Raw genomic sequence first — 46,328 nt, forward strand, 5'->3', positions numbered from 1 at the left:
GCCTGCTCGAGGAGGATCCGGTCTTCGCCGCGACGATCGCCGAACTGGAGCCGCTGATCGCCGCGGAGGCGGGCTTCTCGGTGACCGGCACGCTGCGCGCTCCGACGGTGGTGACCGAGATCGACCGCGTCCAGGTCGCCCTGTTCGCCACCCAGGTGGCGCTCGCCGCGGTCTGGCGGTCCCTCGGCCTGCGCCCCGCGGCGGTGCTCGGGCATTCGATGGGTGAGGTGTCCGCCGCGGTGGTGTCCGGTGCCCTCTCGCTCCAGGACGGTGTACGGGTCAGCTGCCGCCGCGCCGCCCAGCTGGTCCCGCTGGCCGGCACCGGGGCGATGGCGTCGGTGGACCTTTCCTACGAGCAGGTCGAGGAGGAGTTGCGTCAGGTGACGGGCGTCACGGTGGCCGTGATCTCCTCTCCGCGGGCGACGGTGATCGCGGGAGACCCGGAACCGGTCCGGCACCTCGTCGAGCGCTGGCAGGAACGCGGGCTGATGGCGCGTTTCGTGGCCGCGGACGTGGCGGCGCACGGGCCGCACCTGAATCCGTACGCCCCCCGGCTGATCGACGCGCTGGCCGACGTCCGGCCCGAGCGCCCCACTGTGCCGGTCTACTCGACCGTCACCGAGGACCCGAGGGAGACGGTCGCCTTCGACGGCGCCTACTGGGCGGATAATCTCCGTAAACCGGTCCGTTTCGCCAATGCGGTCCGGGCCGCCGCCGAGGACGGCTACGCCGTCTTCCTCGAGGTCTCGGTCCACCCCATCGTCGGCCATGCGATGCGTGACACGCTCGAGGAGATCGACGGCGACGCGATCATCGCGCACACGATCCGGCGCGACAACGACGACCTGCGCACGATCACGGGCCAGCTGGCCCGCCTCTACTGCGCGGGCGTTCCGATCGACTTCGGCCGCCACGCGGCCGGTTCGCTCGTCGCCGCCCCGGCGACCACGTGGAAGCGGACACGCCATTGGGTCGACCTGCCGCTGCCACATCCGGCGCGACAGGCGGCGCGGGAGGAGATCCGGCCCCCGCTGCTCGGCACGCACACGGCCGTTCCGGAGCCCGGGCGCAGACATGTCTGGCAGGCCGATGTCGGCACCGGCGCACTGCCGTGGCTCGCCGACCACCGGGTGGAAGGCGTTACGGTACTGCCCGGAGCGGCGTACTGCGAGACCGCGCTCGCCGCGGGGACCGAGTTCTTCGGTTGCGCCGAAGAAGACCTCGAGCTCTCGGACATCCGCTTCGTCCGGCTGCTGCCGCTCGACGAGCACACGACGCTGTACACGTCGCTCACCCCGCGCGGCGACGACGCGGCGGTCGTCGAGATGCTGACCAAGGGCGACGGCGACGACGAGTGGATCACCCACGCGACCGGCGAACTGCACCACCTGCCACAGGGCGCTCGTCCCAAGGCGGTCGACGTGACCGCCCTCCACGCCGCGTACGAGGAGCCGGAAGGTCGGTCGGGGCCGGTCGGTCGGGGTCGGAGGGTCGACGTCGAAGGCCGCTACGCCGAACTACGCGCCGACGGTTACCACCACGGCCCGGCCTTCGCCGCACTGGAGAGCCTTCACGGGGCGGCCGACGGTGAGATGCTCGCACGGGTGGGACTGCCGCCGGCGGCGCGGACCCTCGCCGGCCCGGTACGGCTGCATCCCGTCCTGCTCGACGCATGCCTGCAGACGCTCCTCATCGCGGCGATCGACGCGACCGGCAGCGCCGGATCACGGCTGCTGTTCCCCGTCGGGGTCGGGTCGCTGCGCGTCTTCGCCGGCGGTCCAGCCGCCGCGTACTGCCAGGCGAGGCTGGTGGCGGGCTCGGCGGAAGGCGCGACCGGGACGCTGCGCCTGCTGGCGGAGGACGGCTCCGTGGTGGCCGAAGCCGCCGAGGTACGGTTCGCGCCGATGGAACGGCGGACCCCCGCCTCCCGGCATGACCGGCTGTTCCACGAGGTCCGGTGGCGGCCGCTGCCGCTGGAACGGCCGGCCGCCCCCCGCGGCACCTGGCTCGTGCTCAGTGCCGGCGACGACCCGCTGGCGGCGGCGTTGCACGCCGAACTGGCCGCGTCGGGGGCGACCGCGACGCCGCTGAACGCCGACGACCCGGATGGAGCATGGCCTGCGGCTGAGGTAAGACAGACGCTCGCCGCCACGACGGATGTCGTCTTCCTCCCGTCCCCGTCGGCGCCCGCTGAACCGGAGAGCGCGGATCGGTGTCGTGACGAGGTGATGCGTACGGTCGATCTGGTCGGTCTCCTGACCGAAGCGGAGGCCGGTGCGCCCCGGCTGTGGATCGTCACCCAGGGCGCTCAGAGCGTCACCGCGGAAGAGGCACCCGCGCTCGTCCACGGTGGGCTGCGCGGTGTGGCCCGGGTGGCGATGTGCGAGTATCCCGGCCTGCGCACGACCCTCATAGATGTCGAACCGGGTACTGGCGCGGTGCGCGACCTCGTCACCGAGCTCTTCACCGGCGGTTCCGACGACGAGATCGCGTGGCGGGACGGTCGGCGGTGGACGGCGCGGCTGGTGAACACCCCCATCAGCGACGGAACCTGGCAGACGAGGCCCCGGCGAGTCCGGCGGTACGGCCGGGACCGTATCTCTCTGGACATCGCCCGGCCCGGCGACCTGGACACGATCGGCGTGGTGGCACGGTCGCGTCACGAGCCGGCGCGCGGCGAGGTCGAGATTCGGACGAGCGCGATCGGATTGAACTTCGCCGACGTCATGCACATGCTCGACATGTTCCCGGAGCTGCACGGCACCTCCGGGCGGCTCGGCCTGGAATGCGCTGGTGTCATCGCCCGTGTCGGTCCCGGAGTGGACGATCTGCGAGTCGGTGACCGGGTGATGGCGTTCCAGGACGGCACGGCCGACAGCTTCGTCACGTTGCCCGCCGAGTCGGTCGTCCCGGTCCCCGACGGGATGACCGACGTGCAGGCCGCCGGCGTGCCGGCCGCCCACCTGACCGCCTGGTACGCGCTGACGCGGGTCGGCCGGCTCACCGCCGGTGAGCGGATCCTCATCCATGCGGGGACGGGAGGCGTCGGCCTGGCCGCGATCGCCATCGCCCGATCGCTCGGCGCGGAGGTCCTCGCCACCGCCGGCAGCGAGCGAAAGCGCGCGTACCTTCGTGAGCTGGGCATCGAGCAGGTGATGGATTCGCGGTCGCTGGACTTCGTCGCCCAGACCCTCGCCGCCACCGATGGTGAGGGGGTGGACGTGGTGCTGAACTCACTGTCCGGGCCGGCGTTGTTCGCCGGCCTGGACGTCCTGAACATCGGCGGACGGTTCATCGAGATCGGCAAACGCGACATCTACGCCAATGCGAAGCTGGGGCTGCTGGCCCTCCGCCGCAACATCACGGTGACCGCCGTGGATCTGGCCCTTCTCGGACGCGAACGCCGTCCACTGATCCGCGAGCTCCTGAACGAACTCCGCGATGAGTTCACCGCCGGGCGGCTCGCCCCGCCGACCTGCACGGAGTTCCCCTTCACCAAGGCGGCGACGGCACTGCGGCACATGGCCGCCGCCAAGCACATCGGCAAGCTGATCCTGACCGTGCCGCAGGACGGGGAGATCGACGCGGCGCTTCCCCCCGGTGGCAGGCCGGTCGTGCGCCACGGCGCGAGCTACGTCATCACTGGCGGCCTCGGCGGCCTCGGCCTGGAACTGGCGCGTCGGCTCGCCGGGCAGGGCGCCGGGAGGATCGTGCTGGGCGGCAGATCGGCGCCCTCGGAGACCGCAGCCGCCGCGCTCGACGAGATCCGGGCCGGCGGTACGCAGGTCGAGATCGTCCGCGGCGACATCGCCGAACCGGGTGTGGCCGAGCGTCTGGTCGCTGCGGCGACCGCGGACGGACGGACGCTCTCCGGCGTGCTGCACGCCGCCGCCGTCCTCGATGACGGCGCCCTGAGCAATCTGGACGTCCTGCGGCTCGACCGTGTGTGGCGGCCGAAGGTGACCGGTGCCTGGCGGTTGCACGAGGCGACGGCGGGTCTCCCCCTCGACTGGTTCGTGCTCTTCTCCTCGGTGGCGTCGCTGCTGGGCAGCCCGGGACAGGGCAACTACGCTGCGGCCAACGACTGGCTCGACTCCTTCGCCCGGTGGCGACGCGCCCGTGGGCTGCCCGCCCAGGCGATCAACTGGGGAGTGTGGGGTGAGGCCGGCCGGGCCACGGAGCTTGGGCGCCGCGGGTACGCCGCGTTCAGCACCGACGAGGGCTTCCGCGCCCTGACGGAACTGATCGACCATGAGCGGACCAACGCCGGTGTGTTCGTCTACGACCCGGGACACTGGTTCCACGCCGCTCCGCATGCGGCCGACGCCGCCTTCTTCGCGGAAATGCCGGTCCGGCCGGCCGTCGAATCCGGCGTCATCGGCAACGATGGCATCAGCGCGCGGCTTCGGGCGGCGTCGCCCGAGGAGCGAAGCAGGGTAGCCCTGGGTTACCTCGGCACGTGCACGCGCGTGATCCTGGGGCTGAGCAGCGCCTCGATCGACTCGAGCACGGTGCTGTCCGACCTGGGGTTCGACTCGCTCACCGCGTTGCAACTGCGCAATCGCCTGGAAGTGGACCTGCAGGTGAAGATCCCCCCGACCATCGTCTGGACCCACCCCACGGCGGGAGAGCTGGTCGGCCATCTCCTGGAACATCTCGATCTGGAGGTCAAGGCGGCCGACGGCGAGGAAACGCATGGTGCGCGAACGCAGGCTCCGGCCGCCGGCACCGGAGACGTGACCGGACGCTGGTTCCGGGTCTTCGCCCCGCGGCCCGATGCCACGATGCGGCTCTACTGCTTCCCGCACGCGGGAGGTTCGGCATCGACCTACCTGCCGTGGGTCGACCTGCTTCCCGAGCACATCGAGTTGTACGCCGTGCAGCTGCCCGGGCGCGAAGACCGCGCGGAGGAGGAACCGCGCACCGACCTGTTCGCGCTCGCCGACGAGCTGGCGTCGATGATCGCGGCAGATCCGGACCCACGCCCGTTCACCTTCTTCGGGCACAGCGGCGGGAGCCTGCTGGCGTTCGAGACCGCTCGCTCGCTCTGGCGCGGTCACGGCATCGCGCCGGTGACGCTCGGGCTCTCGGCGATGCCGGCGCCCGACGGCCACGGAATGGCCGAACTGTCGGCACGGCTCTTCCGCCATGAGAGTCCCGAGGCTCTCCAGGCTCTCGCCTTCATCCCGCCGGAGATTCGGCAGGAACCGGCCCTGCTCGAACGCGCCAGGCGCGCGTTGACCTACGACTACACCCTGTACCGCGCCTGGCGGCACAAGGCGGCATCGAGACCTCTCGGCTGCCACCTCGTCCTGTTCGCCGGCGACGACGACCCGCTCTGCCGGCCCGAGCACCTGGACGGGTGGGGCGAGCAGGCCATCGGCTCCGTGGCGACGCACGTCTATTCCGGTGATCACTTCTACCTCCGGAACCACCTGCCGGAAATGATCGGACGGCTCACGAAGTCGTTGGAGTACTGACAGGCGTCGTTCGCGCCCTCCAAGGGCCGCCGTACCAGAGAAGCGGCATCGGTACGGCAGAGGGCCCCGGCGCCGCCGGGGCCCTTCGGCCTCCGCGACGGGATCCGGCGAGTTCCCCAGTTCTCGGAGGAGGCATATCCGGGAAGTGCCCATTCGTCCCCGGTCAAGCGAAGTGCCGGTCCGGCGGATCTTCAGAGGGCTGCGTCCGCCGTCCGGTGGGTCGTAAGGTCTACGTCGTGAGCCCCCCACGCCTACCGGAACACCTCGAACTGCTGCTGACCGAAGAACCCGTCCTGGACGTGTACGCGTACGGACCGTGGCGTGTCCCCGACGGGCTGTACGACGAGGTCCGCGAGCGCGCCCGCGAGTTCGACGCCGACGAGCGCGCCCGGGCGCTGACCGGCGGGCTCAGCGACTTCTACGCGACGGGCACCTCCGCGGCGGGCGCGGAGTTGTGGTCGCTGCTCACCTTCCTGCTCGGGGCGGCGGCGATCCGGGCGGGCTCGCGCGGCGACATCGACTACGAGCTGCTCACCCAGTTCCTGGCCAAGCCCGAGCCGCCCGTCCGCGACTCGGTCGCCTGGTTCAGCCAGGGCGGCCGGCTGCGGCCGCCCGGCCTGTGGCTGGTGGAGAACGCCGGGGACGACGTCGAGCTCCGGGAGACGATGTTCGCCCTGGGCCGCGAGTCCCTCGACGTGTTCGCCGGGATCACGCCGCTGGAGGAGCGCCGCAAGGCCCTCCGCGCGATCTTCGACCGGCACGCGGAGGACCCGGAGCTGCGGGCCCGCGACCTGACCACGCCGCACGGCGACCTCGAGCGGGTCTGGGCGTCGGACCTGTCGGACGAGACCCTGTCCGCGCTCCCGGAGCTGGCCGGCCCGACCGGATATCTCACCTGGGCGTGCGCCGGCTGGATCGCCGCGCACGAGCGCCTGCTCGCGGCGGTCCCGGGCGGCGATCCGCTGGTGACCGGGCTGGCCCGGCTGCTGCTGCAGGCCGACGTGCAGGCCGTGCCCGCGGACCTCGCGTTCGCCATCGGCGTCGAGCGGTACGAAAGCGTCCAGGAGCGCTTCCAGCACCTGCGGGAGGGCTTCCGCGCCGATCCGTGGCAGGCGGAGGTGCGGTCCTGGCTGGCCCGCGGCCTCGTCGCGGGTGAGGCCGACGCCTGCCGGGCCTGGCTGGACATGGGCCTGCGGATCACCGGCTCCGTACAGGGCCTGCCCGACAGCGCCGTGAGCCCCAAGGGCCGGCTGCCGGTCCGCGGTTTCCAGATGGATCTGCGCCGCCTCTTCCGCGCCCGTACGGTCGTCAACCCGCTGACCGCGGCGTTCGCCGGTGTGCCGCCCGCCGAGGAGGCGCGGACCGCGACCGCGGCCGAGGAGACCGGCGCCGACCTCGTCGGCCAGCCCGAGCTCGTGACGACGCTCGCCGAGGTTCTGCGCGCCGGCGCGACCCCGCGCCCGGTGCGCCTCCTGCTCAGCGGACCGGACGCGACGGGCAAGGGCACGGCCGTCCGGCTCGTCGAGCAGACCCTGGCCGAACGCGGGGACGTCCGCGAGGCCGTCTGGGTCTCCGACCAGGTGTTCGCCAACCTGCACGTCAGCGACACGATCCTGTACCTGCTGGCACGCGTGCGCGAGTGCCTCGAAGGGCGGGTCCTCGTCATCGAGGGCCTCGACCGCATCCTCGCCCTCGAGCACTGCGGCGGCGCGTTCGCCGAGGAGCTGCGCCGCGTCCTCGAACGCCACCAGAAACTGCACGTCGTCGCGGCGTGCCGGGCGGGCGGCGACGAGCGGATCTTCGACGCCAACCCGGCCCTCCACCAGCACTTCCGGGTCGCCCGCACGCGGGAGTTCGCCGAGGACGACTACGCGGAGCTGTTCCGGCGGGCCGTCGCCCGGCGCGGCCTGACCGCCGCCCGGGAGGCCGCGGTCACCGCCGGGGTGCTGCTGTCCCGCACCCCGCCGCTGTTGAACCTGCGGGGCGCGCGCCTCGTGGAGTACCTCGCCGAGCAGTGCGTGGCGGCGGCCGCCGCCCGCGGCGAGACGGAGGTCGCGGTCGCGGATCTGCCGCAGCGGGTCATCCCCGGCGGCGCCGCCGACGCCGACCCGATGGCCGAGCTGGACGCGTGCGTGGGCCTGAAGTCGGTGAAGAACGAGGTCCGCCTGCTCGTCGCCGAGGCCGAGGCCGCCCGGATGCGCCGCGAGGCGGGCATGCCGGTCGCCGCGCGGCCACGGCACCTGGTCTTCACCGGCAACTCCGGCACGGGCAAGTCCAAGGTCGCGCGGATCCTCGGCCGCATCTACGCCGACCTGGGCGTCCTGTCCTCCGGCCACCTGGTCGAGGTGGACCGCTCCGACCTCGTCGGCGAGTACGTCAGCGAGAGCGGGCCGCGCGTGCGCCGGGCGGTCGAGCGCGCGCACGGCGGCGTGCTGGCCATCAACGACGCGCACAACCTCATGCCGGGCGACTCGCCGCGCAACCGGGAGGCGATCGACGTCCTGCTGGCGGCCGTGCAGTCCCACCCCGAGGACCTGATCGTCGTCCTGTGCGGGCCCGAAGGCGCGATGAACGGCCTGCTCAAGAGCGACTCGGAACTGGCGGCGTTCTTCCCCAAGCAGCTCCGGTTCCCCGACCTCACCGAGGACGAGCTCATCGAGATCTTCCAGGCCAAGGCCGCCGACGCGGGCTTCGCGCTGCGGGAGGGCGTGCTCGACAAGGTCCGCGACCTCGTACGCGCGGGGGCGCGCGACCGGGCCGCGGGGAACGCCCGCCTGATGATCAATCTGCTCGACCGCGCCGTGGCCATGCAGTCCCGCCGGGTCCTCGACGACGGCGTGCTCACCGACGACGAGTCCCTCGACGAGATCTTCGCCGAGGACATCCCCGGCACGCTGGCCGCCGGCGGCCACATCGACCTGCCCGGCGACCCCCTCGCAGAGATCGAGCGGCTGATCGGGCTGGACGCGGTCAAGCAGGAGGTGCGCCTGCTCGTCGCCGAGGCCAAGGCCGAGCAGCTCCGCCGCGACGCCGGCATCCCGATCGCCTCGCCCACGCGGCACATGGTGTTCACCGGCAATCCGGGAACGGCCAAGACCACGATGGCGCGGCTGCTGGCCGCCGTCTACGCCAAGCTGGGGCTTCTGTCGTCCGGGCACCTGGTCGAGGTGTCCCGCGCCGACCTCGTCGGCGAGTACGTCGGGCAGACGGCCCCGAAGGTGCGCGCGGCGGTGGAGCGGGCGCTGGGCGGCGTGCTGTTCATCGACGAGGCGTACGCCCTGACGCCCGCCGACTCCGGACGCGACTACGGGCACGAGGCGATCGCCGAGCTGCTCAAGCTGATGGAGGAGCACCGTGCCGACCTCGTCGTCATCGTGGCGGGCTACGAAGGGCCGATGCTGCGGTTCCTGGAGTTCAACCCCGGTCTCGCGTCGCGGTTCCCGACCGTCCTGCGGTTCCCGGACTACACCGACGACGAACTCGTCGCGATCTTCGAGGTGATGGCGGCGAACGCGGGCTTCGGGGTGGCCGAGGGCGTGCTCGACGCCGTACGCTCCCGGCTGCGCTCGGCCGCCCGCGGCGAGTCGTTCGGCAACGCCCGGCTCATGCGCAACATCCTGGACCGGGCCGTCGCCCTGCAGGCGCAGCGCATCACCGGGCAGGAGGCGCCGGACCGGGAGGAGATCCGGCTGCTGCGCCAGGAGGACCTGCCGGAGACCGACGCGCCCATCGACCGCGACGAACGGCTCGGCCAGTACCTGTGACAGGGCCTGTGACTCAGGGGTCGGCGCGGCACCGCTGACACGCCGGCCCCCGGGTCAGGAGTCCACGCAGCAGGACCGCTTGCTCTCCTCCAGGTAGTGCGGGTCGTGCCACCAGTACCGTCGGTTGGACGGATGCTCGGGGACGGGCGGTAGCATCCGTCCCACCGGAGCGGCCGTCGCGCGCTCCGCGGTCGCGAACGGGGCGAGCAGTTCGTCGACGGTGTGCGCCTCCCCGTTGACCATCACCTGCCGGACGTCGGCGACCCGTGTGATGTCCTCCAGCGGGTCACCGCCCAGGAGGACCAGGTCGGCGTACATCCCGGGCTTGATCTGCCCGAGGGGCTCCCCGAGGACCTCGCCGGGCGTCCGCGTCGCGGTGGTCAGCGCCTCGTACGGGGTGAGGCCGTACTTCACCATGGCCCGGAGGTTCAGGTGGGTGCTGACGGCGGTGTTGGCGATGGGGGAGTCCGTGCCGGTGACGACTCGTCCGCCGCCACGGATCATGGCGGCGACCTGCGCGACCTGACGGGCGAGGTTCTGCCGGGTGACGGTCTGGTCGGTGGTCCTGGCCGTCGTCGCCGTCGCCTGCAGCGAGGCGTACTCCCACGCCGGGTAGAGCGTCGTCACCCGGCGGTCGGTGACGAGCGAGGTGTCCTCCCGGAGGATTGTCACGGCTCCGAACAGCGTCGGCGTCCGGGCCGCGCCCGAGGCGTTGAAGATGTCGATGACGTCGTCGTATCCGGTGCCGAGCGCGGTGACCGTACGGGAGTAGCCCAGCCGGTTCGTGGCGCCGATGTGCTCCATGCCGTCCCCGCCGAACGCGAACGCCGGATAGTGGTAGTGCGAGGTGGCGGGGACGCCGTGCCGGTGCGCCCACTCGATGACCTCCCGCTGCCATGCGGCCGGCAGCCGTACGTACGCCTTCATGAGGTCGTAGTCGAGCGCGCCCGCGCGTTCGAGTTCGCGGGCGAGCTGGCGGGCGTCGAAGGTCGGGCGCATGAAGTTGTAGAAGACGCGCGGCCCGTCGACCGCCTCGCCGGTGGCGAAGTACCGGGGTGCGACGCGGGCGCCGGACTGGAACGACTCCCGGGCCTCGACCATGTGGTACGCCGGGCTGCCCGGCGAGCGGGTCGTCGTGACGCCCAGCGAGAGCCAGAGCCGGCCCTGGCGGTCGCCGTACGCGTAGCCCTGCATCTCCCGGTGGTTGTGCATGTCGACCAGCCCGGGGATGACCACGGAGTCCCCGGCGTCGAGGATCCGGTCGCCGTGACCGTGCCCGCGCGCCTCGACGGCGACGATGCGGTGGCCCTCGACCACGATGTCCACGTCGTGCCGCAGCCGCCGGGCGCTGCCATCCCACATCCGGCCGGCGCGTACGACGGTGCGGCCGCGTGGCCGGGTGTTCGTCCAGGTCAGCGGGGCGGGGACGGTACGGGTGCGGCGGCCGTCCGCGGAGACGAGGCGGAGGCGGCCGTTACTGAGGTACAGCAGCTCGGACGAGTCGCCGCTCCAGCTCACGGCGTCGGTGACCTCGTCCGTCACCTGCCGGGGCGTCCCCGCCGGCGTGCCGTCGGCGTGGACGTCGACCACCCAGAGCACGCTGGCCACGACGAACGCCATCTTCGTCCCGTCGGGCGACCACACCGGCCCGTCGTCCCCGCGCGTCTGGATCGAGCGGTCGGGCAGCGGGTCGACATAGGTGCCGGCCCCTGTACGGCGGTCGACGAGGAGGATCTTGCTCAGGCCCTCGCGGTACCGAGCCGAGTACGGCTTGATCGCCGCCAGGGCGATGACGTTGCCGTCGGGGGACCAGGTGGGGCGGCCGGGCTCGAACGTCGCCGGGTAGACGCGCTGGACGTCCCCGGACGACACCTCGACGGTGTACAGCGCCCCGGTCTGGTCGAGGAACGCCAGGTGCGACCTGTCAGGGGACCAGGTTCCGGAGAGCGCCGCGGCGCCTGGCAGGTTCGTGAGCCGGCGGTCCTGCCCGGTGCGCAGGTCGCGGATCCAGATGTCGAGCTTGCCGCCACGGTCCGTGGAGTACGACAGGTATCGGCCGTCGGGGGACCAGGCCGGGTCGCACTTCCACCAGTGGTCACGGGTGAGCGGTCGCGGCGCCTGCCCGATCCTCATCGTGTAGATGTCGTTGAGCGCCCGGAACGCCACCTGCCCGCCGTCGGGGGACAGGACCGGGCTGCCGATGCCCACGACGGGCTTGGGCACCGTGGAGTCGAAGTCGCGCCTGCGCCGGCGATAGGACGGGGCGACGACGGTGACCGGCGCCGTGAAGCCGACGTCGCGCGACCGGCCGCCCGTGAGCGATCGGCGGCGGATCCGGCCGTCCGCCGTGTAGACGAACTCCTTCGCCGACGACCATGACACGCGGAAGGGGAAGACCTCCTCACCGGTCACCAGCGCGTGCCCCGAGCGCCACAGCTCGCTGCGGCCGTCCACGACGAGGGTGTAGACGATGTCCTGACCGTCGGGCGTCCAGGCCGGGCCGTGGATCACCTGGTCCGCCGGCACCGTCACGGCCGTACGGCGCGCGCCGGTCGCCACCTCGACGACGTCGATGCGGGTGTTCGCGACCACGAAGGCGATGCGGGCGCCGTCCGGCGACCACGCCGGCTCGTACTCCTCGGCCGCCGAGTCGGTCACCGGGCTGATGGCTCCCGTGTCCAGCCGCAGCGTGTGGATGCCGTAGCTGCCGGACAGATCCGACGAGAAGGCGATCCGGGTGCCGTCGGGGGAGAACCGCGGCTCACGGTGGTCGTACGGCCCCTCGGTCAGGCGGCGCGGGTTCGATCCGTCGGCGTCGATCACCCACACGTCGAACACGCCGTCGCGGTACGCCTGGAAGGCGAGCCGCCGCCCGTCGGGCGACCAATCGGGCTGCGCGATGTCGAACAGGTCGTCGGTCAGCCGGTGCGCGGGGCCACCGGAGATCGGCAGGGTCCACAGCACACCGACGAGGTCGATCGCGATGGTCCGTCCGTCGGGGGAGACCCGGGCGGCCAGATCCGTGCCCTCGCGCAGCCGTACGGCGCGGCCCGTCGGACGTCCGGACGGCTCCTCCCCCGGCGCCCGTGACGGAGCGGCGCCCTCCGCGGGAGGCGCCGCGCCGACTCCGATGCCCGCGATCGCCGCGGCACCGGCCGCGCCCGTCAGGAGATCCCGCCGTCCGATGCCCGTCATGGGGCTCCCATCCCGGGCAGCTCCCTGCCCGAACGCCGGCATCGGGCGCGAGAACCTCACGCGCACCGGCCGCTGTGGTCGCTCTTCTGTCGCCGCGTCACTCAGGTTTCGGAAAGGACGCTAATGGCGATGTGGACCACATGCAGCCGGTGTGTCCGGATTCGGTCAGCCTTCGGTCAGGGCCAGGGTCAGGATTCGGACCGGCCGAGGTACTCGAGGTAGAGGGGGCGCAGGGCCTCGGCGACGTCGCCGTCGCCCGCGTGCACGAACTCGTTGAGGATCGCGGACAGGTGGGAGACGTCCGCCTCGGCCTGGTCGGGGTGACCCGCGGCCGCCTCGGCCGCGGGGATCGCCTTCAGCAGCCGCCACAGGAACCCGACGTCGAGATGGCGCACCGCGCGCTCGATGGCCCGGTCGTGCAGCTCCTTGGTCGACAGCGTCTCCAGCTCTTCCGCCATGTCCCTATTCGACCACGCCCCGGCACCGCGTCACCATTTGAGGTTCCAGCCGAGGACGGTCTCCAGGTCCGGCAGGCCGAGCCGGCCCTTGGCGACGATCTTGCCCTTGCCGTCGAGGACGCGGTACTCGCAGCCGCCCAGCTCGGCCGCCGGGAGCCGGGTCTGGAACACCGCGAGGCCGGTCGTACCCGTCCGAGCCGCCGTCACCATCGTCTCGTGGTTCCACAGCTCCACGCGGACACCCGCGCCATCCGGGACGTACACCGCACCCGTCGCGTGCTCCTCCTCCTCGGGGAAGTTCTGGGCCGCGGTCGTGACCCAGCCGATCGGGCGCCGGGCGTCGGCGTCGTCGCGCATCCGCACCGCGTACCGATCCTGGGTGGTGCTGCCGTCCCTGTCGGTGTAGGTGTCCTGGACGACGCGGATCTCGGGTCCGGACGGGACCCTCAGCGTCGCGACGAGGGCGTCGGCGCCGCCGGGCAGCCGATCGCCCCACCAGAACCGGTAGGTGAGCCGCTCGCCGACCAGCCCGAAGTAGCCGGCCGTCCCGTCGAGGAGCCCGCGGGCCTGCTCCGCGTCGACGTGACCGGTCGCCTTGGCGGCGGCCCTGCCGACCGCGGGCCAGTAGGCGGAGGAGTTCTCCGAGTCCGTGGTGTACGGCACCTGCTGCGCACGGCCGTACCGGCCGCCGATGCGGAATTCGACCGCGAGCTGCCACGGGCGCACCCCGGGAACGTCGGTCAGCACGGCACCGCGGTCCGCGTGGACCGTGCGCACGACGCGGTACGCGGTACCGTCCTCGCGTTGGGCGATGGCCGGTGAGACCTTGACGTCCGTCATCGCCGGCGGGCCGAGGACCAAGAGCGGGCCCGTGCCCCCGGCGTACCAGACCATCGGCTCGGGGTCCAGGGGCACGCTGTCGTCCGCGAAGAGGCTGTCGTCCTTCATGGCGCGCGGCTCGGCACCCGAGGGACCATGCCACACGGAGCCCCGCGCAGACCGTCCGCGTACGGTGACGACCACGGCGACGCGGCGCCGTCCGTCGTCCTGCGCGTAGAGGATGTGCACCATGTCGCCCCAGCGCTGACGGCGCAGAGCCTCCTCGCTGAGCGTCCCCAGGAACGCCTTGTCGCCGGCGAGCGAGCCGCGCAGCGGCCAGCTCAGCGCGTCGGCGTGCCGTCCCGAGGCCGGACCGGGGCGATCGGCGAGCTGCCGGATCCCGGCGGGCGCGCCGACCAGCAGGACGGCGCTCACCGCCAGCGCCCCCGCCGCCACGGCCCGGCGGCGCCGGCGAGCGCGGACGACGCGGCGCGCGGTGGCCGGATAGGGGTCGGGGCCGGGGGGGACGCTCTCGGCGCGGGCGGCGAACGTCGCCCGCAGTTCGTCTTCCAGGTTCATGCTCATCGGTTCCTCCGCGCGGTCTCGGGTTCGCGTTCCAACGCGACGCGCAACCGGTCCAGGCCGCGCGAGGTCTGGCTCTTCACCGTGCCCAGGGAGCAGCCCAGGAGCCGGGCGACCTCCGCCTCCGGCAGGTCCTCGAAGTAGCGCAGCACGAGAACGGAGCGCATCCGGGGCGGCAGGGTCAGGACCGCCGACCACAGTTCGTCCCGTACGTCATAGGCGGCGAGCGCGTCGGCGGCGGCCGGCTCCGGCAGGACGTCGGTCACCTGCTCGGCGACCCTCTTCCGGCGCCATCGGCTGTTGTTGAGGTTGACCAGGATCCGCCGCACGTACACCTCGGGGGCGTCGGATCGCCGGATCCGCGTCCAGTGGCGATGGGTCCGGACCAGCGCCGTCTGCACCAGATCCTCGGCCTGCCCGTGGTCGCCCGTCAGCAGGTACGCCGTCCGCAGGAGGGCGTGCCATCGTGCGGTGACGAACTCCCGGAACTGCTCTTCGGCTTCCGCGTTCACACCACCTCCGACAGCATGCGGACGCGGAAAGGTTGAACCGCACTCGGAAGAATGATGATCCGCAGCGGACGAATCATCCGGGAAGGTGACGCGAGCACCCTTTTCAGCCCTCTAACGTGGCCACCATGAGTAATCGGCCCGAGTACGGAGGGGTCGGCGCGTCACCGTACGCCGACGCCCCGGGATCGCATGACCGAGACGGCGTGCGGCCGCGACGGCGGCCTCGCTGGGGGCGTCGCCTGCTGATCGCCTTCCTCGTCCTCCTGCTGCTGCTCGTGGGCTCCTACTTCTACCTCGACTCGCGGCTGCACCGCATCGACGTCTTCGAGGACTACGCCGGACGCCCGGGGGACACGCCGGGCACCAACTGGCTCATCGTCGGCTCCGACAGCCGTGAGGGACTGTCGTCGGCGCAGCGCAAGGAGTTCTCGACCGGCAAGGCGGCGGGACGCCGGACGGACACGATGATGCTCCTGCACATCGGTGACCACGGCACGACGCTGGTGAGCCTGCCCCGCGACTCGTACGTCCCGATCCCCGGCCACAGCCCGAACAAGCTCAACGCCGCCTTCGCCTTCGGCGGGCCGAAACTCCTCGTCCGCACGGTCGAGCAGGCGACCAAGATTCACATCGACCACTACGCCGAGATCGGCTTCGCCGGGTTCGTCGGCATGACCGACGCGGTCGGCGGGGTGAAGATGTGCATTCCCGAGCGGATGAAGGACCCCAAGGCCGGAATCGACCTCAAGCCGGGCTGCCAGACGCTCAAGGGCGGCCAGGCCCTCGGATTCGTCCGCAGCCGCGCGTTCGCCCGCGCCGACCTGGAGCGGGTCGAGAACCAGCGCAAGTTCCTCGCCGCGCTGGTGCACAAGGCGACCAGCCCGGGTGTGCTCCTGAACCCCTTCCGGATCATCCCGTTCGCGCTGCGCTCCACCGACAACTTCGCGGTCGACCAGGACGACCACCTCTACAACCTGGCGGGCTTCGCCTGGGCCATGCGCGGCGTCACCCAGGGCGACGGCCTGACCACGACGGTCCCGATCGGCGGCACCGGCTCCGCGGCCGGCGTCGGGGAGTACATCACCTGGGACACCGCGCGGGCCGGCACCCTGTTCCGCGACCTGCGCGAGGACCAGCCGGTGCCGAGGAGCTTCGGCACCCGCTAGTCCACCGTCCCGGCCGGGTGGCACCGGGCAGCGGACCGACCGGCCGGGCTGCGCCCGTGGCACGCCGCCGCCCGGCGCCGAGGAGGCTCAGCGCCGGGCGGGTCGGGCCCTCGCCGCAAACTTTTGCCGTTTGAGGACACCGCTTTGCGGGCAGCCGCTGCTGCCCGACGCCATAACTGGGAAGTTACTCCTTGTATCTCACTCGATACGAGGAGTGACTTGCGATGAAGAAAGCCTTCAAGTGGGGGGGCCTGGCGTTCCTGGCGTTCTACCTCATCAGCCGGCCGCACAGCGCGGCGAACGTCGTGCACGGAGCGCTGGGCGGCATCAGCGGCGCGGCCAACTCACTGTCCACATTCGTCAGCGACCTGCCTAACCGCTGAGCCCTGTCCCGGGGACGCTACGAGCAGCGCGGCCAACTGGGCCGCGTTGCGCTGTGCGTAGTCTCGATAACAGTTGTTCAGGAGAACATGCGTCGTGTCGGCGTCCTCGGCCAGGCGCCGCACCTTCGGCGCCCAATCCTTCAGCTCCCGCTCCGAGTACAGGTAGCCGAAGCGCTCATAGATGTTCTTGCTGGTCCACTTGTCCGAGTGGCCGTGGAAGCGCACGACGGCCAGGTCGGACGTCGCGGCCAGCACCGGCGGGATCGAGCTCGGATGTCCCTGCGGCATGTCCACACTGACGTACGGCACGTCGTACCGGCGCAGGAAGTCGAGGGTCTCCTCCTGATTGTCCTCGCTCATCCACGTCCGGTTGCGGAACTCCACGCAGACGCGCATCGGCTCGCATCTGCGCTTCACCTGCAGGATGTACTCCTTGTTCGCCCGGCCGATCGGGAACCACTGGGGGAACTGGAACAGCAGCGCGCCGAGCCGGCCGGCCTCGTGCAGCGGCCACAGCGCGCCGAGGAACCGCTGCCAGACCTCCTCCACCACGTCGCCGGGGACGTCCCGCAGGTACAGCGACCTCTTGTCCGGCACCCGCTCCCGCAGCTCCTTGTAGAGCGCGTCCGGGCGGGTCGGATGCTGGGTGAGCAGCGAGAACGCCTTCACGTTGAACGTGAAGTCGCACCGTGTACGGTCCCGCCAGTAGCCGACCGTACGCTCGGCCGGGGGCGAGTAGTACGTGGAGTCGACCTCGACCAGCGGAAACCGGGAGGCGTAGTACTTCAGGCGATCCTCGGCCGTCTTCACGTCCGGCGGGTACCAGCCGCTCGCCAGGAGGGTCTTGTCCGTCCACGACGCCGTGCCGACCAGGAGTTCTCCCATGCTTCCAGACTAGGATTCGGGTCGTGTCGATCTATGATGTGGACATCGACCGCCTGGAGGGCGGCCCCGCGGACCTCGGTCAGTACCGCGGGAAGAGCGTGCTGGTCGTCAACGTCGCCTCCAAGTGCGGCCTGACCCCGCAGTACGAGGGACTTCAGCGACTGCAGCAGACCTACGCCGGCCGCGGGTTCACCGTGCTGGGTGTGCCCTGCAACCAGTTCGCCGGTCAGGAGCCCGGAAGTCCGGAGGAGATCGCCGAGTTCTGCTCGACGACGTACGGCGTCGACTTCCCGCTCACCGAGAAGGTCGACGTGAACGGCGAGCACCGGCACCCGCTGTACGCCGCGCTCGTCACCGTCCCGGACGCGAGCGGGTACACCGGCGACATCCGGTGGAACTTCGAGAAGTTCCTCATCGGCCCGGACGGCACGGTCGTGGCGCGGTTCGACCCGCGCATGGAGCCGGACACCGACGAGGTCGTCGGAGCGATCGAGAGCTCCCTGTCCTGATCCAGGTGGCCGTGTGCGGTCCCCGCGACTGCACCGCCGCGGAGGGCGACGCCGCGTACGAGGTCGGCAGGCTGCTGGCCGAGCGCGGCGCCGTCGTGCTGTGCGGCGGGTACACCGGCGTCATGGCGGCGGTGGCGGAGGGCGCCCGGTCCGCCGGCGGCCTGGTGGTCGGCGTCCTGTCCCGGCCCGACCGGAAGGGCGCCACGGCGGGGCTGAGCGCGGCGATCGCCACCGGGCTGGGCGAGGCGCGCAACGCCGTGCTCGTGGCCTCCGCCGACGCGGTCATCGTCGTCGGCGGTTCCTGGGGGACCCTGTCCGAGCTGGCCCTGGCCATGCGCCGGGGCGACGTCCCGGTCGTGCAGCTGGGCGGCTGGCAGGTCCTGGACGAGTGCGGCGAGCCACTGCCGGGCATCAGGCGGGCCGCCGACCCCGAGGAGGCCGTACGCCTCGCCGTCGGCTGAGCGGCGGAAGGCTCCGGGGCTCGGGGTGGCATGCCTCGCCGTCGGCTGAGCGGGGGAAGGCCGCGGGGCTCGGGCGGCGTGCCTCGCCGTCGGGCGAGCGACCGGACGGCTCCGGAGCAGGACGGCGGCGCCTCCCCGTCCGGCGGGAGACCCCGGCGCCTCAGGACAGCAGCGCCTCGATGCGGGCGACCGAGTCCGGACCGGCGAGCTCGATCGGCGGGACCGGCCCGTGGGCGAGCCGGTCGGCCAGCGCGGACACCGCCTCGGCCCGGCGCAGGACGTAGTCGACCTCCTCCTCGCGCGGCGCGCGGCCGCCCAGCAGCATGGCGACCTCGACGAGCGCGAGATGGCCGGCGTCCACCGCCATGCCGGGCCCCGCGGTGCGCCGCAGCCGGTCGTACGCGGTGACGAGACGGCGCACCGAGGAATGGGACACGTCCAGGGGAATGCCGCGCTCGAGGGCCTTCGCGTGCCGCCGGAGCCGGCGTCGGCGCACCGCGCGCAGCGTCGCCGCCTGGGCGGGCAGCGCGAGTCCGAGCGCGAGACCGGCGACGGCCACGACGCTCAGCCAGGCAGGGAGGCCGACCGCGAGGACGGCGACGAACAGGACGGCACCGCTCGCCGCGAGCACCACCTCGGGGATTCCCATCCCCATCTCCTGGTCCTCGGCCGGGCCGGGGCCGTCCGCCGCCACCGGCGGGTCGATGAGCGGGCCGGGCCGGTGCGGGACGATGACCTGCGACGGCATGATCCAATTATCGACCCGGTCGGCCGCCGTCAAACGGACGCCGGGCCGAGCGTCCCGGAACGGACAGCGGGCCGAGCGTCCCGGAACGGACGGCGGGGGCCCCGGACGGGCACGGTGCCGTCTTCCCGTTCAAGGGAACCGAAACACGTTCTAGTATGGGCGGCCAGTGGAGGTGCGGACATGGCCAAGTGGACCACCGATGACATCCCGGACCTCACCGGGACACGTGCCGTCGTGACGGGCGCGAACAGCGGGCTCGGCCTGCGGACCGCGCTGGAGCTGGCGCGGCACGGAGCGACCGTGGTCCTCGCCTGCCGGAGCGCCGACCGGGGCCGGGCGGCGCTCGACCGCGTCCGGGCGGCCGTTCCCGGGTGCGACGTCGCGCTCGGGTCCCTCGATCTGGCCGATCTCGCGTCCGTCCGCGCCTTCGCCGAGGAGCAGGGGACGTACGGTCTCGACCTGCTGATCAACAACGCGGGCGTGATGGCCCTGCCGCGCCGGACCACCGCCGACGGGTTCGAGCTGCAGTTCGGCACGAACCATCTGGGTCACTTCGCGCTGACCGGCCTGCTGCTGCCCGCCCTGCTCGACCGCCCCGGCGCGCGCGTCGTCACCGTCACGAGCATGATGCACTGGCTCGGGCGCATCGACTTCGACGACCTCGACGGCGAGCGCCGCTACGGGAAGTGGACGGCCTACTGCGGGTCCAAGCTCGCCAACCTCGTCTTCGCCAAGGAGCTCGACCGCCGGGCCGGCGGCAGGCTGGTCAGCGTCGCGGCTCATCCGGGATATGCCGCGACGAACCTGCAGCAGGCCGGGCCGCGGATGGCCGGCAGCCGGATCGGCGAGGTCGTCCAGGGCCTGGGCAACAGGCTCTTCGCCCAGTCCGACGCCGCCGGCGCGCAGCCCACGCTGTACGCGGCGACCACCTCGGACGTGCGCGGCGGGCAGTGCTACGGGCCGCGCGGGCCGGGACAGAGCCGGGGCGCCCCGCGCCGGGTGCCGACGCTGCGCGGCGCCGAGGACCCCGGGCTCGGCCGCCGGCTGTGGGAGGTCTCGGAGGAGCGCACCGGCGTCACCTACGACGCGCTGCCGCGACCGGCGTGACGGGCTGCGGGCTCAGGGCCCGTCTCGAAGTCCCCGCCCGTAGCGAGCGGCGACTTTGAGGACAGATCCTAGGAGAGCGGCCCGGCGGAGGGGTCCCAGTCAAGGGTGGCGGGGATCGCGCCCTCCATGGTGAGCAGCCAGCGCTTCACCTCGACGCCGGAGCCGCCGCTGTAGCCGCCGAGACCGTCGGAGGCCACGACCCGGTGGCACGGCACGACGATCGGGATCGGGTTGGAGCCCATGATCGAGCCGATGGCCCGCGCGGGCACGCCGGTGCCGCTGAGGTCCGCCAGCCCTCCGTACGTGACGGTCTCGCCGTAGGGGACGCCGGCGTACAGCTTCTCCAGCACCTCGCGCTGGGCGCCGGACGTGTGGCGCCAGTCGATCGGCAGGTCGAACGCGCGCAGCCCGTCCGCGAAGTAGGCGCTCAGCTGCTCCCGCACGGGATCCGTCCGCGCCGGGGCGTCGATGAGGGGCAGCTTCGCGCGCAGCAGCGCGCGGGCGCGGGGCGTGTCCCGGAAGGACAGCCCGCACAGGCCTTCCGCCGTGCAGGCGAAGGCCAGCCGGCCCAGCGGCGTCTCCAGTGCTCCGATCGCGACGTCCATCCTCCTTTCCTATCAACCGATGGGCACCGGACGCTCGCGAGAATCCGACATCGCGTCTCCGTTGAGACGCCGGCCGGCCCGGCGTGTCGATCAATGTTGACGGCCGATCAACTACGGTGACGTCGTGACGGACACGGCGGGTGAGTGGATCGACGCGGCCCGGGCGGCCGAGCGCCTGGGCGTGAAGCCGGCGACGCTGTACGCCTATGTCAGCCGGGGAGTGCTGCGGCGGCGGCGCGCGCCGGACGGGCGGCGCAGCCTGTTCGACCCGGACGAGATCGAGGAGCTGGCCCGCCGAGGACGGCCGCGACGGCCGCCCGGCGCGAGCGAGCTGGTTATCGAGTCGCGGATCACCGCGCTCGGCGACGACCGTCCGTACTACCGGGGACGCGACGCCCTCGGCCTGGCCTCCTCCCACGCCTTCGAGGCCGTCGCGGAGTGGCTGTGGTCCGGCGCGGACCCCGCGCCGGACGGCCCTCGGTGGCGGTCGCGGCCGGAGGTGGTCGCGGTGGCGCGGGCGGCGCAGTCGGGGCTCCCGGAGGAGACACTGCCCCTGGACCGGCTCCAGGTGATCGCCGCCGCCCTCGCAGCGGCCGACCCGCTGCGACTCGTCCTCGATCCGCCCGCCGTCATCGCCGTCGGCCGGCAGCTCCTCGCCGGCATGGTCGACGCCCTGCCCGCGGTCGCCGGCGGCGGAGAGCCGCCGGAGGCGACCGTCGCCCACCGGCCGCCGGAGGCGACCGCCGCCCAACGGTCGGCGGAGAGCTCGATCGCGGCCCGGCTGTGGCCGCGCCTCACCTCGGCGGAGCCCTGGCCCCCGGCGATCCGGGCGCTGAACGCCGCGCTCGTGCTGCTGGCCGACCACGAACTGGCCGCCTCCACGCTCGCCGCCCGGGTCGCCGCCTCGGTCCGCGCCGATCCGTACGCCGTGGTGACCGCCGGACTGGGCGCGGCCGGGGGCGGCCTGCACGGCGGCGCCTCGCTCGGCGCAGAGGCGCTGCTGGCCGAGATCGGGGCGCCCGGCCGCGCGGCCCGCGTGATCGGCGAACGCCTGCGCCGGGGCGAGCGCGTCCCCGGCTTCGGCGGCGTCGTCTACCAGGCCCGCGACGGCCGGGCCGGCTGCCTGCTCGACCTCGTGCGCGCCGCCGCGCCGGGGCACGAGCGGCTCGCCGTCGCCGAAGCGGTCCTGGCCGAGGCGCGGAGCCGCGGCCTGCCCGGCGTGAACATCGACTTCGCGCTCGCGACGCTCGGCGCGGCGACGGGCATGGGCCGGGGAGCGGGGGAGGCGATCTTCGCCGTCGCCCGTACGGCCGGCTGGCTCGCGCACGCGCTGGAGGAGTACGCCCGGGGCACGCCGCTGCGCCCGCGCGCCATCTACACGGGTCCGCCGCGCGGCCGGTGATCAGGGCCGTCGCCGCCTGAGGCGGACCCGGACCGGGATCCCGCGCGGGGGCGGGTACGCTCAAGACGTGCGACGGTTCTTCAGACCCGGCTGGCTCGGGCTGCACTCGATCGCCATCGTGCTGATCGGCATCTTCATGCTGGCCGGCTGGTGGCAGCTGGAGCGCGCCCAGGGCGGCAATCTGCAAAGCTGGGCGTACGTCATCGAGTGGCCGATGTTCGCGATCTTCGTGGTCGCCATGTGGGTCCGGATGGTGCGGGACGAGCTGCGCGGCGAGACGAACGCCGACCCCGGGACGGTGACCCCGCCGGGAGCCGCGCCGTCGCCCGTGATCGCTGACATCGACGACGAGGACGACGAGGAGCTGGCGGCCTACAACCGCCGCCTCGCCCGACTGAACGACGAGGCGGCGCGCCCCTGACGGCGCGGGCCTCACGGAGGGACGACCCTTGCAAGGAGCGGTGACCCGCTATCGCGTCATGGCGTACGTGACGGGCGTGCTGCTGATCGTGCTGTGCTTCGTCGCGGTGCCGGTGAAGCTGTTCGCGCACAACGGCGTGCTGTCCACCGCCGTGGGCATCCCGCACGGCATGATCTGCTACCCGCTGTACCTCCTGACCGCCTTCGACCTGTACCGCCGGGTCCGCTGGCCGCTGGGGAAGATGGTGCTGGTCGTGTTGGCGGGGATCATCCCGTTCCTGACCTTCTACGTCGAGCGGCGCGTGATCGCCGAGCTGCGCGAGCGGACCGCCCCGGCCCCGAGCGCCGACGCCACGGTCTGATCCGCGGACCGCGCCGGCGCCGGGCGCCGGGGCGACTGTGACCCACGATCACCTCTGGACCGTGCGGTCTCGCGCCATTATCTTTGACCGCGTCAACTTTAATGCTTGAGGTGGTCAATGAAGAGTGCCGTGCCGCCGGACCGGATCGACGCCGTCCGTGCTTTCAACCGCTTCTACACCTCGGTCATCGGCGTGCTGAACGAGGGACTGGTCGAGACCTCGTACTCGCTCACCGAGGCCAGGGTCATCTTCGAGCTGGCCCGTGGTGAGGCCCGCGAGGTCGCCGACCTGCGCCGGTCCCTCGACCTGGACGCCGGCTACCTGAGCAGGATGCTGGCCCGCTTCGAGGCCGACGGGCTGATCGTCCGTGGCCGCGCCGAGGACGACGCCCGGCGGCAGCTCGCCCGGCTCACCGACCGCGGCCGCGACGTGTTCCAGGAGCTGGACTCCCGGTCGGCGGCCCAGATCGAGCGCATCCTGGTCGGCCTCGCCGAGGACGGGCAGCGCCGGCTGCTGGGCGCCATGGCCGCCATCGAGGGCCTGCTGAGCGAGAGTCCCCGGCCCGACTCCTACCTGCTGCGCCCGCTCGGCCCCGGCGACCTCGGCTGGGTCGTCCAGCGGCACGGAGCGCTGTACGCGGTCGAGCACGGATACAACGCGGCCTTCGAGACGCTCGTCGCCCGCGTCGTCGCCGACTACGCCGAGGGGCACGGGCCGGGCGACAACGCGTGGATCGCGGAGATCGACGGCCGGCCCGCCGGGGCGATCTTCTGCGTACGGGACAGCGAGCGCGTCGCGCGCCTGCGCCTCCTCCTGGTGGAGCCGTTCGCGCGCGGTCGGGGCGTGGGCGGCCGGCTCGTGGAGGAGTGCGTCAGGTTCGCCCGCCGCTCGGGGTACGAGGAGCTCGTGCTCTGGACCCACGACATCCTCGAGGGGGCCCGCCGCCTCTATGAGCGCGCCGGCTTCGAACTGGTCGAGGAGGAGCCGTCGGATGAGTTCGGGCCGCCGCTCAAGGAGCAGACCTGGCGCCTGAAGCTCTGAACAGGGCACTGGCCCGCGGCGTCGTATGGTTCGCCGCGGGCCAGTGGGACCGTTCGAGTCGAGAGGGTTTCAGGCGTCAGGTCATCCGGACTCCTTTCGCGCGTGCCGTGCCGGTTGATCGGGGCGCCGGGCCGACGGTGAGACTCGGGAACACCGCCGGCCCGGCCGGTGTGGCGCCGATGCCGTGGGGGCGTACCGCACCGGCGCCGGAGGATCTGGAGGGCCGGGTGCCGCACGCTCTCGCCCGGAACGAGTGGGGGGAAATCACCCGCCGGTGTCGTACGGTCATGCCGGCCCTCCTCGAATCGCAGACGATGGGCGGGGCCCGGAGTGTCCCCCGTGATTCCCATTACGTGCCGTTGCGATCTCGTTACTGTGAGTACCCATTGACCATGCGGGCGTAAACACAGGTCAAGCGAGAAATCTGCGGCCGGACCCACCGCGCAAAGATCACGTCACCGGCCCGCCGGCCACGCTCGGTCGCCGGTGGCCCGGCCGCCCGGGGGTGCGCCGGTCCCCTCGGTCGTCGGGCCGCGGTGGCCAGGGGTGCGTCGGTCCCGTCCGGTCGCCGGTGGCCCGGCCGACAAGTCCGGCGATCCGGGTCAGGCGCGGGCGGCCCGGTCGGTGAGGCGCGCGCCGACCTCGGCGACGTCCGCCGCCGTCCACTCCAGGCTGGGGGCGGCGACGGTGATCTCGGCCATCGCCACGCCCGGGACCTCGGTGTCCCGCCACCCACTGGCGAACCAGACCTTCTCCTCCTCGGCGAGCGCGAACGCCGCGTCATCGAGCGCCCGGGCCGGGTACGGCAGCCACAGCCGGAACTGGTGCGTGTGCGGCGGCTCGGGGAACACCCGCGCGCCGGGCAGCCCGGCCAGGGCGGCGGCGACCGTCCGCGCGTGCCGTACGTACTCAGGGACCCGCGGCAGTTCGCGGTCGAGGCCGGCCATCGCGGCGAGTGCGGCGGGCCACTGCTGGAACAGCTGACCGCCGTGGCGGTGCCGCCACACCCGCGCGTACGAGGCGAGCTCCCGGCTCCCCGCGAGCGCCGCGCCGCTGATCCCGCCCAGCGTCTTGTAGAAGGAGACGTACGTGCTGTCGGCGAGGCCCGCGATCTCCGCGAACGAGTGCCCGAGGTACGGCGCGGACTCCCAGATCCGCGCCCCGTCCAGGTGCAGGCGCGCGCCGATGCCGGCGGCGGCCGCCGCCACGGCGGTCAGCTCCTCCCAGGTCGGCAGCACGAAGCCGGCGTCGCGGAGCGGCAGTTCGACGACGACGGTGGAGACCGGCTCGGCGAGCGCGCCGATCTCCTCGGCCGTCGGGTTGCGCGGCGCCGTGGTCGGCCGGACGGCGCGCAGGCCGCTCACCCAGGAGTAGGCGTACCGCTCGTGCAGCTCCTGATGGCCGAGGGGATGCAGCGCGACCGTCGGATTCCCCGTCCGGTCGGCGCCGTAGCGCAGCGCGATCTGCTGGGCCATCGTGCCGGTCGGGAAGAACACCGCGGCCTCCATGCCCAGAAGCCCGGCGACGCGCTCCTCCAGCGCCGTCACCGGCCCGCCGTCGTAGAGGTCGGGCAGGGCGTCCAGGTCCTCGGCCGCCTGCATCTCGGCGAGCAACTCCCGCATCGTCGCCGGCCGGGCTCCGGAGAGGATCCGGTCACAGCCGCGCATCGCGGCCTGGCGGCGGTGGCGCGTGTTCTCGGGCATCGGCGAATCGTGCACAGTCCTCCGACGGGCCACCAGCCGACGAGCGTTCGTCGATATTTGACCGTTCGATCTAGATATGGCTAGGGTTTCGGCCGTGCGGGAGGTTGGAGATGGCGAGCCGTCAGCGGCGATTGAGCCCTGCGTCGCCGGTGACGCGGAACTCGAATACAGAATGATCGATCCGAATAGATCGAAGATCGCTTTCGCTCTGCTCGGGGCCGTCCAGCTCACGCTCATCGCCGCGATCACGGTGATCACGGTGGCGCTGCCGGCCATGCGGCGGGACCTGCACCTGGACGACGCCGGAACGGTGCTGGTCACGTCCGCGTACGGCGTGGCGTTCGGCGGGCTGCTGCTGCCCGGCGGCCGGCTGGCGGACTCGTTCGGGCGTAGGAGGATCTTCGCCGTCGGCGCGGCCGTCTTCGGCCTCGGCTCGGCGGCGGCCGGTCTGGCCCCGGACGCGGGGAGCATGGTGGTCGCCCGGTTCGTCCAGGGGGCCGGCGCCGCACTGACGGCTCCGGCGGCGATGGCGCTGGCGGGCGCGCTGTTCCCCGACCCGCGTCGACGGGGCCGGGCGATGGCGGTCTGGGGCGTGCTGAGCAGCGCCGGGGCGACCGCGGGCACCGTGCTGTCCGGGGTGTTGATCACCTGGGTGTCGTGGCGCTGGGCCCTCCTGGCGCCGGTGGTCGTCGCGGCCGTCGCCGTGGCCGTGGCGCCGGGACTGTTCCCCGCCGACCGGCCGGCCCGCGGGAACCGGATCGACTGGCCCGGCGCGGTACTCGCGACGACGGGCCTCGCCGCACTGATCTACGGCCTGCAGCGCTCCGGCCGGGTCGTCCTCGGCGGTGTCCTGCTGATCGTCCTGTTCTGCCTGGCCGAGCGGCGTGCCACGGTCCCGCTGACCCCTCTGCCGTTCGTGGCCCGGCGCCTGCTGCCCCTGGCGGCCGTCACGCTCTGCGCGGCGGCGATGGCCACGGCGTTCTTCACGCTGTCCCTTCACCTCCAGCAGGTACGCGGCCTGTCCCCGCTGCGGACCTCGGCGGTCTTCCTGCTGTCCACTCCGTCCCTCCTCGCCGCCGGCCCGCTCACCGGACGGCTCATCGCCCGGCTGGGGGAGCGCCGCGTCCTGGCGGCGGGACCGGCCGTCGCGGCGACCGGCCTCGGCCTGCTCAGCCTCCTCGACGCGCCGTACGCCGGGCTCCTCGTCTTCCCTCTCGGCGCCGGCATGACCTTCTCCGCCGCCCTGCTGACCGCGCTGCACGGGGTGGAGGACGACCGGACCGGACTGGCCGGCGGCCTGGTCAACACGGCGATGGAGATCGGCCCGCCCCTCGGCCTCGCCGTGCTGATCCCCGTCGCCGCCGCCCACTCCCCGGACGCCTCGAGCGGCTACGCCTTCGCCCTGCGCGTCGCCGCGGCCGCGCTGGTGGCCATTGCCGTGTGCGCGGCTCTGCCGCGCCGTACCCGATGAGAGAAGGAGAAGGAATGTCCGTACGTTTCACCCGCAAGGTGGCCCTCGTCACGGGCGGCGGTTCCGGCATCGGCCGGGCGACCGCGCTGGCGTTCGCCCGCGAAGGCGCCACCGTCGTGGTCGCCGGGCGGAACGGCGAGGCGCTCGACCGGACCGTGGCACTGATCGAGGACGAAGGCGGCCGGGCGGACGCGGTGCCGACCGACGTGTCCTCCTCCGAGGACGTGGCCCGGCTCGTCCGGACCACCGTGGCACGCCATGGCGGCCTGCACATCGCGTTCAACAACGCGGGCGTCCTCGAGGCCGGGCCGCTCGCGGACCTGGACGAGGCCGCCTGGGACCGCCAGCTCGCCGTCAACCTGACCGGCGTCTTCCTCTGCATGAAACACGAGATCGCCCACATGCGCGCCAACGGCGGTGGCGTGATCGTCAACACCGCGTCCAACCTGGGCGCCCACCTGCGGCTGCCGTTCCTCGGCGCGTACGCGGCCTCGAAGGCGGCGGTGAGCACGCTGACCCGCGCGGCGGCGAAGGAGTACATCGGCGACGGCGTCCGCATCAACGCGATCAGCCCCGGTCCGATCGAGACGTCGATGTCCCTGCGGCCCGGCGAGACCGAGGCCGACCGTGCCGAACGGCTGAAGGACGCGCTGCCGATCGGCCGGGCCGGCACCCTCGCCGAGGCCGCCGCCGCGGTCCTCTGGCTGGCCTCGCCCGAGGCGGGCTTCACCGTCGGCCACGACCTCGTCCTCGACGGCGGCGCCAGCGCCTGACCGGAGCCCATGGTCGCGCCGCCCGTCCCGGGAGACCTCCGATCCGACCGGCGCGTGGCTCCCGCTACGGCGGGGCACGCGCCGGCCGGTAGGGCGAGGCCGTCACCGCCCGCGCGCGACCGCCATGCCGTACGGGTCGCGCGCTCGGCTCACCCCGCTGCCGCGGAGCCGGCCCGGCGCGGGTCGAGTTCGAGCTCCAGTTCATGACGGATCGGGATGCCGTCCAGTCCGGTCGCCGGGATCGACGGCTTCAGCGCTCGCGACCGGGCCACGGCGTCGCGGTGCAGGACGGCGAGGTCGAAGCCGTACCGCTGGTAGAAGCGCAGCGCCCGCAGGTTGTCATTGGTCGTGACGAGCCACAGCCGTACGGCGTCCGCGGCGTGAGCCGCCTCGGCCACGGCGTCGACCAGCGCGGTGCCCACGCCCGTCCCCTGCCGTACGGAGTCCAGGGTGACGAGTTCGCACTCTCGTCCGTCGGGGCGGTACGTGACGACCCCGGCCCGCACGCCATCGAGGTGGGCGACGAAACCGGGCAGCGCGGTCGTGTCGTGCGCGACGCCCCGGCTGACGGAGACGACCCCTCCCCACCGCTCGGTGAACAGCTCGCGCATCCAGGGGAGGTCCTCGGGACTCAGCGGCCGTACGACCGGCCGGGACGTCCCGTCATGAGCAGCAGGCATCATGGCCCCATCCTGGCGCGAACCGTCCTGCGCTGGGCGTCACCAAGATCCGGTAAATGGGACAATGCGGGACATGGCCCACGTCTCCGGCACCCGGATCCTGCGCAGCACCGGCGCCACCGTCCTCACCCTGCTGGTCGGCGTCGGTCTGGTGGCGCTCGGCGTCCTCCTCGCCGCGACCGAGGCGCCGGGCGGCGCGCGCGACCTGCGCGCCTACGAGGCGGCGGCGCGCTGCCCGGCGGCACCGTCCGCGCCCGCCGACTGCCGCTGGACGCAGGAGTTCACCGTGGCGGACATGATCCTGCGCAACAGCAGGCGCGGGCCGAACCGCCTGGTCCTGACCGGCGCGGACGGCACCAGACGGGAGACGACCTACGACTCCGGCGGCCCCGTCTTCGAGAAGGGCGAGCGGGTCACCGGCACCCTCTGGCGCGGCCTGCTGACCGAGATCTCGTCCGGGGACTTCACCCAGCAGACCGATGACGCTCCGGCCGACATGCGCGCGCGGGTGCTGATCTTCGCGCTGGTCACGGTTCCCAGCGGCCTGCTCGTGACCGCCGCGTGTGCCTGGCGGCTGGGGCGCCGCGCCATCCCGGACCCGACGCCGGGCATGGTCGCCACAATGGGCCTGGCCGTCGGGCTGTTCTTCGCCGGGCTCTTCTCCCCGCTCTTCGTCGGTGGCAGGGGGGACGACCTCTGGCGGGTGGCGGCCGTCTGGCTGCCCGTCGCCGCCGTCCTGACCGTCGTGGCCCGCGTGTACGTCATCCGGAAACGCGCCGCGGACACCGTGACCGGTGAGGACGCGCACGGCGTCACGCCCGCCGGCCGACCGTGAGGACCGCGGACCAGTGGCGGGTCAGCCGGGATCGACCCCGCGGGCCGGCCTCGGTCCGCTCCGCTACCCGGTCATGAGCGGGTACCGCTCCGGATCGGTCAGCGTGGCGGAGGCCAGGTAGCGCGTCGCGGCCGGTTCCCCATGATCCGGGTGGCGTGGTCTGCGACCGGCCGGTCCCGGGGAACGGACGGCGGCGGTGGGACGGCCGAGCGTCAAGCCGAACTCCTCGGCGAGCGTCTGCTCGCCCGCAGCAGGGGGACGCACCGCCCTCAGCGCCTCCTCCACCTCGGAGTCGGGGTATCCGAAGAGGTCGATGCCGTCGTAGACGACCGGGACGGCCGCCGGGACGGTCGGGAGAGGATCGCCTCGCCGGGCGATGCGGATCTCGTTGAGGCCGGGGACCCGATCGTCGGCAGCGGGGCCACCGCGGACGCTGATGGTGAGATCTTCGTACTCGGCGAAGAACGCCAATGCCACGCCGGTCGCTCGTGCCCTGACGCAGACCCACTCCTCGCGGACGTCGGCCAGTGTCGAGATCGCCCACTGGGCTCGCCGCTCGGTCATCCCGAACCTGAGCAGCCCCGCTCGGTGGGGAAGCTCGACCCCGACTCTGGGCAGCAGCGTGAACACGACGAGGTCCTCGTGACCGCTCAGGCTCTGCGGCCGCTGGTCTGTCGCCTCGCGTCGTAGTCCCGGCGGGCCTCGTCGACCTTCTCCAGGTTGACGGACCATGCGGCGAGTGTGGCGAACAGCGGGGCCAGGCTGCGCCCCAGGTCGCTGATCTCGTACTCCACCCGGGGCGGGACCTCGGGGTGATAGGTGCGCACGACGAGCCCGTCGCGTTCCAGCTGTCGTAGCCGCTGGGTGAGCACCTTGGGCGTGATCGTGGTGATGCGCCGTTGCAGTTCGACGAACCGTTGCCGCCCGTGCGCGTGGAGCGTCCACAGGATCGGCGTGGTCCACCGACTGAAGACGATGTCGACCACGGGCGCGATCGGGCAGGCCTGCTCCGGGGCGACCTCGGTCGTGATCTCGGTCACGTCACCCTCACTTTCCTCTAGGTACCTACTAGCCCCACGACAGTAGCCTCGCCGAGTCGCCCATGGAACTCGAAGAGGGGAGCGAGGATGACCCGCCAGATCGCATTGTCGGCCTCGGCCCAGGCATTCCTGGCCGAGCCGCACCTCGCCACGCTGACGACCGTCCGGCCGGACGGGTCGCTTCACGTGGTGGCCGTGCGTTTCACCTGGGACGGTGACGCGGGGCTGGCCAGGGTGATGACGGTCGCCTCGTCGCGCAAGGCGCGCAATCTGACGGCGAACCCGGGCGGCCGCGCCGCCCTGTGCCAGGTGGCCGGCTTCCGCTGGATCACGCTCGAAGGCAGGGCGACCGTGTCCGGCGATCCACGTCAGGTCGCCGACGGCGCGCACCGCTACACCAGGCGCTACCAGTCACCGCCTCCCGCTCCACCGGGGCGGGTCGTCATCGAGATCGCGGTGGACCGCGTCCTGACCCTCAACACCTGACCTCATCGGTCGTACCTCGATCAGCACGGAGAGAACACCATGCCCGTCGCACAGGTTCTGGATTCGACGATCTACTACCGGGAGACCGGCGCCGGGGTGCCGATGGTCTTCCTGCACGGAAACCCCACCTCCTCGTACCTCTGGCGGCGCGTCCTGCCGGCCGTCGGCGACCCCGGTCGCCGGCTGGCGCCCGACCTGATCGGGATGGGGGAGTCGGGCAAGCCGGACATCGGCTATACCTTCGACGACCACGCCCGGTATCTCGACGCGTGGTTCGACGCTCTCGAACTCGACGACGTCGTCCTGATCGGACACGACTGGGGCGGCGCGCTCGCCTTCGACTGGGCCGCCCGCCATCCCGGCCGGGTGCGCGGCATCGCGGTCACCGAGACGATCGTGAAGTCCATGTCCTGGGAGGAGTTCCCCGAAGGCGGGCGTGAGCTGTTCCGGTCGATCAAGACGCCGGGCGTCGGCGAGGCCATGATGCTCGATCAGAACGCCTTCATCGAGATGCTGCCCGGCAGCACCGCCGGTCCGCTCGCCGAAGCGGACCTCGCCGCGTACCGCAGGCCGTACCCCACGCGCGACAGCCGCCTGCCGCTCCTCCGATGGGCGCGATCCATGCCCCTCGGCGGGGAGCCGGCCGACGTCGTGGCCAGGGTCGACAGGTACGACGACTGGCTCGCGGGCAGCGCCGACGTGCCCAAGCTGATGCTCACCTTCCAGCCCGGTCCCGGAACGATGCTGGGACCGGAACTGATCGAATGGTGCGCCGCCAACATGGCCGGCCTCGAGATCGCCGACCACGACCTCGTCGCGGGCCATCACACCCCGGAAGACCAGCCCGACGCGATCGCCACGACCATCGCCGCCTGGATGGACAAGCACGATCTTCGAGCGGACCACCTCGTCTGAGACGTCGCCCCGGTCGGTCTTCCAGGTCGCGTACGGATCGACGGGATCCTCACCGTCTCGAACGCGAGTCGAGTCCGGTGAGGATCCCTCGTGCGCCCTGCTCCTCGGGGCGGGCTCAGAGCGTCTTGACGGTGCCGCCGTCGATGACGTGGTCCGCGCCGGTGATGTTGCCGGCCACGTCGGAGAGCAGGAAGGTGATCAGAGCCGCCACCTCACCGGGCTCGGTGATGCGTCCCGTGGTGATGCCGAACGTCGCGGGGATCTGCTGCAGGAACGCGGCGTGCTCGGCACCGGCGGCGGCCGCGACCTTGCCGCCGAAGCCGTCCGGGTCCTCCCAGATCGCGGTGCGGACCACTCCGGGTGAGACGGTGTTGACCCGGACCCCCTGCGGCCCGAACTCCTCGGCCAGCGACTTGCCCACTGCGGCCAGGGCGGCCTTGGCGGCGCTGTAGGCGACCGGGCCGGCGGCGGGCAGCCGGGAGTTGATGGACGAGACGTTGACGATGGCGCCCCGGCGCTCGATGAGGCTGGGGAGCGCGGCGCGGCTGACGCGGACCGCGGCGAGCAGGTTGAGATCGAGTACCCCGTTCCACTGCGCGTCATCGGTGTCGAGGAATCCCGTGAGCTCCACGGCGTCTCCGCCGCCGGCGTTGTTCACCAGCAGGTCGATGCCGCCCAGTTCGGCCAGGGCGCCGTCGATGAGCGTGGTCGCTCCGGCGGCGGTGCTCAGGTCGACCGAGATCGGGACCGCCCCGGTCTCTTTCAGTTCGGGCGTGATGGTGCGCGCGGCTCCCACGACCCGTACGCCCTCGTCGATCAGCGCTCGCACGGTGGCCAGTCCGATGCCCCGGCTGGCGCCGGTGACGACGGCCGTCTTGGAGGTGAGGTCGAGTTCCATTGAGACTCCACTTCTTTACCTGTAGGTACAAAATGAGGGCGTCCGTCGGCGAGTGAGACGGTCACCTCGGACGGTGGGGTAGGAGGGGTTACAGGGAGTCGATCACCGCGTCGATCACGCGGGACAGGCGATCGGGCCCCTCGGCGACGCGCGCCATCAGTCGTAGCCCCACCACCGTGTTCACGAGCAGGCTGCCGAGCGCGTGCGCGTCGCGGTCGGGGGCGATCTCTCCGGAGCGCTGTCCCTCCTGGATCAGCGCCCGGAAGGCGTCCTCGGTGCGGTCGAGCATGCGCCGCACGAGCTCGGTGGCCACCTCGTCGGTCCCCGCGAGCTCCGCGGCCGTGTTCACGGCCATGCAGCCGCGGCGATCAGGGTCGGCCAGATCCATCTCGGTCAGCAACCCCAGCACCTCGCGCAGCCGGATCTTGACGGGCCCGGGCTCCTCGAGCATCTCGACGAGGAGCGCCGTCTGGCTGTCCCGGTAGCGCCGGAGTGCCTGCTGGAACAAGGCCTGCTTGCTGCCGAAGGCGTTGTAGAGGCTGCCCTTGCCGAGGCCCAGGGCGTCGACCAGGTCCTGCGGGGTGGTGGCGGCGTAGCCCTTGCGCCAGAACACCTGCATGGCCTGCTCGACGGCGACCTGTGGGTCGAACTGCCTCGGCCTTCCCATGTCTGAACCATAGCGCGTTTTGTACCTATAGGTAAATAAACGCGCTCTGGCGCTCACCTGGCCGGTCTCTCCGATCGGCCCCGGCGAGCCGGGGTTCCGTTCGACGCCGAGGCCCCCTCCCGGTGCGCCTCCGCCGTCCGTTCGGGCGTCCACGCGCTGAGGATGCGCAGGGCATCGTCCGACGGGGAGCCCGGCTCGGCGGTGAGGACCATGAGGCGCTGCCCGGAGCCATCGGGGCTGCTCCAGGTGTCACAGTCGAGGGTGAGATCACCGACCAGCCGGTGGCGGTAGTGCTTGGTGCCGTAGCCGGCGCTGTTGACACGGTGCTCGGCCCACCAGGTGCGGAAGTCGGCGTCCTGGACGGACAGTTCGCCGACGAGCCGGGCGAGCTCGGGATCGTCGGGGTCCGCGGCGGCCTCCATGCGCAGCGCGGCGACGGCGTCGCGGGCGTCGTGCTCCCACTCCCGGTGCATCTCGCGGATGGCCGGGTCGGTGAACAGCAGGAGCAGGTAGTTGCGCCGACTCGCCGGAACCAGCGAGAAGTCGGTGTACAGGGCCGCGGCGCCGGAGTTCCAGTCCAGGATGTCCAGCCGTCTGCCCAGGATGATGGCGGGGGTGCCGGTGAGCTGGTCGAGCAGGCGTCGCATGGGGGGCCGTACGCGCTGCGCGGGCCGCCGCCGGCGCGGCCGGGCGTCGGCCTTGCCCGCGAGCTCGTACAGATATCTCTGCTGGTCGTCGTCGAGGCGCAGCGTACGGGCGAGGGCGGCGAGCACCGACGCGGACGCACGGACCCGGCCCTGCTCCAGCCGCGTGTAGTAGTCGACGCTGATCGCGGCGAGCTGGGCGACCTCCTCGCGGCGGAGCCCCGCGACCTTGCGACGGGAGTCGGTACCCGGCAGGCCGAAGTCCGCCGGCGCCAGCTGTGCCCGGCGAGCCTTCAGGAACGCGCCGAGTTCGCTGCGATCAGGTGCGGGAGTCATGCCCTCCATTGTCACGCCGGCGGCACGGATCTGAGAGGGCACGTTCTTTCCCAGGCAAGAACGCGCCTCTTTCGCGCGCCCCGGGTTGGGCCGACCGTGGAGACATGCCCGGCAAGATCCCGGGCCCGGAGCCCACCGCTCGGTGCGGTTCCCCTGAGACAACGAAACGGAGAACCCCGTGGCGAAGATCGACGTCACCTTCGACAGCGCCGGCACCCCCCTCGCCGGTCACCTCTACCTCCCCGACGTCCCGGCGGAGCGCCCACGTCCGGCGATCGTCGTCGGCCACCCCGGCGCCGGTGTCAAGGAACAGACCGCCGGCCTGTACGCGCGGCGGCTGGCGGAAGAGGGCTTCGTCACGCTCGCCTTCGACGCTGCCTACCAGGGCGAGAGCGGCGGCGAACCCCGCGGCCTGGAGGATCCCGCCCACCGCGTCGAGGACATCAAGGCCGCCGTCTCCTTCCTCACCACCCGCCGCGAAGTCGACGCGGAACGCATCGGCGCGCTCGGCATCTGCGCCTCGGGCGGCTACGCGCTCTCCGCCACGGCGGGCGATCACCGCATCAAGGCCGTCGGCACGGTCAGCGCGGTCGACATCGCCCGCCAGTTCCGCCTGGGGGCCGACGGAGCACAGGACCCGGCCGTCTTCCAGAGCATGCTGGACGCCGCGGCGCACGCGCGGACCACTGAGGCCCGTGGCGAGGAGCCGCCGGTCCTGACCCTGTTCCCCGACACCGCCGAGCAGGCCCGCGCGCTCGGCGGAGAGCACGGCGTCGAGGGCTTCGAGTACTACCGCACCCCGCGCGGCCGGCACCCTCGCTCGGCGAGCTCTCTGACCTGGGCGAGCATCGACAGGATGGCGATCTTCGACGCCTTCGCCGCGGTCCCGCTGATCGCACCGCGGCCGCTGCTCATGGTCGTCGGCACTCGCGCCGTCACCTCGTGGATGAGCATCGAGGCGTTCCAGCGCGCCGGCGGCCCCAAGGAGATCCACTGGGTCGACGGCGCCGGCCATGTCGACCTGTACGACCGGAAGCAGTACGTCGACCCCGCCGTCGAGAAGCTCGCCGCCTTCTTCGCGGAGAACCTGGGCGAGTGAAGCGGCCTCGGGGGAGGACTACGCCGGTGCGGCGGCCTGGCGGAGATGGCGACTGACATCGCCGACGAGGTTGATGCGGACCCGGCGCTCCAGGAATCGCCACTCACCGTGGCGGCGCTCGAAGCGGTCCCGGTATCGGCCGGCGGCGATGGGCTGCAGCGGCAGATCGGGTAGTGCCTGCAACACGGTGACGTACGATCGCGCGGTCGCGGTCCCGGCCTCTTCGTCGACCTCGATGGCGAGGTTGGTGGTGACGTGCTGGGTCCGCGGCGTGCCGTCGCCATAGACGATCAGCGTCTCCCGGAACATCTTCTCGATCTCGCCGCGGCCGCTCACCGGCGCCGCACTCCCCACGAAGGTGGCGTCGGCGAACAGCGCGTCCAGCCCGGCGAAGTCCCCGTCGTCCACGAGTTCGGCGTAGCGGGCGATCAGGTTCTCGATCGTCCGGTGACTCGACGACGGATCAGCGGACATGGTCGGCCTCCAAGGCGAGCAGAGCGATCTTCAGTATCGCCGGTGGTGACAACCGGTGTCTGAAGTGGCGGTCCTGTCCTACCAGACGGGGCTCGCTACGAAATGGGTGTCGTACCGGGTCTGTTCGGTGAGCAGGCCGTCGCGGTCGGCTTCGCCCCGGCGGGTCTCGCCTAGTCCTTGAGGGCACGGGCGGATCCTGCGGATCCACCCGCGCCCTCGGCGTTGCACCGGGTTCCTGTGGACGGAGCCCGGCGGTTACGTGGGCCGCACCCTCGCGACCGCGAAGATGTTCTGCCCGAAGCGGAGGGGCAGCCGGTCGAACCGGCGGCTCAGCGGTACGACCAGCCGGTCGTACAGCCTCACCAGCCGCGGGTCGGCGAAGTCGGCCGTGCGGCCGACCATGACCCGGTTGAACAGCCCGCCCACGAGGTTGATGGGCCGGCAGACCTCCACCTCCAGACCGGCGAGCCGAAGCTTCTCGGCCAGGCTCTCCGGCGTGTAGCGCACCCGGCGGCCGGCCCGGTCGCGGTCGAAGGCGCTGTACAGGCTCGGGTAGCCGGCCTCCCAGACGATGAACCGGCCGCCCGGCGTGGTGACCTCGGCCAAGGCCTCCAGGGCCTTGACGTCGTCCTCCAGGTACCCGAGGACATTGACCAGGAGCACCGTGTCGACCGGTGCGAGGTCGAGTCGCTCCGGCAGTTCCACGCGGAGCACCTCGGCGTCCTTGAAGCGTCGCCGCAGGTGCTCGACCCAGCTCTGGGTCCGGTCGCTCAGCACCAGGCGCTGGAGCTTGGCACCCACCAGCTCGATGAGCCGGGCGGACACCTCTCCCGTCTGCGCGCCGACGTCGAACAGCGAGCCGCCGACGTACGGTGCGGCCATCGCCGCCTGGTAGGCGCGGTACCGATCGGCGTCCCCGCTGGGCTTCCAGAACGGGACCAGCTCGGGGGCGAGGTGACCGTCACCGTCGCCGTCGGTCGGCTTGACGGGCTCCCTCTTCACGAAGAACGGGCGGAGAGAGCCCCGTAACGACCTTCGGGTCATTTCGTCCTCCATCTTGTTTAGGTGCGGCTCCGGTCGCGTACACCGGTCGGCCGCACGGCCTCACCCCCTACAGTTCCGGCTGAAGGCCGTACGTCACGTGCCGGGCAGAGGGTGCCCGGCCATCGCACGGCGTGGCTCCGCTTGACCTTGACACAGTGACAAGGCCTTCACTGTGGCCGAGGAGGTGGTCCCGATGACCATGCCGAAAGAGGACACGAACCCGATGCGGGCTCTCCAGGGGCTGGAGAACAGCAGTTCATCGGTGCGGATGCGGGCGGCGATGGCGGTCGGCACCGCCCCGGACCGGAGGTTCGTCGACAAGCTGATCGAACGATGCGCGATCGAGCCTGAATTCTTCGTGCGTGAAATGCTCACCTGGGCACTCACCCGCCACTCATCACCAACGACGGTTCCCAAGCTCATCGACGAACTCCGCTCGGAGCGTGCGCAGGCACGAAGCCAGGCGTTGCACACGCTGTCCAAGATCGGGGACCGGCGGGCGTGGCCGGCGATCACCCGGGCGCTCCTGACCGACGCCGACGACGAGGTGGCGCGAAGCGCGTGGCGAGCAGCGGTCGTACTCGTGCCCGAAGGGGAAGAATCCGAGCTGGCCGGAGTGTTGGCGACACAGTTCGGGCGCGGCGAGCGTGAGACGCAGTTGAGCCTCAGCCGGGCGCTGATCGCGCTCGGTGAGGTGATCATGCCGACCCTGCGCGCCGCGATGACGGATCGCGACCCTCGCGTGCGCCGGCACGCGATCGCCACGGAACGGCTGCTGCGCGACCCGGATGCCGGATTCGAGTCCGCGATCGAGGAGGCGAAGCGTCTCATGGCCCTCGGCACGACCGGCCAGGAGGGGGGATAGGCGGTGTTGATCGGTGATGTGGCACGACGGTCCGGGGTCAGCGCCCGCATGCTCAGGCATTACGAATCGCTCGGCCTGGTGCGGCCCATGGGTCGTACCGAGGCCGGCTATCGAGCGTATTCCGGCGAGGACATCCGGCGGATCTTCCATATCGAGAGCCTGCGGTCATTGGGGCTGTCGCTGCGTGAAGTCGGGTGTGCGCTGGACGATCCCGGCTTCACGCCCTCGAAGCTCATCGACGACCTCATCCGCCAGACGCGAGAACGCATCGCGAATGAGACGGAGCTGCTCACACGACTCCGTCGGATCGATGCCGCGGAACCCGCCGGCTGGGAGGACGTCCTCCAGATCGTCGCGCTCCTCCAGGCGTTGGGGTCGGAGAGCGCCGGGAAGCGCCAGCGGGCGGCCTTGTCCTCAGTCGAAGAGGTTCCGGTGCCGGTGGAGGTTCTGGTCGAGGCGGCGTTGAGCGAGACGGACCCGAACGTCGCCGGAGCCCTTCGATGGGCTCTGGCGCGATCGGGCGATCGCGCGTCGGCGCTGCTGGCGGAGGGCCTCGGCTCACCAGCGGCCGAGGTGCGGAAACGCGCCGTCCAGTCCATCGCCGAGATTCCGAACGGGGTGGCGACCGCCCTGCTGCACGGCGCCCTCACGAACTCCGACATCGTGGTCCGCAGGTGTGCGGCTCTGGCGCTCGGGGCACGTGGAGTGGCCGACGCGGTCCCGACGCTCATCGACATGATCGTCGAAGGGACGAACGACGCCGATGCGACCGATGCGCTGAGCGCGCTGGCGAGTGATCCCGCGTCGGCGGATCAGATCGCCACCAGGCTCGTCGACCGCCTCACCCACGGCACCATCGAAGCGTCCGCGCGTCGGCGGCTGGCCGAGGCGCTCGCGGACATCCCGGGGATCATGACGTCACGTGCCCTCGCGGATCTGTCACATGACGAAGACCGTGCCGTCGCGCTCACCGCGACATACATCCTCAAGCTGCGCAACGCACGGTAAGGGAGCTCTCCTGGGGCGCCGTGCCCGGCAGTTCGACAGGCGGAGAGTGCGCGGCCGCGTCGCCTGGTGAGGACGACGCGGCCGGTCCGTGACGGTCAGCGGACCTTCGCGAAGAAGGCGCGCATGTCGGCGGCGAGGTGATCCGGTTGGTCCATGGCGATGAAGTGGTGTCCGCCTGGGTTGTCCTCCGGCCAGTGGAGGATGGTGTTGTGGCGTTCGGCGAGCCGGCGGATTCCAGGCGGTCCGCTGTAAACGCCGGTCGGTACGACCGTCTGTCCTTCCGGCCAGCCGAAGCCGGTGCTGTCGTAGTACGGCCAGGCCGATGTTCCGAACGTTCCAGTGAACCGGTACAGGCTCACGTTCGTCAGGAACAGGTCCTGGTCGATCACCTGTTCCAGCGGCTTGCCGGATGCGTTGAACTCGTGGAACTTCTGGGCCATCCAGGCCAGTGCCGCGACCGGGGAGTCATGCCATCCGTAGGTGAAGGTCTGGGGTGCCGCGCGCAACAGCGCGTGGTGGTCGACGCCGTTCATCCAGTCCTGGCCCTGGAGCCAGGCGAAGGCCGCCCGCTCCTCCTCGGTCATGTCCGGAAGGTCATTCTCGGTGGGAAAACCGAGACCGCTGATGACGTAGACGCCGACCACGTGGTCCGGTGCCGCCTTGGCCATCTCCGGCGCGACGTAGGCTCCGAAATCCCCGCCCTGCGCGCCGTACCGCCCGTAGCCGAGACGGCGCATCAGCTCCGCCCAGATTCGCGCCACACGTGTCGCGGTCCAGTCCGTCTCGCGTGGCGGTGCGGAGAATCCGAAGCCCGGCACGGAGGGCACGACGACGTGGAACGCCTGCGCGGGATCGCCGCCGTGCGCGCGGGGATCCGTGAGGCGGCCGATGAGCTCGGTGAACTCCACGAAGGAGTTCGGCCAGCCGTGCGTGAGGATGAGCGGCAGGGCACCGGGCTCGGCCGAGCGTACGTGCAGGAAATGGATGTCCTGACCGTCGATCTCGGTGATGAACTGCGGGAACTCGTTCAGCCGCGCCTCGTGCCGGCGCCAGTCGTACGCGTCGCGCCAGTAGCCGGCCAGCTCTCGGAGGTAGGCGATGGGGACGCCGCGGCTCCATCCGTCGCCGGGCAGTCGCTCAGGCCACCGGGTGCGGTCCAGCCGATCGTTCAGGTCGTCCAGGTCGGCCTGGGCGATGTCAATCTGGAAAGGGCGGAATTCGGTACGCATGTTTCTCCCGACGTGTCGCGATGACGGGATCGACGGTAGAGGCCATGTAGGTCGCCTTCTGTCCTAGATGGCGCTCGTCAGGATGGCGCTCGCGACGACCTCGAAGAGATGGTCGGCGCGTGGCGCGAGCGAGGGTTGATCGCCGAGCCAGGCGAGCATGGCGATCACCGCGAACAGATCGGCGCCATCGATATCGCTCCGCGCCATGCCCGCGGTCTGGGCGCGGGTGAGGAGCCGCGCACCGGCTGCGCGCAGGGTGACGCACGAAGCGTGGAGCGCGGATTCGGTGTCCTCGATGGCGGCCGCCATCAGCACGGTCACGCCCCGATACTCGGTCGTCCACGCGACGCAGTCGCGTAGCCACGAAACGAGAGCGTCTTCGGGTGAGCTCGACGTCTCGAGCTCGCCCGCCTTTGCCGTCAGTTCGTCGAAGCTCGTGCGGAGCAGGGCGTCGAGCAGGTCCTCGCGCGTCGGGAAGTGCCGCAGCAGCGTCGCGAGCCCGACATCGGCCCTGCGCGCGATGTCGCGCAGTGACACGTCGACGCCGTGCTCGGTGATGGCGGTGCCCGCTACTGCGAGCAGGTGGTCGCGGTTCTTCCTGGCGTCGGCCCGCATCTGTCCCTCTCGGATATCCGGATCAGTGATCCAGTTGACTGTCCGGATCGGTGGTCCATATATTCGGATCAGTGGTTCGGATATCCGGATCACTGATCCGATAAGCGTATCCCCTGGCAGGGGGCAGGAGAAAATGATGCCGACACACACGATGAGGGCCATCCGGCTGCATGAGCACGGGGGCCCTGAGGTTCTGCGTTACGACGAGGTGCCGATTCCCGGGCCGAGGGCGGGTGAGGTGCTCGTTCGCGTTCACGCGGTCGGCGTCAATCCTCCGGACTGGTACCTGCGCGACGGGCTGAGCAACCTACCTCCGGAGACGAGGCCGAAGTTCGACCTGCCCGTGATACCGGGGACGGATGTGTCCGGTGTCGTCGAGGCCGTCGCCGCGGATGTGGAGGGCTTCTCCGTCGGTGATGAGGTCTTCGGTCTCCTTCGCTTTCCCAGCTTCGACGGCAGAGCGTATGCCGAGTACGTGGCCGCGCCCGCGTCGGACCTCGCACGCAAGCCGGCCGGCATTGATCACGTGCATGCCGCCGGGGCGCCCATGTCCCTGCTGACGGCGTGGCAGTTCCTGATCGAACTCGGACACGATCACCCCTCGCCCTTTCAGGCGGCGCGGCATCGCCCGATGCCCCTCGACGCCGACACGACGGTGCTCGTCAACGGCGCCGCGGGCGGTGTGGGGCACTTCGCACTACAGCTGGCGAAGTGGAAGGGCGCACGCGTCATCGCGGTGGCATCGGGCGCGCATGAATCGTTCCTGCGCGAGCTGGGCGCCGACGAGTTCATCGACTACACCAGAGGCCGTCCCGAGGAACTCGTGCACGACGTCGACCTCGTTCTCGACGCCGTCGGTGGCCGCGACAGCGGCCGCTTCCTGCGCACGCTCAAGCGCGGCGGCGCCCTGTTCCCCGTGTTCTTCGGCGAGTACGACGACGAAGAGACCGCGAAGCTGGGCGTCACCGTCTCGGGCACCCAAGTCCGCTCGAACGGCGCGCAGCTCGCCGAAGTGGGGCGCCTGCTCGACGCGGGCACGGTGCGCGTCGCGATCGACGGCACGTTTTCGCTCGCGGATGCCCGGGCGGCGCACGAACGCGCCGCCCGAGGGCACATCCAAGGCAAGATCGTGCTCACGGTCGCCTAGGAACGTCGGTCGGCAACGCCCTACCTCGGTGCCTGGAAGCCGCCGATCTTCTGCTCGAGCAGTTCGGCCAGCCGCAGCGGGGTGCGGTCCTCGAACATCGGACCGATGAGCTGCACTCCTACCGGCAGACCCTCGGGGGACCGGCCCGCTGGTATGGCGGTGGCGGGCAGGCCGGGCATGGTGGCCAGACCGGCCCAGACGAGCTGGTCGAAGTACGGGTACTCGACGCCGTCGATGTCGATCCGGCGTTCCCTCGGATCGGGGTTGTGGTCGTGCGGGAACGCGGGAGTGGGCGTGATCGGGGACACCACGGCGTCGAACTCGGCGAAGAGCTGCCGCCAGCCGTGGCGGTGGAGCTCGCGATGGTTGTTCGCCTCGATCCAGTCGCGGTGGCTGAGCACCATCCCGCGCAGCATCGCCGCATCGAGACTCTGGTCGTCCGCGCTCAGTCCGGCGGCGCGGGTCCGCAACTGCTCGTGCGCTTCGACGGGAAAACGCGCAACGGAGCCCGAGAACAGCAACTGCCTGTAGAGCATCGCGGCTTCGGCCAGGTCGGGCAGCAGCGGAGTGTGCCGTTCGACGCGGGCGCCGCCGTCGACAAGCGCGTCGGCCACCCGGTTCACACCCGCCCGCACAGCGGACCCGGTCGGAATGAGCGGATGCTCGTCGAGGACCAGGACCCGGAAGTCGCGGAGCCGCTCGTGGCGCGCGGGCGGCAGCGTCAAGTCGTACGCCCTACCGAGCGTCAGCGGGTCCGGTCCGGCCATGACGTCGAGCAGGAGCGTGAGGTCGCGGGCGGTGCGCGCCATCGGGCCGACGACGGCGAGGTCGAGGTCGACCGGCAATGCCGGCGTGGCCGGCGGGACCATGCCGCGGGTCGCCGCCAGTCCGAGTGTCGGCTTGTGTGCGTAGACACCACAGAAATGCGCGGGAGTGCGCAGCGAACCGGCGATGTCGGAGCCGATGGACAGCGCGCCGAACCCGGACGCCAGGGCCGCCGCTGATCCGCCGGAGGATCCACCCGACGTGCGAGCGTGATTCCACGGGTTGTTGGTGGTGCCGTAAATCTCGTTGAAGCTCTGGATGTCTTGCAGCCCCAAGGGCACATTGGTCTTACCGAGCACCACCGCGCCGGCGGCCCGGAGCCGCGACACCTGTACCGCGTCCTCGGCCGGCATGTAGTTCCGGTGTAGCGGCATGCCCCAGGTCGTGGGCAGCCCGGCGATGTTGTAGGACTCCTTGACCGTCACCGGAATACCGAGCAGCGGCCGATCCTCGCCGCGGGCGCGCGCCTGGTCGGCATCGCGCGCGGCGGCCCGCGCACGGTCGAAGTCCGGCACACAGATCGCGTTGATCGCCTTGTCGTCCCGCTCGATACGGGCAATCGCCTCGTCGGTCAGCTCCACCGAGGTCACTTCACCGGCACGCAAGGCAGCCGCGAGTTCTTCTGCAGTCTGAAAGTTCCACTCCATGAATCCGACCGTACTGACCTCTGGCAGAGGCCATAAAATGCCGATTCGCGCAACGGGACAGATCTGCGCCGTGCTCTGGAAAACGGCCCCGAGGAAACGTACGGCGACAGCCGCTGGTGGCATTGGGGCCGGCGGCTGGATCGCCGCGATTCTTTGTGGATGACGTCGTGGATGGCGGGTCATGGCGCATGAGTCTGGCCCATGAGCGGCTCGCCGAAGTGGGACGCCTGCTCGACGCGGGCACGGTGCGCGTCGCGATCGACGGCACGTTCCCGCTCGCGGATGTCCGGGCGGCGCACGAACGCGCCGCCCGAGGGCACATCCAAGGCAAGATCGTGCTCACGGTCGCCTAGGAACGTCGGCCGACGGCGGCCGGTGCGTGATCGCTGACGGCGAACGGCCGGGCGGAAATTAATCCGGGCTCTTCTTTCTTGAGTGTGGATGACTCAAGCTTTTGGAGGCCTGATGAGCAAGATCGTCACCCTGCCGGTGCTGCCCCTCGACGACGAGGTCGTGCTGCCCGCGATGGTCGTGCCGCTCGATCTGTCGGAGAGCGACGTGCGGGCGGCGATCGATGCCGCGCGGGCGAGCGCCGTCTCCCGGGGGCCGGGCATCCGGTCGGAGGACAAGCCGCGGGTGCTGCTGGTGCCCCGGATCAATGGGAAGTACGCGGCCGTCGGCACGCTCGGCGTCGTCGAGCAGATCGGCACGCTGCCCGGCGGCGGGCCGGGCGCCGTCGTCCGCGGCGTCGCCCGCGTGCGCATCGGATCCGGGACGACCGGCCCCGGCGCGGCGCTGTGGGTGGAGGGCACCGAGGTCGAGGACACCGGGCTCGGCGCCCGCGCCGCCGAACTGGCCAAGGAGTACAAGGCCCTCGTCGTCGGCGTGCTGGAGAAGCGCGGCGCCTGGCAGGTCGTCGACATGATCCAGCAGATCGAGGACCCGTCGGTGATGGCCGACCGGGCGGGCTACGCGTCCTACCTCAGCGCCGAGCAGAAGGCGCGAATCCTGGAGACCGCCGACGTCACCGAGCGTCTCCAGCTCGCGATCGGCTGGACCCGCGAGCACCTCGCGGAGCTGGACGTCGCCGAGACGATCCGCAAGGACGTCGAGGAGGGTGTCGAGAAGCAGCAGAAGGAGTTCCTGCTCCGCCAGCAGCTCGCCGCGATCCGCAAGGAGCTGAACGAGCTCAACGGTGACCCGTCCTCGGAGGAGGAGGACTACCGGGCGCGGGTGGAGGCGGCCGACCTGCCGGAGAAGGTCCGCGAGGCGGCCCTGAAGGAGGTCGACAAGCTCGAGCGGACCTCCGACCAGTCGCCCGAGGGCGGCTGGATCCGGACCTGGCTGGACACGGTCCTCGACATCCCGTGGAACGAGCGGACCGAGGACGCCTACGACATCGCCGGCGCCCGCCGGATCCTCGATGAGGACCACACGGGTCTGGACGACGTCAAGGAGCGGATCGTGGAGTACCTCGCCGTGCGCAAGCGGCGGGAGGACCGCGGCCTCGGTGTGATCGGCGGCCGGCGGTCCGGCGCCGTCCTCGCCCTGGTCGGCCCGCCCGGAGTCGGGAAGACGTCGCTCGGGGAGTCCGTGGCGCGGGCGATGGGCCGTGAGTTCGTCCGCGTGGCGCTCGGCGGCGTCCGGGACGAGGCCGAGATCCGCGGTCACCGCCGGACGTACGTCGGCGCGCTGCCCGGCCGCGTCGTCCGGGCGATCCGCGAAGCCGGCACGATGAACCCGGTCGTGCTGCTCGACGAGATCGACAAGGTCGGCGCGGACTACCGCGGCGACCCGACGGCGGCGCTGCTGGAGGTGCTGGACCCCGCGCAGAACCACACGTTCCGGGACCACTACCTCGAGGTGGAGCTCGACCTGTCCGACGTCGTCTTCCTGGCGACGGCGAACGCGCTGGAGACCATCCCGGGCCCGCTGCTGGACCGCATGGAGCTCGTCGCCCTCGACGGTTACACCGAGGACGAGAAGGTCGCCATCGCCCGCGACCACCTGCTGCGCCGTCAGCTCGACAAGGCGGGCCTGACCGCCGACGAGGTGACGATCGGCGAGGACGCGCTGCGGCTGCTCGCGGGCGAGTACACCCGCGAGGCCGGCGTACGGAGCCTGGAGCGGGCGATCGCCCGGGTGCTGCGCAAGGTGGCGGCGAAGGTCGCGCTGGAGGAGCAGGAGCTGCCGCTGACGGTCGGCGCCGGTGACCTGCGCGACTACCTCGGCCGTCCGCGCTTCACGCCGGAGACGTCGCTGAACGAGTCCGAGCGGCGCACGGCGGTGCCGGGCGTCGCGACCGGCCTGGCGGTCACCGGCGCGGGCGGCGACGTGCTCTACATCGAGGCGTCGCTGGCCGACAAGGAGACCGGCGACACCGGCGTCACCCTGACCGGCCAGCTCGGCGACGTGATGAAGGAGTCGGCCCGGATCGCGCTGTCCTACCTGCGGTCGCGCGGCGCGGAGCTGGAGCTCCCGGTGGGCGACCTGAAGGACCGGGGCGTGCACGTCCACGTGCCCGCCGGCGCGGTGCCCAAGGACGGGCCGAGCGCCGGCGTCACGATGACGACGGCGCTCGCGTCGCTGCTGTCCGGGCGGCTCGTCCGCACGGACGTCGCGATGACCGGCGAGGTGTCGCTGACCGGGCGGGTCCTGCCCATCGGCGGCGTCAAGCAGAAGCTGCTCGCCGCGCACCGGGCGGGGGTCACCACGGTGATCATCCCCAAGCGGAACGAGCCCGATCTGGACGACGTGCCCGCCGAGGTCCTGGAGCAGCTGACCGTCCACCCGGTCAGCGACGTCCGGGAGGTGCTCGAACTGGCGCTGGAGCCGGCGACGACGCGGAACGCCGTCGCCGCCTGACGGGCCGTGTGGTCCGGTACTCCTGACCGGCTGGGCGATCCGGCACTCCTGAGCGGCGGGGCCCCCCCCCGGCGGGGGGGCGGAGGGGGGGGGGGGGGCCGTGGCGGTGCAGCGCGGGCCCCACGCGGACGTGTTCGCCGACGAGCCCGGCACGGGGGCGCAG

The 46,328-nt window shown here is 71.9% G+C and carries 41 protein-coding genes (1 of these 41 running past the window's edge); 22 read left to right on the plus strand and 19 right to left on the minus strand.

Annotated features, from left to right (window positions below; translation table 11 throughout):
* On the plus strand, nt 1-5,480 hold the 3' portion of the coding sequence (locus AB0L00_RS13995; protein WP_364432912.1) for an SDR family NAD(P)-dependent oxidoreductase. It extends 1,666 nt beyond the left edge of the window; the window shows 5,480 of its 7,146 coding nt (coding positions 1,667-7,146); the start codon falls outside the window, past its left edge; its stop codon occupies nt 5,478-5,480.
* 236 nt (nt 5,481-5,716) lie between these two features.
* Nucleotides 5,717-9,244: an AAA family ATPase gene (locus tag AB0L00_RS14000; protein WP_364432914.1), complete on the plus strand. Its 3,528-nt coding sequence runs from the start codon at nt 5,717-5,719 to the stop codon at nt 9,242-9,244.
* Nucleotides 9,245-9,298: 54 nt separating this feature from the next.
* Here AB0L00_RS14000 and AB0L00_RS14005 read toward each other — a convergent pair whose 3' ends face one another.
* The 4 genes from AB0L00_RS14005 to AB0L00_RS14020 all read right to left on the minus strand — a co-directional run bounded on the left by AB0L00_RS14005 (nt 9,299) and on the right by AB0L00_RS14020 (nt 14,810).
* Nucleotides 9,299-12,439, minus strand: a complete 3,141-nt coding sequence (locus tag AB0L00_RS14005; RefSeq protein ID WP_364432916.1) for an amidohydrolase family protein — start codon at nt 12,437-12,439, stop codon at nt 9,299-9,301.
* A 188-nt stretch (nt 12,440-12,627) separates the two neighbouring features.
* Nucleotides 12,628-12,897, minus strand: a complete 270-nt coding sequence (locus AB0L00_RS14010) for a hypothetical protein (RefSeq protein ID WP_364432919.1) — start codon at nt 12,895-12,897, stop codon at nt 12,628-12,630.
* A gap of 30 nt (nt 12,898-12,927) precedes the next feature.
* Nucleotides 12,928-14,301, minus strand: a complete 1,374-nt coding sequence (locus AB0L00_RS14015; RefSeq protein WP_364432922.1) for a hypothetical protein — start codon at nt 14,299-14,301, stop codon at nt 12,928-12,930.
* The gene (locus tag AB0L00_RS14020; RefSeq protein ID WP_364432925.1) at nt 14,298-14,810 is read right to left on the minus strand and encodes a SigE family RNA polymerase sigma factor; all 513 of its coding nucleotides are present in this window, start codon (nt 14,808-14,810) and stop codon (nt 14,298-14,300) included. Before AB0L00_RS14020 ends, AB0L00_RS14015 begins: the two co-directional genes overlap by 4 nt.
* A gap of 125 nt (nt 14,811-14,935) precedes the next feature.
* Here AB0L00_RS14020 and AB0L00_RS14025 point away from each other — a divergent pair, with 125 nt between their 5' ends.
* Both AB0L00_RS14025 and AB0L00_RS14030 read left to right on the plus strand, forming a co-directional pair.
* Nucleotides 14,936-15,976, plus strand: coding sequence for an LCP family protein (locus tag AB0L00_RS14025; protein WP_364432927.1), 1,041 nt, complete (start codon nt 14,936-14,938; stop codon nt 15,974-15,976).
* Between the two features lie 224 nt (nt 15,977-16,200).
* Complete coding sequence (locus AB0L00_RS14030; RefSeq protein WP_345358567.1) at nt 16,201-16,359, plus strand: hypothetical protein; 159 nt, start codon at nt 16,201-16,203, stop codon at nt 16,357-16,359.
* On the opposite strand, the gene AB0L00_RS14035 is transcribed toward AB0L00_RS14030, so the two are convergent.
* Nucleotides 16,321-17,244: a DUF72 domain-containing protein gene (locus tag AB0L00_RS14035; protein ID WP_364432929.1), complete on the minus strand. Its 924-nt coding sequence runs from the start codon at nt 17,242-17,244 to the stop codon at nt 16,321-16,323. The genes AB0L00_RS14030 and AB0L00_RS14035 overlap by 39 nt on opposite strands.
* 23 nt (nt 17,245-17,267) lie before the next feature.
* Here AB0L00_RS14035 and AB0L00_RS14040 point away from each other — a divergent pair, with 23 nt between their 5' ends.
* Entirely contained in the window at nt 17,268-17,753 is a 486-nt protein-coding gene (locus AB0L00_RS14040) for a glutathione peroxidase (protein WP_364432932.1), read from the plus strand.
* 11 nt (nt 17,754-17,764) lie between these two features.
* Entirely contained in the window at nt 17,765-18,214 is a 450-nt protein-coding gene (locus AB0L00_RS14045; RefSeq protein ID WP_364432934.1) for a TIGR00725 family protein, read from the plus strand.
* 160 nt (nt 18,215-18,374) lie between these two features.
* Here the strand turns inward: AB0L00_RS14045 and AB0L00_RS14050 are convergent, their stop codons facing one another.
* Nucleotides 18,375-18,962 (minus strand): hypothetical protein, encoded by a 588-nt coding sequence (locus tag AB0L00_RS14050; RefSeq protein WP_364432937.1) that lies wholly within the window; start codon nt 18,960-18,962, stop codon nt 18,375-18,377.
* A gap of 180 nt (nt 18,963-19,142) precedes the next feature.
* Between AB0L00_RS14050 and AB0L00_RS14055 the strand changes: the two genes are divergently transcribed.
* A complete protein-coding gene (locus AB0L00_RS14055; RefSeq protein ID WP_364432940.1) occupies nt 19,143-20,069 on the plus strand; it encodes an oxidoreductase in 927 nt (308 codons plus the stop codon).
* A gap of 68 nt (nt 20,070-20,137) precedes the next feature.
* Here AB0L00_RS14055 and AB0L00_RS14060 read toward each other — a convergent pair whose 3' ends face one another.
* Nucleotides 20,138-20,674 carry a methylated-DNA--[protein]-cysteine S-methyltransferase gene (locus AB0L00_RS14060; protein WP_364432943.1) on the minus strand — a complete coding sequence of 179 codons (537 nt, stop codon included), beginning with the start codon at nt 20,672-20,674 and terminating at the stop codon, nt 20,138-20,140.
* A gap of 124 nt (nt 20,675-20,798) precedes the next feature.
* Here AB0L00_RS14060 and AB0L00_RS14065 point away from each other — a divergent pair, with 124 nt between their 5' ends.
* From AB0L00_RS14065 to AB0L00_RS14080, 4 genes are all read left to right on the plus strand, one after another.
* Entirely contained in the window at nt 20,799-22,076 is a 1,278-nt protein-coding gene (locus tag AB0L00_RS14065) for a citrate/2-methylcitrate synthase (protein WP_364432946.1), read from the plus strand.
* 67 nt (nt 22,077-22,143) lie between these two features.
* A complete protein-coding gene (locus tag AB0L00_RS14070) occupies nt 22,144-22,497 on the plus strand; it encodes a hypothetical protein (RefSeq protein ID WP_345358543.1) in 354 nt (117 codons plus the stop codon).
* Nucleotides 22,498-22,537: 40 nt separating this feature from the next.
* Nucleotides 22,538-22,858 (plus strand): DUF3817 domain-containing protein, encoded by a 321-nt coding sequence (locus AB0L00_RS14075; protein WP_345358540.1) that lies wholly within the window; start codon nt 22,538-22,540, stop codon nt 22,856-22,858.
* A 117-nt stretch (nt 22,859-22,975) separates the two neighbouring features.
* Nucleotides 22,976-23,899 (plus strand): helix-turn-helix domain-containing GNAT family N-acetyltransferase, encoded by a 924-nt coding sequence (locus tag AB0L00_RS14080; RefSeq protein WP_364432950.1) that lies wholly within the window; start codon nt 22,976-22,978, stop codon nt 23,897-23,899.
* 602 nt (nt 23,900-24,501) lie between these two features.
* Here AB0L00_RS14080 and AB0L00_RS14085 read toward each other — a convergent pair.
* A complete protein-coding gene (locus AB0L00_RS14085) occupies nt 24,502-25,602 on the minus strand; it encodes a beta-eliminating lyase-related protein (RefSeq protein ID WP_364432952.1) in 1,101 nt (366 codons plus the stop codon).
* A gap of 172 nt (nt 25,603-25,774) precedes the next feature.
* On the opposite strand from AB0L00_RS14085, the gene AB0L00_RS14090 reads away from it, so the two are divergent.
* Nucleotides 25,775-27,073, plus strand: a complete 1,299-nt coding sequence (locus AB0L00_RS14090) for an MFS transporter (RefSeq protein ID WP_364432954.1) — start codon at nt 25,775-25,777, stop codon at nt 27,071-27,073.
* A 14-nt stretch (nt 27,074-27,087) separates the two neighbouring features.
* Complete coding sequence (locus AB0L00_RS14095; RefSeq protein WP_364432956.1) at nt 27,088-27,846, plus strand: glucose 1-dehydrogenase; 759 nt, start codon at nt 27,088-27,090, stop codon at nt 27,844-27,846.
* 149 nt (nt 27,847-27,995) lie between these two features.
* Here the strand turns inward: AB0L00_RS14095 and AB0L00_RS14100 are convergent, their stop codons facing one another.
* Nucleotides 27,996-28,529 (minus strand): GNAT family N-acetyltransferase, encoded by a 534-nt coding sequence (locus tag AB0L00_RS14100; RefSeq protein ID WP_364432958.1) that lies wholly within the window; start codon nt 28,527-28,529, stop codon nt 27,996-27,998.
* Between the two features lie 70 nt (nt 28,530-28,599).
* Here AB0L00_RS14100 and AB0L00_RS14105 point away from each other — a divergent pair, with 70 nt between their 5' ends.
* Nucleotides 28,600-29,361: a hypothetical protein gene (locus AB0L00_RS14105; protein ID WP_364432961.1), complete on the plus strand. Its 762-nt coding sequence runs from the start codon at nt 28,600-28,602 to the stop codon at nt 29,359-29,361.
* Nucleotides 29,362-29,424: 63 nt separating this feature from the next.
* On the opposite strand, the gene AB0L00_RS14110 is transcribed toward AB0L00_RS14105, so the two are convergent.
* Together AB0L00_RS14110 and AB0L00_RS14115 are read right to left on the minus strand one after the other, a co-directional pair.
* Nucleotides 29,425-29,991, minus strand: a complete 567-nt coding sequence (locus AB0L00_RS14110; RefSeq protein ID WP_364432964.1) for a hypothetical protein — start codon at nt 29,989-29,991, stop codon at nt 29,425-29,427.
* 20 nt (nt 29,992-30,011) lie between these two features.
* Nucleotides 30,012-30,401: a helix-turn-helix domain-containing protein gene (locus tag AB0L00_RS14115; RefSeq protein WP_364432967.1), complete on the minus strand. Its 390-nt coding sequence runs from the start codon at nt 30,399-30,401 to the stop codon at nt 30,012-30,014.
* Between the two features lie 87 nt (nt 30,402-30,488).
* Here AB0L00_RS14115 and AB0L00_RS14120 point away from each other — a divergent pair, with 87 nt between their 5' ends.
* Together AB0L00_RS14120 and AB0L00_RS14125 are read left to right on the plus strand one after the other, a co-directional pair.
* Entirely contained in the window at nt 30,489-30,887 is a 399-nt protein-coding gene (locus AB0L00_RS14120) for a PPOX class F420-dependent oxidoreductase (protein WP_364432970.1), read from the plus strand.
* 39 nt (nt 30,888-30,926) lie between these two features.
* On the plus strand, nt 30,927-31,802 hold the full coding sequence (locus AB0L00_RS14125; protein ID WP_364432973.1) for a haloalkane dehalogenase: 876 nt from the start codon (nt 30,927-30,929) through the stop codon (nt 31,800-31,802).
* 115 nt (nt 31,803-31,917) lie between these two features.
* On the opposite strand, the gene AB0L00_RS14130 is transcribed toward AB0L00_RS14125, so the two are convergent.
* From AB0L00_RS14130 to AB0L00_RS14140, 3 genes are all read right to left on the minus strand, one after another.
* Nucleotides 31,918-32,700 (minus strand): oxidoreductase, encoded by a 783-nt coding sequence (locus tag AB0L00_RS14130; protein ID WP_364432975.1) that lies wholly within the window; start codon nt 32,698-32,700, stop codon nt 31,918-31,920.
* A gap of 88 nt (nt 32,701-32,788) precedes the next feature.
* Nucleotides 32,789-33,367 carry a TetR/AcrR family transcriptional regulator gene (locus tag AB0L00_RS14135; RefSeq protein WP_364432977.1) on the minus strand — a complete coding sequence of 193 codons (579 nt, stop codon included), beginning with the start codon at nt 33,365-33,367 and terminating at the stop codon, nt 32,789-32,791.
* Between the two features lie 53 nt (nt 33,368-33,420).
* Nucleotides 33,421-34,347: a helix-turn-helix transcriptional regulator gene (locus tag AB0L00_RS14140; RefSeq protein ID WP_364432979.1), complete on the minus strand. Its 927-nt coding sequence runs from the start codon at nt 34,345-34,347 to the stop codon at nt 33,421-33,423.
* Nucleotides 34,348-34,525: 178 nt separating this feature from the next.
* Here AB0L00_RS14140 and AB0L00_RS14145 point away from each other — a divergent pair, with 178 nt between their 5' ends.
* Nucleotides 34,526-35,446 carry an alpha/beta hydrolase gene (locus tag AB0L00_RS14145; protein WP_364432982.1) on the plus strand — a complete coding sequence of 307 codons (921 nt, stop codon included), beginning with the start codon at nt 34,526-34,528 and terminating at the stop codon, nt 35,444-35,446.
* An 18-nt stretch (nt 35,447-35,464) separates the two neighbouring features.
* Here AB0L00_RS14145 and AB0L00_RS14150 read toward each other — a convergent pair whose 3' ends face one another.
* The gene (locus tag AB0L00_RS14150) at nt 35,465-35,920 is read right to left on the minus strand and encodes a nuclear transport factor 2 family protein (protein ID WP_364432985.1); all 456 of its coding nucleotides are present in this window, start codon (nt 35,918-35,920) and stop codon (nt 35,465-35,467) included.
* Nucleotides 35,921-36,175: 255 nt separating this feature from the next.
* A complete protein-coding gene (locus tag AB0L00_RS14155) occupies nt 36,176-36,922 on the minus strand; it encodes a class I SAM-dependent methyltransferase (RefSeq protein ID WP_364432988.1) in 747 nt (248 codons plus the stop codon).
* Between the two features lie 235 nt (nt 36,923-37,157).
* Here AB0L00_RS14155 and AB0L00_RS14160 point away from each other — a divergent pair, with 235 nt between their 5' ends.
* A complete protein-coding gene (locus tag AB0L00_RS14160) occupies nt 37,158-37,829 on the plus strand; it encodes a HEAT repeat domain-containing protein (protein ID WP_364432991.1) in 672 nt (223 codons plus the stop codon).
* A gap of 3 nt (nt 37,830-37,832) precedes the next feature.
* Nucleotides 37,833-38,837 (plus strand): HEAT repeat domain-containing protein, encoded by a 1,005-nt coding sequence (locus AB0L00_RS14165; protein WP_364432993.1) that lies wholly within the window; start codon nt 37,833-37,835, stop codon nt 38,835-38,837.
* Between the two features lie 95 nt (nt 38,838-38,932).
* Here the strand turns inward: AB0L00_RS14165 and AB0L00_RS14170 are convergent, their stop codons facing one another.
* Entirely contained in the window at nt 38,933-40,066 is a 1,134-nt protein-coding gene (locus AB0L00_RS14170; protein ID WP_364432996.1) for an epoxide hydrolase, read from the minus strand.
* 63 nt (nt 40,067-40,129) lie between these two features.
* Nucleotides 40,130-40,681: a TetR/AcrR family transcriptional regulator gene (locus AB0L00_RS14175; RefSeq protein WP_364432999.1), complete on the minus strand. Its 552-nt coding sequence runs from the start codon at nt 40,679-40,681 to the stop codon at nt 40,130-40,132.
* A 136-nt stretch (nt 40,682-40,817) separates the two neighbouring features.
* On the opposite strand from AB0L00_RS14175, the gene AB0L00_RS14180 reads away from it, so the two are divergent.
* Complete coding sequence (locus tag AB0L00_RS14180) at nt 40,818-41,828, plus strand: NADP-dependent oxidoreductase (RefSeq protein WP_364433002.1); 1,011 nt, start codon at nt 40,818-40,820, stop codon at nt 41,826-41,828.
* Nucleotides 41,829-41,848: 20 nt separating this feature from the next.
* On the opposite strand, the gene AB0L00_RS14185 is transcribed toward AB0L00_RS14180, so the two are convergent.
* Nucleotides 41,849-43,483, minus strand: coding sequence for an amidase (locus AB0L00_RS14185; protein ID WP_364433005.1), 1,635 nt, complete (start codon nt 43,481-43,483; stop codon nt 41,849-41,851).
* A gap of 5 nt (nt 43,484-43,488) precedes the next feature.
* On the opposite strand from AB0L00_RS14185, the gene AB0L00_RS14190 reads away from it, so the two are divergent.
* Together AB0L00_RS14190 and lon are read left to right on the plus strand one after the other, a co-directional pair.
* A complete protein-coding gene (locus AB0L00_RS14190) occupies nt 43,489-43,653 on the plus strand; it encodes a zinc-binding dehydrogenase (protein WP_364433008.1) in 165 nt (54 codons plus the stop codon).
* A gap of 112 nt (nt 43,654-43,765) precedes the next feature.
* Nucleotides 43,766-46,165: an endopeptidase La gene (lon, locus tag AB0L00_RS14195; protein ID WP_364433010.1), complete on the plus strand. Its 2,400-nt coding sequence runs from the start codon at nt 43,766-43,768 to the stop codon at nt 46,163-46,165.
* Nucleotides 46,166-46,328 lie beyond the last annotated feature (163 nt).

Source organism: Actinoallomurus sp. NPDC052308 (assembly GCF_040679195.1).
In the GTDB taxonomy this organism is placed as follows: Bacteria; Actinomycetota; Actinomycetes; order Streptosporangiales; family Streptosporangiaceae; genus Actinoallomurus; species Actinoallomurus liliacearum.

Excerpts from the sequence above, each read along its gene's own strand:
- AB0L00_RS14005 (WP_364432916.1), bottom strand. The coding sequence starts at position 12,439 with ATGACGGGCATCGGACGGCGGGATCTCCTGACGGGCGCGGCCGGTGCC.
- AB0L00_RS14010 (WP_364432919.1), bottom strand. The coding sequence starts at position 12,897 with ATGGCGGAAGAGCTGGAGACGCTGTCGACCAAGGAGCTGCACGACCGG.
- AB0L00_RS14015 (WP_364432922.1), bottom strand. The coding sequence starts at position 14,301 with ATGAGCATGAACCTGGAAGACGAACTGCGGGCGACGTTCGCCGCCCGC.
- AB0L00_RS14025 (WP_364432927.1), top strand. The coding sequence starts at position 14,936 with ATGAGTAATCGGCCCGAGTACGGAGGGGTCGGCGCGTCACCGTACGCC.
- AB0L00_RS14030 (WP_345358567.1), top strand. The coding sequence starts at position 16,201 with ATGAAGAAAGCCTTCAAGTGGGGGGGCCTGGCGTTCCTGGCGTTCTAC.
- AB0L00_RS14035 (WP_364432929.1), bottom strand. The coding sequence starts at position 17,244 with ATGGGAGAACTCCTGGTCGGCACGGCGTCGTGGACGGACAAGACCCTC.
- AB0L00_RS14050 (WP_364432937.1), bottom strand. The coding sequence starts at position 18,962 with ATGCCGTCGCAGGTCATCGTCCCGCACCGGCCCGGCCCGCTCATCGAC.
- AB0L00_RS14055 (WP_364432940.1), top strand. The coding sequence starts at position 19,143 with ATGGCCAAGTGGACCACCGATGACATCCCGGACCTCACCGGGACACGT.
- AB0L00_RS14060 (WP_364432943.1), bottom strand. The coding sequence starts at position 20,674 with ATGGACGTCGCGATCGGAGCACTGGAGACGCCGCTGGGCCGGCTGGCC.
- AB0L00_RS14080 (WP_364432950.1), top strand. The coding sequence starts at position 22,976 with ATGAAGAGTGCCGTGCCGCCGGACCGGATCGACGCCGTCCGTGCTTTC.
- AB0L00_RS14085 (WP_364432952.1), bottom strand. The coding sequence starts at position 25,602 with ATGCCCGAGAACACGCGCCACCGCCGCCAGGCCGCGATGCGCGGCTGT.
- AB0L00_RS14090 (WP_364432954.1), top strand. The coding sequence starts at position 25,775 with ATGATCGATCCGAATAGATCGAAGATCGCTTTCGCTCTGCTCGGGGCC.
- AB0L00_RS14095 (WP_364432956.1), top strand. The coding sequence starts at position 27,088 with ATGTCCGTACGTTTCACCCGCAAGGTGGCCCTCGTCACGGGCGGCGGT.
- AB0L00_RS14100 (WP_364432958.1), bottom strand. The coding sequence starts at position 28,529 with ATGATGCCTGCTGCTCATGACGGGACGTCCCGGCCGGTCGTACGGCCG.
- AB0L00_RS14105 (WP_364432961.1), top strand. The coding sequence starts at position 28,600 with ATGGCCCACGTCTCCGGCACCCGGATCCTGCGCAGCACCGGCGCCACC.
- AB0L00_RS14120 (WP_364432970.1), top strand. The coding sequence starts at position 30,489 with ATGACCCGCCAGATCGCATTGTCGGCCTCGGCCCAGGCATTCCTGGCC.
- AB0L00_RS14125 (WP_364432973.1), top strand. The coding sequence starts at position 30,927 with ATGCCCGTCGCACAGGTTCTGGATTCGACGATCTACTACCGGGAGACC.
- AB0L00_RS14130 (WP_364432975.1), bottom strand. The coding sequence starts at position 32,700 with ATGGAACTCGACCTCACCTCCAAGACGGCCGTCGTCACCGGCGCCAGC.
- AB0L00_RS14135 (WP_364432977.1), bottom strand. The coding sequence starts at position 33,367 with ATGGGAAGGCCGAGGCAGTTCGACCCACAGGTCGCCGTCGAGCAGGCC.
- AB0L00_RS14140 (WP_364432979.1), bottom strand. The coding sequence starts at position 34,347 with ATGACTCCCGCACCTGATCGCAGCGAACTCGGCGCGTTCCTGAAGGCT.
- AB0L00_RS14150 (WP_364432985.1), bottom strand. The coding sequence starts at position 35,920 with ATGTCCGCTGATCCGTCGTCGAGTCACCGGACGATCGAGAACCTGATC.
- AB0L00_RS14160 (WP_364432991.1), top strand. The coding sequence starts at position 37,158 with ATGACCATGCCGAAAGAGGACACGAACCCGATGCGGGCTCTCCAGGGG.
- AB0L00_RS14170 (WP_364432996.1), bottom strand. The coding sequence starts at position 40,066 with ATGCGTACCGAATTCCGCCCTTTCCAGATTGACATCGCCCAGGCCGAC.
- AB0L00_RS14175 (WP_364432999.1), bottom strand. The coding sequence starts at position 40,681 with ATGCGGGCCGACGCCAGGAAGAACCGCGACCACCTGCTCGCAGTAGCG.
- AB0L00_RS14180 (WP_364433002.1), top strand. The coding sequence starts at position 40,818 with ATGCCGACACACACGATGAGGGCCATCCGGCTGCATGAGCACGGGGGC.
- AB0L00_RS14185 (WP_364433005.1), bottom strand. The coding sequence starts at position 43,483 with ATGACCCGCCATCCACGACGTCATCCACAAAGAATCGCGGCGATCCAG.
- AB0L00_RS14190 (WP_364433008.1), top strand. The coding sequence starts at position 43,489 with ATGAGTCTGGCCCATGAGCGGCTCGCCGAAGTGGGACGCCTGCTCGAC.
- lon (WP_364433010.1), top strand. The coding sequence starts at position 43,766 with ATGAGCAAGATCGTCACCCTGCCGGTGCTGCCCCTCGACGACGAGGTC.